Origin of the sequence: Stenotrophomonas sp. PUT21, from assembly GCF_052232875.1 — a bacterium.
Classification (GTDB): Bacteria; Pseudomonadota; Gammaproteobacteria; order Xanthomonadales; family Xanthomonadaceae; genus Stenotrophomonas; species Stenotrophomonas maltophilia_N.
In genome coordinates, this window is record NZ_CP197645.1 from 3,123,636 (window position 1) to 3,178,175 (window position 54,540).

Consider the following 54,540-nt stretch of genomic DNA (forward strand, 5'->3'; position numbering starts at 1 on the left):
CTGGCACGCTCGGCCACCACGCGCCGGATCATCACCGGGCCCGAGCGCGGCCTGCCGGGGGCCCGCGGTGGGGCCGCCGCACGGCCACTGACCGGCTGGAATGGCAGTGCGCCGAGCACCGGCTGGGCCGCGATGACCCAAGAGGCAATGGCGCCGCCGGCCGCTGGGCCGGCCCATGGCGCACCCAACGGTGACGCCGCAGTGCCAGGTCCAGCAGCCTCCGCGTCTGCATCGGCGCCGGCCAACAGCGCCCCGCCTGCGGCAACCGATCTCGGCGCACCGGCGATGTCGGCCCTGCACCAGTTGCTCGGTGCCGCCCGCCAGGCGCACGCCGCCGGCACCGTGCCGGGCGGCAACGCCATGGCCGCGCAGGCCGTCGCCGCGACAACCGGGGCGCCCGCGCCTGCCGCCGACAATGCGTTTCTCGCCCCCGACGTTCCCGCAGCGCTGGCCGTTCCCGCCGAGGCCGTGCATGCCACCCTGGCCAAACTGCAGAGCCAGGCGATCGCGCCCGGCGGGGCCCGCCGCAGCATGGCCGACCTGCACAACGCCCTGCTCGCCCAGGTCCGTGCCGACCATGGCGCGCAGGCCGCCCTGACCGTCAAGGACAGCGATACCTTCGATCTGCTCGACATGCTGTACGGGCAGATTCAACGTGAGGTGCGGCCCGATGCCGTGTCCGCCGACCTGCTGACCCGCCTGCAGGTGCCGGTCGCCCGCGCCGCCCTGTCCGACCCGGCTTTCTTCGTGCGCGACCAGCACCCCGCACGCGAACTGCTCAATGCGGTGGCCGAAGCCGGCGCCAACTGGCTGGGCGAAGAGGACGTGGACCCCCAGCTGGTGCAGAAGCTCGGCCTCGCCGTCGATCAGGTCGTCAACGACTACGACGGCGATGTGGCGGTGTTCGACACCGCCAACGAGGAGATCCAGCAGCACTTCCGCGCACTGGCCCACAAGGCCGAACTGGCCGAGCGCCGGCATGTCGAGGCGGCACGCGGCAAGGAACGCCTGGAAGCAGCCAAGCAGCAGGCCAGCACCAGCATCGAGCAGCTGTGCGCTCAGGCCGCGCCGCCACGTTTCGTGCAGGCGCTGCTCAAACAGGCGTGGTCGGACGTGCTGACCCTGACCCTGCTGCGCAACGGCGAGACCTCGCCGCAGTGGCAGCAGCGCCAGCAGGAAACCGCCCGGATCGCCGAGGTGACCTGCCTGGCGCCGGGCGCCGCCGCGCGCGATGACGCACTGGGCAACGAGGTCGAGTCCGCTCTGCTGCAGGTCGGCTATCACCAGGATGAGGCCGCCGCGATCGCGCGGCGCCTGTCCACGCCGGGCGGCGAGGATGACAGCAGCTCGCGCACCGAGCTCACCGCACGCCTGCGTGCACGCACCCGGCTGGGCGAGCAGGCCGATGCCGGCGACCCGCGCAAGGTCGCCCCGCTCGCGCGCAGCACCGCCGAAGACGACTGTTACCGCCAGCTGCGCACCCTGCCGTTCGGCACCTGGTTCGAGTTCACCACCAACCAGCAGGGCGATGTGCGCCGTCAACGGCTGTCGTGGTACAGCCTGATCACCGACAACGCCCTGTTCGTCAATCAGCGCGGGCAGAAGGTTGGCGAGCACTCGCTGGACGCACTGGCACGTCTCATGGCGCATGGGCAGGTGCGGATCGTCACCGAAGACAAGGGGCGGCTGATCGACCGTGCCTGGCAGGCCACCCTGCGCACGCTGCGCTCGCTGGCCGGCAGCCCTGCGGAGAACGCCGAATGACCACGCCCGATACCCGCCGCGCGCCGCGTCGCCAGGTGACCGAGCTGGTGCCCGTCACCGACCTGATGGCCGAGACCGTGATCGGCCGGCTCGGCAATGTCTCCGAAACCGGCATGCTGATGCTGGCCTCGGTGCCGATGCAGGACGATGCGCTGTACCAGCTGCAGTTCACCATTCCCGGTCCGCAGGGGCAACCGCTGCTGATCGACGTGGGCGTGCACCTGCTGTGGAGCGAGCAGACCCATGCCCCCGGCCAGGCCTGGGTAGGCTTCCGCTTCCTGACCCTGGCACGCGATGCACGCGAGCAGTTGCGCCACTGGATCGCCGAGGAAACTTCGGCAGTCTGAGCGCCGGTTCCGGCACAGCACCCGCCAGCGGATTGCGGCAGAATCTAGGGCTGCATTCCGCACTGCCAGTGAGCTTCCTGCCATGAACCAGCCAGACCTCGGCGCCCTGTATTCCCACCACGCCAGCGTGATGCGCCAGCGCGCCGACGAGGCGCTGGCCCGTGGCGGCTTCGATCATCTGGTGATCCCCAGCGGCACCCTGCATTACCAGGCCTTCGACGACCGCGATTACCCGTACGCGGTGAACCCGAACTTCAAAGCCTGGCTGCCGTTGACCAAGTTGCCCAACAGCTGGCTGGTGTACACCCCGGGGCAGCGCCCGAAAGTGATTTTCTACCAGCCGTTCGATTACTGGCATGTGGTGCCGGATGCGCCGAATGGCTGGTGGGTCGAGCATGTCGACATCGAGATCATCCGCACGCCCGACGATGCGCTGGCGCTGCTGCCCAAGGATGCCGCCCGCTGCGCGATCCTCGGCGAACCGCAGAGCGCGCTGGGCGCGTTCGTGCCGAACAACCCGGCGCCGGTCGTCGATTACCTGGATTGGCAGCGCGGCTACAAGACCCCGTATGAAATCGCCTTGATGCGCGAAGCGCAGCGGCTGGGCGTGCGCGGTCACCGTGCCGCCGAAGCCGCCTTCCGCGCCAGCGCCAGCGCCAGCGAATTCGAGATCCACATGGCGTACTGCCGCGCGGTCGGCCAGGATGCCAATGAACTGCCGTACGGCAACATCATCGGCCTCAACGAACATGCCGCCGTGCTGCACTACACCGACCTGGGTCGCAGCGCGCCGACCCCGCTGCGCAGCTTCCTGATCGACGCCGGTGCCAGTGCCCACGGCTACGCCAGCGACATCACCCGCACCTATGCGGCCAGCGGCCATGACGAGTTCCAGGCCCTGATCGACGCGGTGGACGCTGCCCAGCAGCAGATGGGGGCCGGTGTGCGTGCCGGCGTGGATTACAAGCAGCTGCACATCGACGCGCACCTGTCGCTCATGGGCATCCTGAAGGATTTCGGCGTGCTCAACGTATCGCCGGAAGCGGCGTTGGCCACCGGTGTGAGCGCGGCGTTCTTCCCGCACGGCCTGGGCCATCTGATCGGGTTGCAGGTGCATGACGTGGCCGGCTTTGCGGCCAGCGACCGCGGTGGCCGCATTGAGCGCCCGCAGGGTCACCCGTACCTGCGCATGACCCGCGTGCTGGAGCCGGGCATGGTGGTCACCATCGAGCCGGGCGTGTACTTCATCGACATGCTGCTGGACGAAGTGAAGCAGGCCGGCAACGCGGCCAGCATCAACTGGGACCGGGTGGACTTCTTCCGTCCGTATGGCGGTGTGCGCATCGAAGACGAGGTGCTGTGCACCGGGGGCGATGCCGACAACCTGACCCGCCCGGTGTTCGCCGCGGCGAGCTGAGCGGCGATGCAGGTACCGACCCACGGTCGGTACCTGCGCGGCATCGCGGTAGTGCCGGCCGCTGGCTGGCGCCTCGGCAGCCTGTAACGCCACGCCAGAGGTGGCTGCGGACCACCTCGACAGGACTCCCAGCCCCCATGGGGTGGTTCTACCCTGAAGCGGATCAGCGCTTGGCCATTTCCTCTTCAATCTCATCGGCACTGCGCGCCAGCGCAGCGGTCAGCACCTGATGGCCATCCTCGGTGATCAGCACATCATCTTCGGTACGAATGCCGATACCGCGCCAGCGCGCTTCCACGCTGCGGTCATCCGGTGAGACGTACAGCCCCGGTTCGATGGTGAACACCATGCCGGGCTCCAACATCCGCGAATCCCCTGCCAGGCGGTAATCGCCGACGTCGTGCACGTCCAGGCCGAGCCAGTGCCCGGTCTTGTGCCGATAGAAACGCTGGTAGTGCGCTTCGGCGATGTTCTCTTCCAGCGTGCCCTTGAGCAGGCCCAGCCGCAGCAGGCCTTCGGTCAAGGTTTCCACCGCGGCCAGATGACCGGCCTCATACGCATTGCCCGGGCGTGCCTGGGCCAGTGCCGCCGCCTGCGCCGCACCGACCAGGTCATGCAGCGCGCGCTGCTCGGCGGTAAAGCGGCCGTTGACCGGGAAGGTGCGGGTGATGTCGCTGGCATAGCCGCGGTACTCCGCGCCGGCATCGATAAGGACCAGTTCGCCGTCCGGCGCGCGCGCGTTGTTGTCGCGGTAATGCAGGATGCAGCCGTTGGCACCGGCACCGACGATGCTGCTGTACGCCGCACACGCGTCATTGGCGCGGAACACCCGCTCCAGATCGGCCTGCAGTTCGTACTCGTGGATGCCCGGCCGCGCGACATGCATCGCGGCACGGTGCGCCTGCACACTGATGTCGGCGGCGTGCTGCATCAACGCGATTTCGGCGGTCGATTTGAACAGCCGCTGTTCGTGCAGCAGGTGACCCAGTTCCAGGAATTCGTGCGGCGGCTGCGCGCCGTGCCGCACCTGCGAGCGGACGCGGTTGACCCAGCCGATCAGCTTGAGATCGAACTCGGCATCGCGACCGAAGTGGTAGTACACCCGCGAGCGCCCTTCCAGCAGGCCGGGCAGGATGTCGTCCAGATCGTCGATCGGATACGCATCATCCATGCCGTACTGCGAGACCGCGCCTTCCTGGCCGGCACGCGCGCCATCCCAGGCTTCGCGGTCGGCATCGCGCTCGCGGCAGAACAGGATCACCTCGCCATGGCGGCGGCCTGGAATCAGCACCAGCACGGCCTCCGGTTCCGGGAAGCCGCTCAGGTACCAGAAATCCGAGTCCTGCCGGAACGGATAATGCGTATCCAGGCTGCGCACCCGCTCGGCGGCGGCCGGCAGCACCAGGATCGCGTCGTCGCCGGCCATCTCCATCAACTGCTGGCGGCGGCGGGTGTATTCGGCGGCGGAGATGCCGGTCAGCTGCCGGATATCCATCTCAGTTCAGGCGCTGCCGATGGCGCGCCGCCATGACGCAGTCGCCGTGCAGCAGCAGCACTGCCACGCGGATGAACTCTTCGATCTCGGCCAGCGCGTCTTCGTCATCGTCGTTGCCGCTTTCGAAGTCTTCGCTGGAGGCCTGGGCCAGCTTGGCCAGATCGGTCAGGGCTTCATCGCCCTCTTCGGACAGGGCCGGGCGGTTCTGGCCCGAGCCCAGCCCGAAGCCGCCCAGGAACGAACGTGCCCAGGTGAACAGCGCATCGGCCTGTGCAGCGGTGTCGCTGGCATCGCTCAGCAGCAGTTCGAAGGCGAAATCGCGGTCTTCCAGCTGCGCCACGCTGGCATCGAGCAGGCGCGCCAGGGCGTCACCTTCGGCCGGGGTGGGCAGGTTGTCATCGGCCAGCACGCGGGCCGGCCATTCACGCACCGGCGCACCGCCGGCGGACAGCCAGCCGCACAGGCCGCCGTGCAGTTCAGCAGCGCTGGCGCCCAGGCCCAGGGCCTGGCTGGCCTGGTTTACGTCGTCGACACTCGGGAGTTCGGTCATCTTGAGGCTACGGTTTGTGAGCGCCACAGTGTAGCAATCCACCCGTGTCCGCCGGGTTGCGGTGGTCCTCCCCCCGGCCGGGTTCCGGCTCGCCGGCCGGGCGGCCCGCAGCCCCCGTGATTATTCGCTTGACCGCCCCATCCGCCCTTGCCTATCTTGCCGGTCATGGAACCCGCCGACGCCATCGCCCAGTTGCAGGCCTTCGCCGCCCGCGTGGAGGCGTTGCTTGAGCGCAACCAGCGCCTGGCCGACGAGAACCGCAGCCTGCGCCATCAGCAGGAGCAGCTGGTGGCCGAGCGCTCCCAGTTGCTGGCCAAGAACGAGCAGGCCCGCTCCCGGGTCGAAGCGATGATCACCCGCCTCAAATCCCTGGAGCAGCACACATGAGCCAGACCGAACCGGTCAGTGTCCGCATCCTGGATCGTGAATACACGGTGGGCGTGGGCGCCGAGGAACGCGAGAGCCTGACCGCCGCCGCCCGGCTGCTGGACGCCAAGATGCGCGAGATCCGTGGCAGCAACCGGATGGCAGCGGTCGACCGCGTCGCCGTCCTGGCCGCGTTGAACCTGGCCCACGAGCTGCAGCAGCTGCGCGATGAGCATGCCCGGCAGGCGATCGCGCTGCAGCAGACGCTGGGCGATCTCAACCGCCGGCTGGACCGCGCCTTCGACAACGGCGGCTGATCCACGCGACAGGTTCCACGGCATGCTCGATTGCACAAGTGCATCGCATGGCCTTCATCGATCTGAATTGATGTGCAATTCGACCGACGAACGGACTGGTCGAATCGCCCAAGAGGGCTATAATCCTCGTCGCGTTCTCTGCTGTGAACGACGGCGTGTGCAAACATTCGCCTTGTCCCTTAATTACGACCACGGGTGCGCGACGGCGCCGGGAGTGCAAGTCCGCCTTGTAGCGGGAAGCCCGATGGAACCCCAGCGTACCCACTTGAACCCCGGGTTCAAGGTCGTTTCGCATGCATCGTCACGGCGGAGAATGCAATATTCCAGCAAGAGCGGCGTTCCCTTGGGACGTCGCTCTTGTTTTATCCGCCTTCCCCGCACGCTCCGGACCCAGGCATGACCGACCCGCGCTCCGCACTGCGCCAGCAGCTGCGCCAACGCCGCCGTGATCTCCCCGCCGCCGTGCGCCTGGCCGCCGCTGACCATCTGGCCGATGCGCTGCTTGCACTGCCGTTCGCCCCGACCCAGGGCCATGTCGCCGGTTACTGGGCGATGGATGGCGAGATCGCGCTGCACCGTTGGCAGATGCAGGTGCCCGCCGGCGTGACCTATTGCCTGCCGGTCCTGCACGGGAAGACGCTGCGCTTCGCGCCGTGGCGCCCGGGGCAGGCCCTGATCACCAACCGCTTCGGCATTCCCGAACCCGACCTTGCGCTGGACGACACCCTAGCGCCCGAACAGATGGCGCTGGTCGTGGCGCCGCTGGTCGGTTTCGACGCGCAGGGGCGCCGGCTGGGCATGGGAGGCGGCTGGTATGATCGCAGCTTCGCATTCCGCCACCAGCGCCCGGCACCACCGTGGCTGGTCGGGGTCGGCTTCTCGGTCCAGCAGGTCGATGACCTGCCGGTCCAACCGTGGGACGTCGGGGTGGATGCGATCTGCACCGAAGCGACCACCCTTGTTCCCGTAGCGGCCGATGGCCGTTACCTACCGCGATAAATCCACGCATGACCGCACGCAAGCGCTACTGGCTGATGAAGTCCGAACCGGACGCCTTTTCCATCGATGATCTGCAGCGCGTGGGCCGTGAGCCCTGGAACGGCGTCCGCAACTACCAGGCGCGCAATTTCATGCGCGACGGCATGAAGGTCGGCGACGGGGTGATGTTCTACCACTCCAACACCAAGGTGCCGGGCATCGTCGGGCTGGCCACGGTGGCCAGCGAGGCCTACCCGGACGACACCCAGTTCGATCCCGGATCGGATTACTACGACCCCAAGGCGAGCCGCGAAGAACCGCGCTGGATGCTGGTGGACGTGGCTTTCGAGCGCAAACTGCGCGACACCATTTCGCTGGACGAGATCAAGCTGCACGCCGATGCGCTGGGCGAAGGGTTCCCGCTGACCGCGCGCGGCAACCGCCTCTCGATCCTCCCGGTGACCGCCGCGCAGTGGAAGCTGCTGCTGTCGCTGGAAAAGCACTGACCCCCTTTCCTCAACGAGTTGCCCGCCATGTCCGAAGCCAAGCGCCTGGCCGCTGAAAAAGCCATCGAATACGTCGAAGACGGCATGATCGTCGGAGTCGGTACCGGCTCCACCGTCGCCTACTTCATCGACGCCCTGGCCAGGATCCAGCACCGCATCAAGGGCGCCGTCTCCAGCTCGGACCAGAGCACCGCGCGCCTGAAGCAGCACGGCATCGAGGTGCTTGAGCTCAACCACACCGGCAACCTTTCGCTGTATGTGGACGGCGCCGACGAATGCGACGGCAACAAGAACCTGATCAAGGGCGGCGGTGCTGCGCTGACCCGCGAGAAGATCATCGCCGAGGCCAGCGACCGCTTCGTGTGCATCATCGACCCGAGCAAGCAGGTCAAGGTGCTGGGCAAGTTCCCGCTGCCGGTGGAAGTGATCCCGATGGCACGCAGCCTGGTCGCCCGCCGCATCATGGACATGACCGGCGGCCAGCCGGCCTGGCGTGAGGGCGTGGTCACCGACAACGGCAACGTGATCCTGGACATCCACCACCTGGAGATCACCGATCCGGTCAAGCTGGAGCGCGAGCTCAACCAGCTGCCGGGCGTGGTCAGCGTCGGCCTGTTCGCACGCCGCCCGGCCGATGTGGTGATCATCGGCGGTGAACCGCCGATCGTGATCTGACCCCCGTGGCCGGCGCCCGCGCCGGCTGCCCCAACGAGGTACGCCCATGTCCCTGCTGCGCCTGCTGCCCCTGCTCCTGCTGTTCACCCTGGCCGGCTGTGCCAGCACCAACGCCCGTCACTGGGTGGAACTGGACGGCAACCGTTACCACGTTGAACTGGCCACCAACGACGATACCCGCGCCCGCGGGCTGATGTTCCGCGACCAGATGCCCGACGACCACGGCATGCTGTTCATCCACGAACGCGAGGAGCTGCAGGCGTACTGGATGAAGAACACCAAGATCCCCTTGGACATCCTCTACTTCGATGCCGAGCGCCGCCTGGTCAGCCAGCAGCGCGACGTACCGCCGTGCTCGGCCGGTGACCGTTGCCCGCCCTACCCCAGCAGCGACCCGGCCCGTTACGTGCTGGAACTCAACGCCGGGCAGGCCGAAAAGATGGCGCTCAAGGACGGTACCGAACTGAAGTTCGGGCCCGGCATCGCCGACGGTAAATAAAACGCCCGGATAAACGCGCCGCGCCCTTGAATCGCGGCGCGTTTGTCGCCAGTCTTGTCCCATGCAGGGGCAGATCACATTGCCGACGTGGGATTCGCTGGCCGAGCTGGATGACGAGGCGCTGCCGTTGTTGCCGACCGCGCTGCTGATCGCGCGGGACGAGTACCCGGACCTGGACCCTGCCGTCTATGACGCGGTCCTGCAGAGCCACGCCGACCACCTGCGCACCGAGATCGCCACGATCGACATGTGGCCGCTGAAGATCGCCGCGGTCAACCGCCACCTGTTCGACGAGCTGGGCTACAGCGGCGACCACGGCGAGTACTACGACCCGCGCAACAGCTATCTGAACCAGGTCTTCGAGCGCCGCCTGGGCAACCCGATTTCGCTGGCGCTGGTGCAGATGGAAGTCTCGCGCCGGCTCGGCATCCCGCTGGACGGGGTCTCCTTCCCCGGGCATTTCCTGGTGCGCCTGCCGCTCAACGACGGCGTGCTGGTGATGGACCCGTTCAACGGGGGCCGCCCGCTCGGTGTGGAAGAACTGCGCGAACGCGCCCGCTCGCATCTTGGCGGTGAAGTGCCCGACGACGACGTGCTGGCGCAGATCCTGGACCCGGCCCCGGCGCGCGCGATCCTGATGCGGATGCTGCGCAACCTGCACGGTGTGTATGTGGAACGTGGCGAATGGGACCGCGCCGCGCGCAGTGCCGATCGCCTGCTGAAGCTCGCCCCGGAACAGGACGATGCCCTGCGTGATCGCGGCATGGCCTACCTGCAGCTGGACTACGAGGCCGGCGCGCGCAATGACCTGGGGCTGTATCTCAAGCGCAATGCCAAGGCCAGCGACGCGCAGTTCGTGCGCGAGAAGCTGGTCGGGCTGGGTGGCGCGGTGCCGCGCCTGCATTGAAGGGGCCGCGAGGCGATGCCCGGCGGTGCCTCAGTCGACTTCGACCATCTCGAAATCGTCCTTGGTCACGCCGCAGTCCGGGCATGTCCAGGTCTCGGGAATGTCTTCCCAGCGCGTGCCCGGGGCGATGCCCTCTTCCGGCAGCCCGTCTTCTTCCCGGTACAGGAAGCCGCAGACAACGCACATCCAGGTGCGGAAGGTGGTGGCGGTAGCGTCGGTCATCGGATAATCACGGCAGGACAAGAGCTGACAGCGCTCATTGTCCCACTCCCGTTGCGCTACCGGTAGCCATTGATGAATCACGCTTCAGCCCCCACGCCGCCCCGCGGCGTCTACCTCATCACCCCCGACGAGCCCGATACCGCACGATTGCTGGCGCGCACCGCGCCGCTGCTGGCGGCCGGCGCAACCTGGCTGCAGTACCGCAACAAGACCGCCGATGCCGCCCTGCGCCACGCCCAGGCCACTGCGCTGCAGGGCCTGTGCCAGCAGTACGCGGTGCCGCTGATCATCAATGACGACGTGGCCCTGGCCCAGGCCGTCGGCGCGGCCGGTGTGCACCTGGGCGAGGACGATGGCGATATCGCCCGCGCGCGTGCCCTGCTCGGCCCGGACGCCCTCCTCGGCGCCTCCTGCTACGACACCCTGGCACTGGCCGAGCGGGCGGTCGCCGCGGGCGCCAGCTACGTCGCCTTCGGGGCCTTCTTCCCCAGCACCAGCAAGGCCACCACCCGCCGCGCCCCACCGGACCTGCTGCGGCAAAGCGCCGCACTGGGCGTGCCGCGGGTGGCGATCGGCGGGCTGAGCCCGGACAATGTGACACCGCTCATCGCTGCCGGGGCCGATCTGGTCGCCGTCATCAGCAGCGTGTACGCCGCGCCCGACCCGGTCGCCACGCTGCACGCTTACCTCGCTTGCTTCCAGGATACGACCGCATGAACCACGACCAGTCCCACGCCCTGTTCACCCGCGCCCAGAAATTGCTGCCGGGCGGCGTCAACTCGCCGGTACGCGCGTTCAAGTCGGTCGGTGGCGAACCGTTCTTCGTGCAGCGTGCCGATGGTCCGTACCTGTACGACGTGGACGGCAACCGCTACATCGATTACGTCGGCTCGTGGGGCCCGATGATCGTCGGCCACAACCACACCGCGGTGCGCCAGGCGGTCAAGCAGGCGATCGGCAACGGTCTTTCCTTTGGCGCGCCGTGCGAAGCCGAAGTCACCATGGCTGAAACGCTGACCCGGCTGGTGCCGTCCTGCGAGATGGTGCGCATGGTCAATTCGGGTACCGAGGCCACGCTGTCGGCGATCCGGCTGGCGCGCGGCGCCACCGGCCGCAGCCGCATCGTCAAGTTCGAAGGCTGCTACCACGGCCACGGCGACTCGTTCCTGGTCAAGGCCGGCAGCGGCATGCTGACCCTGGGCGTGCCGACCTCGCCGGGCGTGCCGGCTGGCCTGAGCGAACTCACCCTGACCCTGCCCTACAACGATGTCGACGCGGCCACCGCGCTGTTCGCCGAACAGGGCGAGCACATCGCGGGCCTGATCATCGAGCCAGTCGTCGGCAACGCCAACTGCATCCCGCCGCGCGAGGGCTACCTGCAGCACCTGCGCGCGCTGTGCACGCAATACGGCACGGTGCTGATCTTCGACGAAGTGATGACCGGCTTCCGCGTGGCCCTCGGTGGCGCGCAGGCGCATTACGGCGTCACTCCGGACCTGACCACCTTCGGCAAGATCATCGGCGGCGGCATGCCGGTGGGTGCCTATGGCGGGCGCCGCGAGCTGATGTCGCAGATTTCCCCGGCCGGCCCGATCTACCAGGCAGGCACGCTGAGCGGCAATCCGGTGGCGATGGCCGCCGGCCTGGCGATGCTGGAACTGGTGCAGGAACCGGGCTTCCATGATCGCCTGGGGGCTGCTGCTGCACGCCTGTGCGCCGGGCTGGAAGCCGCCGCCGCCGAGGCCGGCGTGGCAGTGACGACCACCCAGGTCGGCGCCATGTTCGGCCTGTTCTTCACCGACCAGAAGGTGGAAACCTACGCGCAGGCCGTTGCGTGCGACATCACCGCGTTCAACACCTTCTTCCACGCGATGCTGGAGCGCGGCGTGTTCCTCGCCCCCTCGGCGTACGAGGCCGGTTTCCTGTCCAGCGCCCACGACGACAGCATCATCGATGCAACGCTGGCGGCCGCGCGCGAAGCCTTCAAGGTCGTCAAAGGCTGACAGAAATGGGGACGGGGGTAATTAATAACTACCTCCGTCCCTGTTATTTCAACCGAATACGAAGCGGCCCTTCATCATCGCGAAGTGGCCCGGGAACGAGCAGAAGAACGTGTAGTCACCGCCCTTGGTCAGCTTGGCGGTGGAGAAGGTGACGCTGGTGCTCTGGCCGCCGCCGATCACCGCGGTATGCGCCAGCACACGGGCGTCGCCCTTGGGCAGGTAGCTGTCGGCCAGGGACGTGCGCATGCCGGCCATCGCCACCGGCTGGTAATCCGCCGCGCGGGTCAGGACCCAGTTGTGGCCCATCGTGGTCGCGGCGAGCTTGCCGGTGTGGCGCAGGGTCAGCTTCACCTGGGTGCAGTCGGCCGCGATCTTGAGTTCCTTCTGGCTGAAGCTCATCTGGTCGGTGCTGTCGATGGCGATCGCGCAGACACGCGCATGGGCGGCCGGGGCCAGCATCAGGCCGGCAAGCAACACGGGGGCAAGCAGTTTCAAGGCGATCTCCATCAGGCAGTCCCCGCGATTCTAGTGACCGCCCGTGCAGGCGACGTGCGACGCGATGTCGCAGCGCAGGCACCGGCTGGGTTACGGTCAGCCTTGGACCTGGACGAGACTGCCCCATGCCGCGTGTTATCGAGTGCCTGCTGCTGGATTTCGACGGCGTGCTGGTGCGCTATGCGCGGCATCTGCGGGTGCGCCATCTGGCCGCGAGCGTCGGCTGCAGCCCTGCGCAGGTGCAGGCGGCATTGTTCGACAGTGGGCTGGAACGCGCCTACGACACCGGCATGGCGACCGATGCCTACCTGCGGCAACTGGGGGAAGCACTACACGTCACGATCAGCAGTGCGCAGTGGCAGGCCGCGCGCATCGCCGCGTGCGCGCCGGAAGCGGGCGTGATCGAGCGCATCGAACGGATCGCGCGCACGTTGCCGATCGGCATCCTGACCAACAACGGGGCATTGATGGCGCAGACGATTCCACTGCTGCTGCCGAGCCTCGCCGGCGCCCTGCACGGCCGCATCCTGTGCAGCGGTGCGCTGGGGCGACGCAAGCCGGATCCGGCGGTGTTCACGCAGGCGGTGGCGCTGCTGGGCGCGCGTGCCGAGCGCACGCTGTTCATCGATGACCTGTTCACCAACGTGCGCGGTGCGCGTCAGGCCGGCCTGCAGGCCGAGACCGCGGACAGCCGCGCGTTCGGCAAGGTCATCAAGCGGTACGCCCTGGCGTAGAGCCGACCGTTGGTCGGCCAGGCTCGCCCAGCACAACAGCAGCCGACCAACGGTCGGCTCTACCGCTGTTGGTTATCGCGAGGCGATGAAGGATTGCACCGCCGCGCGCAGACGCTTCAGGCCTTCGGCGATTTCTTCATCGGTGATGTTCAGCGACGGCACGAAGCGCAGCACGTCCGGGCCGGCCTGCAGGGTCAGCAGGCCGTGCTCGGCGGCGTGGTCGAGGATGGGACCCGCCTGGCCGGCGAAATCCTTGTCCAGCACCGCGCCCAGCATCAGGCCGCGACCACGGACCTGGCTGAACACCTTGAACTCGTCGTTGATCTTGCCAAGGCCATCGCGCAGCGCCTGCGACTGACGGCTGACGTTGTGTGCGATCTCCGGCGAAGACAGCTTGCGCAGCGCCACGCGGGCGACGGCCGCGGCCAGCGGGTTGCCACCGAAGGTGGTGCCGTGGGCGCCGAACTGCATCACCTCGGCCACCTTGGGGCCGGCCAGCATCGCGCCGATCGGGAAGCCGCCGCCCAGCGCCTTGGCCAGGGTGACGATGTCCGGCGTGATGTTGTCCTGCCAATGCGCGAACAGGGTGCCGGTGCGGCCCATGCCGGCCTGGATTTCATCCAGCACGACCAGCGCGTTGTGCTGGTCGCACAGCGCGCGCACGCGCTGCAGGAAGCCCGGCTTGGCCGGCATCACGCCGCCCTCGCCCTGGATCGGCTCCAGCATCACCGCAGCCACATCGCCGGCGGCCATCGCGGTTTCCAACTGGACCTCGTCGTTGAAGTCGACATAACGGAAGCCACCGGGCAGCGGCTCGTAGCCTTCCTGGTACTTCGGCTGGGCGGTGGCGGTGACCGCGGCCAGGGTGCGGCCGTGGAAGCTGCCGCGGAAGGTCACGATCACGCGCTGGTGCGCCGGGCGGCCCAGCGAGGAGGCCCACTTGCGGACCAGCTTGATCGCCACCTCATTGGCTTCGGCGCCGGAGTTGCACAGGAACACCCGCTCGGCGAAGCGCGAGGCGGTGACCAGTTCTTCGGCCAGGCGCAGCGGCGGCTCGCTGTAGAACACGTTGCTGGTGTGCCACAGCTTGCCCGCCTGCTCGATCAACGCGGCCTTCAGGTCCGGATCGTTGTGGCCCAGGCCGCACACGGCGATGCCGGCGGCCAGGTCGATGAACTCGCGGCCCTGGTTGTCCCAGACGCGCGCGCCCTGGCCGCGCTCGAGCACCACCTGGCGCGGCTTGTAGACCGGCAGGTAGTAATGCGACAGGGACAACAGCGGATCGGTGGCAGCGGCGGTCATGGCAGTCAGGGGGCTCAGGAAAGAGCCCATTCTCGCGCTTTGGGCCGGTGGGGCACAATGCGCCCCATGCGACCGTTCACCGCCCCCCAGCTCAACCCCGCCACCGAGTCCGGCTGGCGCCGCCAGTGGTTCGACATCATCTACCGCCACGACACCCGGCCCTCGCGCAATTTCGACCTGCTGCTGGTCTACGCGATCATCGCCAGCGTTGTGGTGGTCATGTTCGACAGCGTGCAGCGCTTCCACGCGGCCTATGCCGACTGGCTGTACGTGCTGGAATGGGGCTTCACGATCGTGTTCACCGCCGAGTACCTGCTGCGGCTGGTGGTGGTCAAACGCCCGCTGCGCTACGCATTCAGTATCTGGGGCATCATCGACCTGGCCTCGATCCTGCCGACCTACCTGTCGTTGTTCATCCCCGGCGCCCAGAGCCTGCTGGTGGTACGCGCGCTGCGCATCCTGCGGGTGTTCCGGATCCTCAAGCTGACCCGCTACATCGAAGAAAGCGGCGTGCTGATGGAATCGCTGTGGCGCAGCCGCCGCAAGGTGCTGCTGTTCCTGTTCACGGTGATCACCATCACCATCATCGCCGGCACCATGATGTACGTGATCGAAGGCCCCAACCACGGCTTCACCAGCATCCCCAGCAGCATGTACTGGGCGGTGGTGACCATGGCCACGGTGGGCTTCGGCGACATCGTGCCGCAGACCGTACTCGGCCGCTTCGTCACCTCGGTGCTGATCCTGATCGGTTACAGCATCATCGCCGTGCCGACCGGCATCTACACCGCCGAACTGGCCAACACCATGCGCGATGCCGAGCACGCCGCGCGCCGGGATGCGCGCGGCTGCCCGCACTGTGGTCTGGAAGGCCACGAACCGGATGCGGTGCACTGCCGCCATTGCGGCGACAAACTGCCACCGGTCTTCAACCTCTGATCACCCTGGGGCGGGCCGCCTGGCAGCCCGCCCCGCGCCCGCTCAGCGCGCGCCGCTGGAGCGTGCCATGCGGTTGCTCATGTCGACCAGGTCGTTGTAGCTGACCAGCAAGGCTTCGGCCGAGCCCTGCGGGTTGTTGATCCGCCCACCACCCTCCATCAGCATCTGCTCGCTGCGGGTATACGGCTTGCCGGATTCCACGCGCTCGATGCGCCGGCCGGCATCGCGGGCCAGCGCATCGGCGGCACGCTCCACGTGCCCCCACATCGCATCGCCCTTGCCGACCTTGTCATCCTGCGCCTGCTGCAGCAGGGCCTGGAACGCGGCGAGCCGGCTGCGCGCCACCGCCAGATCCGGGGTCTCGGTGTTGAGCAGTTGGGTCAGCTGCTTGCCATCGCCGAGGATCTTGATCTGGTAATACGCCAGCGAGCGCCCTTCGGAGGCTTCGATCTGCTTGAGCTGTTCGGCACGGCGTTCGTCTTCGCGCTTTTCCAGCGCGGCATCCAGCGCGGTCCCTGCGTCGAAGAAGGCCATATAGGCCTTCATCAACGGCGCATGCTGGGTGCGCATCCCGGCATGATCATCGCGCAGGTAGTCCTCACGGCTGTAGTAACGGTCGGCCTGCTCTATCAAAGCATACAGGTCGACGAACGTCTTCTGGTAGGCACTCGCCGCCGGATCCAGCTCGGGCTCTGCCGGCGTCATCGCCAGCGCGGCCACCATCGGCGCGTTGCAGGCGTCCACGCGATGCGAGAGCACCGTACCTGGCCCACGCACCTGCTTCTCGTTGCCGGTCGGACCCGCCTCCGGGTCCTGCATCCAGCCGATGTACTGCTGGAAGCCTTCGTGGATCGGCTGCTCAACGGCATTGAAGCAGGCGATGTAGGCGTTCACCTTCTCCACGCCCTGGGTGTCGGCAGTGCTGCCCGGCCCCTTGCTGCAGGCGCCGAGCAGGCTGATCAATGCGATGGCAGCGGCAAGCGGCGCGGTCCGTGTGCGAAATGACATGCGAGTGTCCATACAAATTGGGGCCCGCACCATACCAGCCCGGTGTGTGCAGCCGCTGTCATCGCAGACATGCGGCGTGCACTCCGCGCGCGTCAATCCAGGAACAGGTCCGGCATCAGCGGGCGCGACGGATCGACAGCGTAGCCACTCAGATCGGTGATGCCGGCCTGCGCCAGCACCTCGTCATCGAGCAGGAACTGCCCACTGAAACCAGCCGCCTCACGCGTCAGCACCGCGTGTGCGGCATCGGCAAGGATCGCCGGCGTGCGGCAGCCACCGATGTCCACACCCGGAATCATGTTGATCGCATCGGTGGCGATCACGGTCCGCGGCCACAACGCATTGACGGCCACGCCCTGCGGACCGAACTCGGCGGCCAGGCCCAGCGTGACGAAGCTCATGCCCATCTTCGCCAGGGTGTAGCCGGTATGCGGTGCCCACCACTTCGGGTCCAGACTCGGCGGCGGGGCTAGAGTGAGAATGTGTGGATTGGGCGCCTCCAGCAGGTGCGGCAGGCAGGCCTGGGCACACAGGAAGCTGCCGCGTGCGTTGACCTGCTGCATCAGGTCGAAGCGCTTCATCGGCGTGTCCAGCGTGCCGCGCAGCCAGATCGCGCTGGCATTGTTGATCAGGATGTCGATGCCACCGAAGGTATCCACCGTGGCGGCGACGGCCGCACGCACCTGGTCTTCTTCGCGGATGTCGCACTTCAGCGCCAGCCCCTGCCCGCCTGCGGCGGTCACCGCGTCGGCAGCGCTGTGGATCGTGCCGGGCAGCTTCGGATTGGGCACCGAGGATTTGGCCGCGATCGCGATGTTGGCGCCGTCACGTGCCGCACGCAATGCAATGGCCAGGCCGATGCCGCGCGAGGCGCCGGTGATGAACAGGGTTTTGCCTTGCAGACTGGCCATGCGCGGAATTCCTTGGGTGCGAGTGCAGTGAATCTGCATTATGCCGCCCCGGCGCACACGCCGGATTCATGCGCCGCGTCGATACTGGGCGTTCACGTTCTGCATGGAATGAGCGACATGACGTCGATCCGCCTTCCCCTGACCGCGTTGGCCCTGGCGCTGGCGCTCGGCGCCTGCCAACCCGCTGGCGATCCTGCCGCCTCCGCCACGCAGGGCGCGGCCACCGTTCCGGGCACCGCTGGCGGCACCTCCCCCTTCAGCGAAGCGGCGATCTGGGACGGTGAGGTGGATGCCTGCCGCGGCCAGGCGCCGGTCGCCGATGATTGCCTGTCCAAGGCGATGCAGGCGGCGAAGGCCAGCCCGCAGGCCATCGCGGCGGCCCATCAGCTGGGCGCGCAGGGCAACCCCGGCTATGTGAGCGCCTGGCGCGAACAGGACGGCGTGGGCATCGCCACCATCGAGTACCCGTTCCGTGCCAATACCAACGAAGGCACGCTGCTGGTCGACAGTGCCGGGCACACGGTGGATGTGGATGCGGACGTGCTGCCGGAAATGTCGCGCGCCGATGCCACCGTCAAGCCCTTCCTGGATGCGCACCCGGATGCCTCGCCCTTTGCCCCGGCCGAGGCCAGCGGCAGTGAAGCGTTGCCCAACGGTGGCGTGCGCCTGATCTACAGCACGCCGATGCGCACCTGCCATGCCTGCGCCGACGATGGCGTGCTGCGGGTCGCCTACGATTTCGATGCGCAACGCCGTTTCAGCGGCAAGCAGATCCTCGATCTGCGCTGAGCACCGGCGCGCTCAGGGCTTCGGCCCCTGCCCCTCGTTGTCTTCCCAGTGCAGGATCTTCCGGGTGACAAAACGGTAGACCGGCTTGCCGGTGCGGAACCAGAGATCACGCACCCACGAGGTGCGCTTGAGCAGTCGCTTTTCCACCGGGGTCAGCGACTGCCGGCAGTACATCCGCTTGTGCTTGAGCAGATGACGCAGATCCTCGCGCGCCAGCAGGCGCATCCAGCGCGAGCGCGGGTTGCCGATCACGGCCAACTGGAAATCGATCAGCGCCGGCGAGCCGTCCTCACGCACCAGCCAGTTGGCTTCCTTAGCCAGGTCGTTGTGCGCGATGCCGTGCCGGTGGACCTGCTGCAACAGGCGTCGTGCCGCACGGAAGTACGCCAGGTCGCCCTGCGGCGGGCGCTGGTACATGGCGTCACCGGCCATGAAGCTGCGGTCCAGCCAGCGGCCGTTCCAGCCCAGCAAGCGGGGCGTGGCGGGCATGCCATCCAGATGCGCCAGCGCGCGCGCCTCGCGCCGGGCGAGCCACCAGGCGGGCAGACGCAGCCACCAGGGCGTTGCCTCCAGGTCACGGCGCACGAAGCGCTGGCCATCCTGCTCCATCAGCAGGATGCGGCCGAAACTGTCGGCTTTGAGGGCGGTCGGGGCGGCATCGGCAGGGCGTGTCATGCCGCCATTCTAGGCGGGTGATCGCGTTCATTCACTGCAGATGCCGAACATTCCCGCTGTCTGGCCGGCAGTCAGTCACTTTGCCCCCTCTATAATCCTCCGATGGACTCGTCATGGATCGATGCCACGCTTGCGTGGATCTCAGCTCACCCCGTGCTTGCCGGTGCGGTCATTTTCCTCATTGCCTTCTGCGATGCGGTCATCGTGCTGGGCGCGATCGTGCCCGCGTTGCCGCTGTTGTTCGCCGTCGGTGTATTCATCGGCCTGGGCCAGATCTCCGGGCCGTACGCGGTGGCCTGCGCCGCCCTGGGCGCGTTTGCCGGTGACGGCATCAGCTACTGGGTCGGCCGGCGCTGGGGCGATCGCCTGCGCGGTTTCTGGCCCTTCAGCAAATACCCGCAGCTGCTCGACCGTGGCGAAACGATGTTCCGCCGCAATGCCTTCAAGAGCATCCTGGTGGCGCGCTACGTCGGCGCGATCCGCCCGTTCGTGCCGGCCATCGCCGGCATGATGAAGATGCCGCTGTCGCGCTACATCCAGGCCAGCGGCATCGCCAGCCTCTCCTGGGCAGTCCTGTTCCTGGCCCCCGGCTGGGTACTCGGCGAGGCCTATGACGCCGTCGCCGCGGTCGCCGGCCGGCTGGTGATGGTGCTGGGCCTGCTCGGCGTGATCATGGGCCTGGTCTGGGCCATCGTGCTGTACGGCTACCGCTGGTCGGCCTCACGCATGGACAGCTGGCTGGCCAGCCTGCTGGCGTGGTCGCAGCGCCACCCGACCCTGGGCCGTTACTCGGTTGCCGTGTTCGACCCGCAGCGCCGTGAGTCGGTGCCGCTGGCGATGCTGGCAGTCATGCTGCTGCTGCTCGGCTGGGGCTGGTTCGCCCTGCTGATGGCGGTGGTCGCGCATGGCGAACCGTTGATGGTCGATCTGGCCGTGCACCACGCCATGCTGGCCCTGCGCAATCCGCTGGCCGATTACCCGATGGCCGCGCTGGCCTCGCTGGGCGCCTGGCAGGTCCTGCTGCCGGCCACCGCCGCCGGCATGGGCTATCTGGTCTGGCGCCGGCGCTGGATGGCGGCCGGCCACTGGCTGGCCGCGCTGGCCTTCGGCCTGGCGCTGTGCAAACTGCTCGGCGCGACGGTGGACGTGGTCCGCCCGCCGGATGCGAGCAGCGGCTTCGGCTTCCCGTCGGTCTCGGTGACGATGGCCACCATCACCTTCGGTTTCTTCGCGGTGCTGATCGCGCGCGAATTGCCGGGGCGCACCCGCGTGTGGCCTTACCTGCTCTCGGGCATCATCGTCAGCCTGATCGGCTTCGCGCGCATCTACCTCGGCGCGCATTGGCTGAGCGATGTGATCGGCGGCATGCTGTTCGGCCTGTTCTGGCTGCTGGTGCTGGGCATCGCCTACCGCCGCCGCTTCAACCGCTCGTTCTGGGTCAAGCCGGTGGCCTGGTTGTTCTACGGCACCTTCGCTGTGGCCGCGCTCTGGTACGCCCCGCGCAACATCCCGGTCAAGCTGGCACGCTTCGAACCGGCGCAGCCGACGCCGGCACCGCTGGAGGCCCAGGCCTGGTGGGCGACCGAGTGGCAGCACCTGCCCTCGCGCCGCAATGAGTTCGATGACGATCAGCGCTGGCCGCTGGACGTGCAGGTGGCGGGCCCATTGGCGCCGCTGCAGCGCCGCCTGGAAAGCCAGGGCTGGCGCGTGCAGCCGCAGGCGGGATGGGAGCAGGCGTTGCTGATGCTCGACAAATCCGGCGACAAGGACACCGTGCCGGTGCTGCCGGCCACACTGGATACCCAGGTCGAATCGCTGCTGATGCTGCGGGCCGGCAACGCGCCCAATGAGATCTTCGCGCTGCGTCTGTGGCCGGCACCGGCGCGCCTGTCAGCGCCGGTGGATGAACCGTTGTGGCTCGGCAGTGCGCAGACGCTGCACTACCAGCGGCACTTCAATCTGATCGGCATGTGGCGGCCGATGCGCGGCATCGACCCCTCGCTCAATGCGGTGCGCCAAGCGCTGGACGGCCTGCCACAGCAGGTCGATACCCATCCGGAAACCGAGATGCCGGTGCTGCGCGTGCGCATGCCACCGGCCGAATGATCCCGGGCCGGGATCTTCCCGGCCGTGCGTGCAGCGGGGCAACGCCCCGCGTTACGGCATCCAGTCCAGCAGCGCCTGCAGGCGCTGGTGCGGGTCATCGCGCTGCAGCAGTTGCAGGCGCTGGGCATCCTGCAGCGGCAGCAGTTCGGCCAGGCGCCAGCCGACCCAGCTGGCCTGCTCCATCTGGGCCGGATTGACCGGGGCGAAGGCCGCGCCGGCCTGTTCGATGATGTGCTCCAGCACGGTGGCCATCAGTGCGTGTTCGGGCTGCAGCTCGTCGTCGCTGTCCGGGGCGCACCAGGTCACCTCGGCGATGATCAGCCCGTTGTCGCGTACGCGGGTGTGCTCCACATGGAAGCGGCGCTGGCCACGCAGGCGCAGCACCAGCACGCCATCGGCGCCCACGTCGAAATCTTCGATCCGCGCTTCGACACCATAGGCGGCCGGCAGCGCCGGCGCGCCGACCTCTTCGCCGTCCAGGATCAGGCAGACGCCGAACGCCGTACCTGCGCGGCTGCACTCGCGCAGCATGTCCAGGTAGCGGCGCTCGAACACCCGCAGGCCGAGCGCGGCGCCGGGCAGCAGCACCGTGTGCAGCGGGAACAGGGGCAGTGACGCGGTGTCGGTCATGGCCAGCGGTACTCAGGGTTGCTGCAGCTGCGCCAGGAAACGACGCGGGGCGCCGTCGAAGCCCCCGTTGGACATGAACACCACATGGTCGCCCGGCGCGGCGATCGCACCCAGCTGGGCCAGCAGCGCATCGGTATCGGGCACCGCGTGGGCGTCACCACGCACGGCCGCGATCACGCCGGCCGCATCCCAGGCCAGCTCCGGGCGGTGCAGGAACACCACGGCATCGGCACCGTCCAGCGACGGGGCCAGCGCCTGCGCGTGCGCGCCCAGCCGCATGGAATTGCTGCGCGGTTCCATCGCCACCACGATGCGGGCGTCACCAACCCTGGCACGCAGGCCCTCAAGGGTGGTGCGGATCGCGGTGGGGTGATGCGCGAAGTCATCGTAGACGGTGACATCGCGTGCCTGGCCGATCACTTCCAGCCGGCGCTTGACGCTGCGGAACGCGGCCAGCGCCGGCATCACCGTGGCCAGTTCGACACCTACCGCATGCGCGGCGGCCAGCGCAGCGAGCCCGTTGAGCACGTTGTGGCGACCGAGCAGCGACCAGCGCACTTCACCGATGCGCTCGCCGCGATGGTGCACCACGAACACGCTGCCGTCGGCCTCCACCAGCTCGGCGTGCCATTCCAGCGCAGGATCGAAACCGAAACGCTCCACCGGGGTCCAGCAGCCCATCGCCAGCACCTCGGCAAGATAGGCATCTTCCCCGTTGACGATCAGGCGGCCACGCGCGGGGACCGTGCGGATCAGATGATGGAACTGGCGCTGGATCGCGGCCACGTCGGGGAAGATGTCGGCGTGGTCGTATTCGAGGTTGTTGAGGATCGCCACCAGCGGCCGGTAGTGCACGAACTTGCTGCGCTTGTCGAAGAACGCGGTGTCGTACTCATCGGCCTCGACCACGAACTCACGGCCGCTGCCGACCCGTGCGGACACGCCGAAATCCTCGGCCACGCCGCCGATCAGGAAGCCCGGTTCACGCCCGGCGCTGTGCAGCAGCCAGGTCAGGATGGTGGTAGTGGTGGTTTTGCCATGCGTCCCGGCCACGGCCAGCGTGTCGCGGCCGGGCAACACCTGCTCGGACAGCCACTGGGCACCGGAGATGTAGCGCTGGCCCGCATCGAGCACCGCTTCCACGGCGGGATTGCCGCGCGAGAGCGCATTGCCGATCACGACCTCGTCGCAGTCCGGCGCCACGCTGTCGGCGCGGTAGCCCGGATCCAGGGCGATGCCGAGGCGTTCGAGCTGGGTGGACATCGGCGGGTAGATCGCCTGGTCGCTGCCGCGGACCGCATGGCCCTTCTCGCGTGCCAGCGCGGCCACGCCGCCCATGAAAGTGCCTGCAATGCCAAGAATGTGGATCGTGCTCATGCGTACGATTGTCGCCGATCACCACCGTCGATGGAGATCGCCGTCAGACAACTCCTAGTCGACTATCAGAATAATCCAGCGGGGTGTCGGGGAATTCCCGATAGCGCCGTACTGTGAAGACGGACACAATTCCATGGGCCAGCCGCAGTACCCCATTGGTCCTACTCCCCAAGAGGCCATCCCCAGGGGGGCTCATGCTGCGGGGCTCTGAGCAAGCCCGCCCGCTGGCACCTTCAAACCACACGCCTGGTCCCTTCGGGGGCCGGGCGTGTGTGTTTCCGGGCCCGGCAAACGCACGGCGGGCGCGGTGCCGCCGTAGCGGCACCGACCGGCATCAGGCCTGGATCGCGGCGCGGATGCGCGCTTCCACGTCGTTCAATTCGCCCACGCCATCGACGCGCGCGAGCGTGCCGCGGCCGGCGTAGAAATCCACGACCGGCGCGGTCTGGTCGTTGTAGACCTGCAGGCGCTGACGCACCGATTCGGGATTGTCATCGGCGCGGCCCTGCTCGGCGGCGCGCCCAGCAATGCGCTCGACCAGCAGTTCGGTCGGCACGTCCAGCTGCACCACCGCATCCAGCGGCTGGCCGATCTTGGCCAGCAGGCTGTCCAGCGCATTGGCCTGGGCCACGTTGCGCGGGTAACCATCGAGGATGAAGCCCTTGGCCACATCGTCCTGGCCCAGGCGCGATTCGAGCATGCCCAGCAGGATGTCATCGGACACCAGGTTGCCGGCGTCCATCACGGCCTTGGCCTGCTTGCCCAGCTCGGTCCCCGCGGCCACTTCGGCACGCAGCAGGTCACCGGTGGAAATGTGCGCAATCGAAAGATGTTCCTTCAGGCGCGTCGCCTGCGTCCCCTTGCCCGAACCGGGCGGTCCCAACAGAACCAATCGCATCAACCTGACTCCAACGTGGTAAGAAAATGGAAGGGCGCGCGCCCCGGGATTGTCCACAATCACGCTGCACCGCAATACGCGCACTTTACCCCATACCGGTAATGTCTCTGCAATGTCCTTCCCCCAGACCAAGGTCGCACCATGCCCAACGGTACCCTGCTCTACGCCCAGTCAGGCGGCGTCACCGCCGTCATCAATGCCACTGCCTCGGCGGTCATCAGCACGGCAAGGGCCAAAGGAATCAAGGTCTTGGCCGCACGCAACGGCATTCTGGGCGCACTCCGCGAGGACCTGATCGACACCTCGAAGGAGACCGCCGCCGCGATCGCCGCGCTCGCCCATACCCCCGGCGGGGCGTTCGGCTCGTGCCGCTACAAGCTCAAATCGCTGGAGGCCGACCGCGGCAAGTACGAGCGCCTGCTCGAGGTACTGCGCGCCCACGATGTGCGCTGGTTCCTCTACAACGGCGGCAACGATTCGGCCGATACCGCCTGGAAGGTCTCCCAGCTGGCCAAGGCCTTCGACTACGACCTGACCTGCATCGGCGTCCCCAAGACCATCGACAACGATCTGGCGGTGACCGATACCTGCCCGGGCTTCGGCTCGGCCGCAAAGTACACCGCCGTCTCCGTGCGCGAAGCGGCGCTGGACGTGGCCGCGATGGCCGAGACCTCGACCAAGGTGTTCGTCTACGAGGCGATGGGCCGCCACGCCGGCTGGCTCGCGGCGGCTGCAGGCCTGGCCGGCCAGGGCGCCGATGACGCCCCGCACATCATCCTGCTGCCCGAGCGCGCCTACGACGAGGCCGCGTTCCTGACCAAGGTGAAACAGGTGGTCGAACGCGTGGGCTACTGCGTGGTGGTGGCTTCTGAAGGCATCCAGACGGCCGATGGCCGCTTCGTCGCCGATGCCGGCGGCGGCACCGATTCGTTCGGGCACACCCAGCTCGGTGGTGTGGCCTCGCAGCTGGCGGCACGGGTCAAGGATGGGCTGGGCTACAAGGTTCACTGGACCCTGCCCGATTATCTGCAGCGCTCGGCGCGCCATCTGGCCTCCAGAACCGACTGGGAGCAGGCACAGGCGGTGGGCAAGGCCGCGGTGCAGTTCGCGCTGAAGGGCCAGAACGCGGTGATGCCGGTGATCGTGCGCACCCGCGACACGCCCTACCGCTGGAAAATCGAAGCGGCCCCGCTGCACAAGGTGGCCAACCACGAGAAGAAGATGCCGGCCGGCTTCATCCGCCGCGATGGCTTCGGGATCACCGACAAGGCGCGGGCGTATCTGGCCCCGCTGATCAAAGGTGAAGCGCCGCTGCCGTACGGGCCCGATGGGCTGCCGAAGTACGTGACGCTGAAGAACGTGGCGGTGAAGAAGAAGCTGCCTGCGTTCGAGGCGTGAACCAACAGGGCAGTGGCTGACCGACCCCGGTAGTGCCGGCCGCTGGCCGGCGGCAGCGAGATCCCAGCCCCTCCCGGGAGCCGGCCAGCGGCTGGCTTCACCGGGTATCCGGCCGCCATGGGCGGCCGGTACGACCGACCCGTCGGCGACTAGTTGCAGGCCTTGCCCTCGACCTTCATCTGCGCGGCGAACATCGGCACCTGCGCGATCTTGCCGGCGGCGGCCTGCTTCTTGGCCTCTTCCAGGTAGATGCGCGACTGGCCCTGGCCATCCAGTTCGGGCTTGGTGGTGACCGGCATGCGCCACACGCGCACCACCGCCTGCTGCGCCGGGCAGGCTGCATTCGGAACGCGGATCACATCATTGAGTTTCCAGCCCTTGGCCTCGCTGGGCTGCGCCTTGTCGTACTCGACGAAGCGCGCACGCGGCTGGCACTGCTCACTGGTGCGGACCACGGCGAATTTGTACGGCTGCGCCGCCTCACCGGTGAACACGCCTTCCAGCCGTGCACAGGCTTCGGGAATCTGGCGCAGCGTATGCGCCGCGCCTACCGCCTGCGGCGTACCGGCGGCGCGCTGCAGTTCGGGGGTTTCGGCGGCGAAGGAGGACACGGCGGGCAACAAGGCCAGCCACAACAGATGACGGGGGGACATGGCAGGACTCCAACGGCTGGGGATGGGCCGAGGCTGCCAGTGGACGGCTGAACGGCGTGGCAAAGGCGGCCCTCGTCCGGACCTGCAGGGTTGCCGGCGGGCGACCGGCCCTTCCTTCCACGATGGCGCTGCCGGCACGTGCACGCGGTTTGCTTGCAATCCTTGCTGGCGTGCATCGAGGATTTGCCCGCATACTCGGGCCACCAGGGATTGCTGAACACCGCCACACGCTTGATGACCGGGCACGGTCTGAACGGGTTGGTTCATGGTTGCAGCCTGTTGTGCCCCGCGTGGAGAAGTTCATCCGTTCACTGGATGTCATTCCATCACCCGGGAGGGGACATGCTGGAACGTTACGGGCTTTCTCTGGCGCTGTTCTGCGCCATCCTCGCGATTCTCTACGGCATCGTGTCGGCACGCTGGATCCTCCGGCAACCGGCCGGCAATGCCCGCATGCAGGAAATCGCCGCCGCCATCCAGGAAGGCGCGCGCGCCTATCTCAACCGCCAATACCTGACCATCGCCATCGCCGGTGCCGTGCTGTTCGTGCTGGTCGGCATCTTCCTCAGCTGGTACACCGCGATCGGCTTCGCGATCGGTGCCGTGCTCTCCGGCGCGGCCGGCTACATTGGCATGAACGTCTCCGTGCGTGCCAACGTGCGCACCGCCGAGGCCGCCCGCAACGGCCTGAGCGCGGCCATGGACGTCGCCTTCCGCGGCGGCGCGATCACCGGCATGCTGGTCGTCGGGCTGGGCCTGCTCGGCGTCGCCGGGTACTACGCGCTGCTGTTGAAGCTCGGCCTGGATGTCGCGCAGACCTTGCACGCGCTGGTCGGGCTGGCGTTTGGCTCGTCGCTGATCTCGATCTTCGCGCGGTTGGGCGGTGGCATCTTCACCAAGGGCGCGGATGTCGGCGCGGACCTGGTCGGCAAGGTCGAAGCCGGGATTCCCGAGGATGACCCGCGCAACCCGGCGGTGATCGCCGACAACGTGGGCGACAACGTCGGCGACTGCGCCGGCATGGCCGCGGACCTGTTCGAAACCTACGCAGTCACCGTGATCGCCACGATGCTGCTCGGCAACCTGATGATCGCCGAGGCCGGTGCGAATGCGGTGCTGTATCCGCTGGTGCTCGGTGGAGTCTCGATCATCGCCTCGATCATCGGCGCGCTGTTCGTCAAGGTGAAGCCCGGTGGTTCGATCATGGGCGCGCTGTACAAGGGCGTGATCGTGTCCGGTGTGCTGGCGGCGATCGCGTTCTACCCGATCACCACGCAGCTGATGCCGGACAATGCGCACGGTGCGCTGAATCTGTATTTCTGCGCGTTGATCGGGCTGGTGCTGACCGGGCTGATCGTGTGGATCACCGAGTACTACACCGGCACCCAGTACACGCCGGTGCAGCACGTGGCGCAGGCCTCCACCACCGGGCATGGCACCAACATCATCGCCGGCCTCGGTGTCTCGATGAAGTCCACCGCCCTGCCCGTGATCGCGGTGTGCGTGGCGATCTGGCTGGCGCACTACTTCGGTGGCCTGTACGGCATCGCCATCGCCGCGACGGCGATGCTCTCGATGGCCGGCATGATTGTCGCCCTCGACGCCTACGGCCCGATCACCGACAACGCCGGTGGCATCGCCGAGATGGCCGAACTGCCGCCGGAAATCCGCGACATCACCGATCCGCTGGATGCGGTCGGCAACACCACCAAGGCGGTGACCAAGGGCTATGCGATCGGCTCGGCGGCCCTGGCCGCACTGGTGCTGTTCGCCGATTACACGCACAACCTGCAGGCGGCCAATCCCGGCGAGATCTTCGCCTTCGACCTGTCCAACCATGAGGTGATCATCGGCCTGCTGATCGGCGGCCTGATTCCCTATCTGTTCGGTGCGATGGCGATGGAGGCGGTGGGCCGGGCGGCGGGGGCGGTGGTGGAAGAAGTGCGCCGCCAGTTCCGCGAGATCCCCGGGATCATGGGCGGTACCGGCAAGCCGCAGTACGACCGCGCAGTGGACCTGCTGACCCGCTCGGCGATCCGCGAAATGATCATCCCCTCGCTGTTGCCGGTCGCAGTACCGGTGGTGGTCGGCCTGCTGCTCGGGCCGCGCGCGCTCGGCGGCCTGCTGATCGGCACGATCGTCACCGGCCTGTTCGTGGCGATTTCGATGACCACTGGTGGCGGTGCCTGGGACAACGCCAAAAAGTACATCGAAGATGGCCATTTCGGCGGCAAGGGCAGCGAGGCGCACAAGGCCGCGGTGACCGGCGATACGGTCGGCGACCCCTACAAGGACACCGCCGGCCCGGCCATCAATCCGCTGATCAAGATCATCAACATCGTGGCCCTGCTGCTGGTGCCGCTGCTGTAAGTCACGACGGACGTGCTGGCTTCATGCCAGCGCGTCCGGGCGGCGCGTGCTGCTCCAGTCAGGGCGATACAACCGGGCCTGTGTCGGACAGCCACGGGACAGGATCGTGGATACGGTAAAAGCCCGAATCCTGCGCCAACTGGCGAAGCAAGTTGCCATGCCCCGCTCCATAGATCACCAACACGCGGTCACCGGCGTTGGTGGCACGGGCGATCGCGTTGAAGATCATGAGATTTCGCCCATACCACGACTGCACCCAGTTGGCGCCGACCGGGTCTTCCTGTGTGCCCAGCAGGCCGAGCGGTGGTACGTGGAGGCATTCCAATTCAGCCACTGCGCGCCATTGAAGTGGCGCAGCGCCTCCACCACGGTCCCATTGTCGAGCAGACGTTGATCCTTCTCGATCTGCGCTTTCAACGTTGCCTGAAAGGCAGCGTACTCCTCCTGCTGGCCGTACGTTTCGACCGCGGCGGCGTAGTCGATGCGCGCCTTGTCGGTGATCGGCCCCTGGCCGTTCCAGTCCACGGCATATACATTGTCCAAGCCACGTGCGCAGGCAATACGAAAGCCCAGCTGTTCCGATTCGCTGCGCGACAGCGCGCGCTGGCCTGCACAGAAAGCGACAAAGTTCTCCTGGAGCGTGGCTTGGCGAGCTGAGTCGACCTCGACCATGATTTTGGTGGGTTGATAGCGTTCCAACAGCCGGGCGACGTCGGCTATTTCCTGTTGACGCTTCACCCCCAGCACGTCGTCGGCCGTCATGTTTTGCAGATCACGGCCAGGATTGCTCATGTGGTAACTCCCGACCAGCAGGTAGTCGGCAACCGGATGGCCGTCAGTGCTTTTCGCGTGAGTCACGCCGCTCATAAGTGCGGCAACCACGCAGAGGGATGTGACGGTTTGCCTCCATGCCATACGACGTGCTCCTTGCTATTGATCAGGGCGTATCGGTGTTGTTGGAGTGTTGCAATGCCATCTCCGCTTGCACGCGGGTCGAAAGTCATTGCCGGCGTGACACACGCCTCAACGCCGCCGGAGGAAGAACGTCACCGGCACCATGACCTCCACCGGATCACCCGCCACCTCGGCCGGCGGCGGCGGCAACGGGCTGCCCCGACGCACCGTGGCCAGGGTTTCCTCATCCAGCAGCGGATGGCCGCTGCTCTGGCCGAGCCGGATGTTGGAGGCGTTGCCCTGGCGGTCCACAGAGAAACGTACATAGGCTACGCCCTGCTGGCGCAGGCGCTCGGCCTGGCGCGGGTAGCGCCGGTACTGTTCCAGATGGCCCAGCAGCAGGCCCTGCCAGGTGACCGCCGCGCTGCCCTGGCGGCCGGCCACGGTCTGCGTGGCGGCATAGCGTTCGGATGGGCGTGCCGAGACATCCGGCGGTGCCAGCGTCTGATCGACGTTGTGCTGGTCGGTCGGGTCGTCTTCGCGCGGTGTCTGGCGACGCAGCACGTCCTGCGCGTCCGGGGTGTCGTCCGGCGGCAGATCGATCTTCGGCACCGGCGTGGGCTCGGGCCGATGCTGTTCCTGCTGCAGCGGCCCGGGCGGGATGTCCTTCGGCGGTGCGCTCGGTGCTTCGGGTACCGGCGCCAGTTCCACCATCACCGCTTCCACCGGCGTGTCGCTGATACGCACCGGTGCACGCTGCTGCCACCACAGCGCGGCGCCGATCAGCGCGCCATGCACGGCCAGCACGAGGGCCAGGCTGCCCAGCCAGCGCAGCGGTGCGGCGGTGTCGCGGCTCATTCGCTGCGCTGCTCCAGCCCGACCAGCGCGATCCTGCGATACCCGGCCGCGCGCAGCGCGTTCATGGTCTGCATCAGCTCGCCATAGGGCACCGCCTGATCGGCGCGCAGGTAGATGCGCTGTTCGTGGTCACCGGCGGTCAGCCGCTCCAGCGCGGCTTTCAGGCCATCGCTGCCGACTGGCACGTCGTTGATGCTCAGTGACAGATCGGCCTGCACCGAGAGGAACACCGGTTCGCCATCGCGCGGCTGCGGCTGCGCGGTGCTGGCCGGCAGGTCCACGGGCGTGTCCACGGTGGCCAGCGGGGCGGCGACCATGAAGATGATCAGCAGCACCAGCATGACGTCGATGAAGGGGGTGACGTTGATCTCGTGGCTTTCTTCCAGCGCGTCGTCGTCGTGGCGGGCGGTCTTGATGGCCATGGCCGGTCCTCAACGCGCGTCGCGCACAGCCGGCGCATTGCCGAGCCGGTCCAGATCGCGCGAGACCAGTTGCTGCACGCCGGCGGACAGATCACCGAGCAGGCCGCGGATGCCGGCCAGCACGCGGGTGAAGTGGTTGTAGATCACGACGGCGGGGATCGCCGCGACCAGGCCGAGCGCGGTGGCAAGCAACGCTTCGGCGATACCCGGCGCGACCACCGCCAGGTTGGTAGTGTTGGCGTGGGCGATGCCGATGAAACTGTTCATGATCCCCCACACGGTGCCGAACAGGCCGACGAACGGGGCGATCGCGCCGATGCTGGCGAGCAGGCCCACCCCCGTGCGCAGCTGGCGTGCATGCGCCAGTTCGATCCGTTCCAGACGCGAGGCGACGCGCTCCTTGATCCCGACCGGATCACGCGCGTCCTGCGAGAGGCGCAGCTCGGTGCGGGCCGCCTCGATCAGGTCATGCGCCGCGCCGTCGTCCAGCAGCGGATGCGTCTGCGCCACCGGCAGATGCGCGGCCTGCAGCAGCAGCGCGCGCGCCTGGCGCAGCCGCGTCCGCTGCCGGCCCAGCTCCCAGCTCTTGGCGACCAGCACCGTCCAGGTGGCGATCGAGGCGAGCGCCAGCCCGATCATCACGGTCTGCACCACGCCATCGGCGGCCTGGTACATGCCCCACGGCGTCAGGTCATGGGGCAGTGCCGCCGCGGCGGCAGGAAGAGCGATGGGCAAGGTCATGGGCGGAGTCGTCGGTCGGGGCATCGCGGCGCGTGACAGGGCCGGACACAGGAAAAGGGCGAAGCAGTATCGGGGGCGAGGCGGTGGGAATCAGTGCGGGGCAGAGGGCACGTTCAGCGCTCCGACGGGTGATCGGGCGTGGCTGACGGCCGCGGCGCGGGCCGCGACAGCACATAGGCCGCGCTGGCGGCGAAGAACAGGCCGACACCGAGCAGCAGCGGCCAGGACGGATGCGCGCCCCAGCAGAACATGACGAAGCCGAACGCCATCCCGGCGCCCGCGAAGGCCTTGCCCTTGCGGCTGATCGCGCCCTGCTCCCGCCACAACCGCAGCGGCGGACCGTAGCGGGGATGCTCCAGCAGCCGGCGCTCGAACCTGGGCGAACTGCGCGCGAAGCAGCCGACCGCCAGGATCAGGAAGATCGTGGTCGGCATCACCGGCAGCAGGGCGCCGATGACGCCCAGCGCCACCATGATCCAGCCCAGGCCGAACCAGAGCCAGCGCATCACGGGTGGCCGCGGTGGTCCGGCACAGCGGGCTGGCAGCGGGCGGCGGTCATGCGAACTCTTCCTCGACATGCCCGTGCACGCTGCGAAAGGCCGCGTCGGCCGCATCGATCACCTGCTGCTCCTGCGCCTGGGTGAGTGCGACGCCGTCCAGAGCGGCCGTGAACTCACGCCAATGGCGGGCCGCACCATCGGGATGCGCGGCCAGATGGCGCGCGCCGAAGTCACTGTCCAGCCCGAGTCTGGCGGCCATCTTGTACAGCACGGTGCCCCCCAGGTTGGAACCTTCGGCAACATACAGCCAGCCCAGCGCGGCCGGCAGCGGCAGGTCGCCATCCAGCCGCGTGGAGGGCGGCAGCGGCAGCGTCTGTTCCAGATCGGCCAGGTCGCGGGCGATCAGGGGCAGCCGGCGCCGCTCGTCAAGATCGGGCAGCAGCGCGTCCAGCGCAGGATTGCCGTACAGCGCGTCGATATCGCGGTGGAAGCGATATTGCACACGCAGGAACTTTGCGAACAGGTCGCGGCTGGCGAAAATGTCGCCGGCCATGATGCGCTTGTCCAGCGCGCCGTGGCTGTCACGGGTGGCGGCCTTGAGGCGTTGGCTGCGGGTGGCTTGGGGAGTATCGATGACGATCATGGCAATGCTTGGCTGGGAAAATGGGGCGCGGTTCTCTGTTGAAGACGTCTGTCACGGCTGCAACCCCAAGCCCATTGTCGCGTGGGGAGCGTTGCGTCCGTCACATGCCACCGTCACGGCCTTGCCCCGATAATACGGGCCACGCCCTGCCACTGGAATGACACGATGATCACCACCGAACCGCGCATGACCAATCTGTTCCTGCAGCTCGGGCTGGACGCCAGCGAGGAGGCGATCGCCGCCTTCATCCGCGACCACCAGCTGTCCAACGAGATCCGCCTGATCGAAGCGCCGTACTGGAATGACGGGCAGCGCCAGTTCCTGACCGAGCAGCTGCGCTCGGATGCGGAGTGGGCGATCGTGGTTGATGAGCTCAGCGAAGCGCTGCACGCGGATGCAACCGCGCAGGCCAACGCCGGCTGAGCGATCACGGGCATCTGATGCCGGCCGACGCCGTTGGTGCCGGCCGGATGCACGCAGGGGCCGGCAATGCCGGCCCCTGTCGTGTCCGGGCATCAGTAGCGGTAGGTCAGCGCCAGCCGTACGGTCCGGCCCGGTGCGGGCATCACGCCCAGCGCCAGCGGATCGAGATAGTAGCGGTCGGTCAGGTTGTCCACGTTGAGATCCACCGCGAACTGCTCGCTGGCCTGCCAGCTGGCGAACAGATCCACGATGGTCGCCGGGCGGTACAGCTGCTGGATCGCCGACAGGCCGACGTTCCATTCCTTGTCCAGCTTGCTGATCGGGCCGGCGTTGTGGATCACCCGGGTACCGAAGCTCAGCCGTTGGTCGAACAGGCGCGAGCCCAGGGTCAGGTTGACGTTGTAGCGCGGCGGGTTCTGGGTGTTGCTGTAGGACCCCTCGAAACCCCCATCCACGCAGTCCGGCGTGTTCTTCAGTTCCTCGATCCTGCGCTGGATACCGTAGGCGCGGCGTTCGGCGGCGATGTCCGGTGCGCAGGTCTTGGCCTGGAGGTAGTAATGCGCGGACAGATCGGCGAACACCGTGCCGCTGTCATAGCTGGACTGGAACTCCACGCCGGAGACCTTGAAGCGGTCCACGTTGCGGATCAGCCCGGCCGACAGGGTGCGGTAGTCGCGGGTGATCAGGTCATCGATGCGCGTGTTGAAGTAGGCCAGCTTGAAGCCGGCCTGGTCGCCCTCGGTGAACAGGCTGTGGCGCACCGTGCTCGCACCGACCTCCCAGGTGCCCGCCCGCTCCGGCTTGAGCTCACCGGTCGGCTTGGCCGCGGTGAACAGGCCCAGCGTGGTCTCGAACAGGCTCGGCAGCTTCACGCCCTCGGCGTACTTCACGTAAACCATGGTGTCTTCGTCAAAACGGTAAGCCACGCTGGCGCTGGGCATGAACGCGCTGTCGCGGCGCCGGATCGGCGTCGACCAGGTCCAGCTGACCGGTACGCTCAGGTCTTCGGCGTCATCGGCGTCGTAGAAGTTCCACCCGGTGATGTCGCCGACCGTGCCCTTCTCATACGGCGAAGCCAGCAGCGAGGCTTCGGTGAACTGGCCGTTCGCATCCGGATACCAGTTCAGCATGGCGATGCGCTTGGCGCGCCACGCCGGCAGGTTGGGGTTGCCATTGAGCAGCTGCGTGTAGCGGTACTGACCGATCACGCCGTACATCTCCGGCGTGGCCAGGCGGTTGCGGTCATGCACGTTGACGCGGTTGTAGCGGCCACCGACCACCACTTCCCAATGTTCGTCCGGCTGCCATTTGACCGAGGCCACGGCGCTGTATTCCTTGCGCTCGGCGTTGCGCAGGAAACGGTTGTTGACCAGATCGTCGTGCATGACCGGCGAGTGCGGGCCGGGACCGATGTCCTCGTCGCTGAAGGACAGGCCGTAGTCCAGCGTGAACAGCCCGGCGCTGCCGTCCAGATGCGTGGTGTTGCCCACATCGACGCCGAGCCGGGTCTGGGTCAGCTCGTTGCGGTAGGCATCCTTGTAGCCCGGATCGGTGTTGAACGAGGGGCCGTCGTACCACTCGGTGCGACGATCGAAGTACCAAGGGGTGATTCCGGTCAGGCCGTTGTACATCAGGCTCTCGGCGTCGGTGTACCAGAGGTTGGCCTTCAGGTCGATCAGCTCGTTGTCCGGGTTGAAGCGGTAGCGCAGGTTGTAGGCATCCATGTCGACATGGCCCGGATCCCACTGCGGCACGCGGTCGCGATCCACGCGGATGATCTGCGAGGCCATGATTTCGCCCGCGGTGCCTTCATAACGGCGATACCCCGCTTCCAGCGTCTGATCGTCGTCGATGCGCCAGGTGCCCTTGAGCAGGAACGACTCCGAGCGCGAGGAGGTGTTGAACACTTCGGTGTCCGGCGGATTCAACGGTGCCAGCGTGCGCCGGGTCTGTGGGAAGTCGTCGTAGCCGTGCTTGCCGGAGAAATAGTTGCCGTTCTCGCGCCATGCGTAGGCGGCGACCAGGTCGAAGCGATCCCAATGCTTGGCGGTGGCGATGTTGAAGAACTGGCTGCCCAGCGCGCTGCGGTCGGTACGCGGTGCGGCGTCGTAGGCAGGCAGGTTGTTGGCACTCGCATTGGCCATGCCGGTGCGCACGCGCAGCCCGGCGTCGCGACCCTCGCGCAGCACGTCCTCGATCTTCAGCGTTTCCATTTCGACCACGCCACCGATGCCACCGGAGGCGTTGACGCCCAGGCTGGGGCCCTTGGTGATGGTGATGTTGGAGATCAGGTCCGGATCCAGATAGGTGCGCTGCGACTGGCCTGCGTAACCACGGTAGGTATCCATGGTGGACTGCCCGCCGTCGATGATCACCGGAATGCGGCTCTGGCCCTGGATGCCGCGGATGTTCACGTCCAGCGCGTTGGCCGTACGCGGATCGCCCGCGGTGACGCCCGCCACGCCCTTGACGATGTCCGAGGTGGAGGTGCCGCGGAACCGCTCGATGGTGGCGCGCGCGATGTAGGCGCTGGAACCGGCGGTGCGGTACACCTCCAGCGCGCGCTCGGCATCGCTGCCGCCCTCGATGCGGTCACCGGCCACGCTCAGCGCATCGGTGACGATCAGGCCATCGTCGGTGCTGGCCGCTACGGCGCGCTCCAGCGTGACCGCCTCCGGACCGACCTGGCGCATGCTCAGCCCACTGCCCTGCAACAGCTGCAGCAACGCAGCCTGCGCATCCATCTGCCCGGCCACCGCCGTGGAGGTCACGCCTTCGGCCAGCGCGGCCGGATAGGCGACCTGGACACCGGATTGGCGCATGTAGGTGCGCAGCGCAGCGGACAGCGGCTGGGCGGGAATATCGAAACGCAGCGTCGCCGCAGCGGAGGCCGGGCTGGACTGGGCCAGGGCCGGCAGTGCGGGCGCGGCCGCCAGGCCGGCGGTGAGCAGGGCGATGCAGAGACGTGACGGGCGCGGACGATGGCCCGTGCGGGTAGGAGTACGCATGAAAAAACCTGTCAAAAAAGATCAGTGCCGCAGAGGCGGGTCATCCGCACAGCAGTGCGGATGCAGCGGACGTACGTGGCGGCGGCGGGTACGTTATGCCGGGTAAGACGAACGAACCGGGGGCAACCCCAAGACCCGTCGCCTGCCCGGGCTCGACGCGAGACCGCCCGCGTGCCAAGCGACGGTGGCACAGGGTCGTCGCGCTACTCCGTGGTGGCGCTGGCCGGTGCCACGATCGCCACGCCCATCGGCAGGCGGGTCACGCTCAACCCGGCGCTGACCGCCAGCGCATCCAGGGCCTGCTCCGGCCGGTCGATGCGGAAGGCGGCGTTGACCGCAGGCAAACCGGTCAGATCCCCGCGCACGAAGGTGGCGCCGGGCCGATAGCGCGCGATGCGATGCACCGCCTCCTCGACACTGGTTGCATCCAGCAACAGTTCGCCCTGGCGCCAGGCGGCGATCCGGTCCAGCGCGACATCGTCCTGCCGCGTCACCCGCCCACCCGGGGCGAAACGCGCCTGCTGCCCCGCGTCCAGATAGGTCCAGCCACCGCGATCGGCCGCCGCGACCCGGACCCGCCCCTGCTCGACGACGGTGTCCACATGCGCGTCTTCGCGCGCGACGGTGAATGCCGTGGAGATGTCCTCGATTACCCCGCCCTGCGCTTCAACCTGGAACGGACGCGCCGGGTCGGGCGTCACCTGGAACCAGGCCTGTCCGCGCAGCAGCGCGATGCGGCGCACCTGTCCGTCATACCGGACCGCGATGGCGCTGTCGGCATCGAGCACGGCGCGGCTGCCGTCGGGCAGCGCCACGGACTGGATGGCGGTGCCGCTGCGGTGATCGGCCTGCAGCCGCAGCCACGCCTCCGGCGCCACCCAGGCCAACGCCAACAGGGCCGCGGTGGCCGCCGCAACGGCAGGCCAGCGCGCGCGGCGCCGCGACCGTGATGCAGCCGCGGCCGGAGCCGGCTTCGGCTGCGGACCGAGGCTGCGCCACAACTGGCGCTCGTACTCGAACGTGCGGCGGTTGTCCGGCTCGGCCAGCCATTGCTCGAAGGCCTGCATCTGCACCGGCTCGACCGCGCCGGAGGCCAGCCAGGCAATCCAGGCGCGGGCCTGGACGGCGGCAGGGTCGGACGGTGGCAAGGGTCGGGGCATCGGAGGCTGTTCGTGCGGGCTCATGGCTGGCAGGGGGTGCGCAGGCGCGCGCGGACGAAGAAGAGGCCGGAAGGGACGGCATTATGATCAAGACGGATGGGAAACGGGCTTCCCCAAGCCCGGATGCGTGCCGCTCAACGCCCGCTGCGCGCCCAGGCCAGGCGCTGCAAGGCGCTGCGCACGTGGTTTTCGACCGTCGTCACCGACACGCCCTGGCGTCTGGCGACCTCGGCCTGGGTCATGCCCTGCAACCGGTGGAGGCGGAAAATCGTGCGCGTAGGCTCGGGCAGATGCTCGGCGGCCGCCAGCACGCGCTGCAGTTCGTCCTGCGCCATCGCCTGCTCTTCAGTGGAGAGCACCTCGTCGGGCCCCCACAGGTAATGCTCGGCCAACAGACGCGTGCGCCGCGTCCGCTCGCGGCCGTGGTCGGTGGCCAGGTTGGCCGCCAGCCGGTACAGGTACGCCCGGGGGTTGCTGATCGCTTGCCCGCTGTCCACGCCCCGCGCCTTGAACCAGATCGACTGGATCACGTCCTCCGCACCGCCATCGCTGCCCAGAATGCGCTGCACCAGGCGCAGCAACGCCGGGCGTTCGCGGATCAACAGCTCGGTGAGGGTGGTGGCGTTGGAGGACATGGGCCGATGCACGAAGCGGGACCGCAGGGACACGGCAACCCGTAAGGCGCGGGATGTTACTCCGCAAATGAGAATGAGTCACGTTTAAGTGGCGACTGACGAGGATCTACAGGCAGTCGGTCAAGCCGTCGTAGAGGCTGGAGGAGGTACCAGGCAAGCGCGCATGCAGCGCGTCCCGCTGCTCCAGCGTCTGCAGCAAGGTGCTCAGCAGCGTGTCTGGCGCCAGCGGCGCGCGGCAGGCCCAGGTCGGCGCGTCGACCACGATGCTGCCGTTGGAGGCGTCCACGCGCGCGGTACTGCCGGTGAACGTCCACACGCACTCTTCCACCCGCCCGTTGGCCGCCTCGACCGAGCAGCGGAAGCGCAGTGCCTGCAGGTTGTGGTACTCGCCTTCGCAGAAGGTGTCGCCGCAGATGTCGTCGAAGCCCCGGACCAGCCGGGCTTCCACCGCCCGGAAGCGCTCCCAGCCAGCCGCTTGACTCGGATAGTTGCGCGCATCGATGAAGGTCTCTTCGGTGCGCCCGTCCATCGGAAGGCTGCAGATCATCAGCGCCAGCAGAACGTTCGGGACAATCGGTTTCATGCGTATCTCCTGTACCGCGTTGGATGAGTGCGTGGTCAGTTGAGGCAGTCGAACAGCGCGTCGTGCATCGATTGGTTCGCGCCGGGCAGCGGCAGGATCAGCGCGTCACGCCGCCCGAGCGCGGCATGCAGTGCCTCCACGGACGTCCCGGGCACCAGCGGCGCCGTGCAGGCCCAGGTGCGGCTGTCGGGCACCACCTTGCCGCTGGTGGCGTCCACCTCGAGATTGCCGGCGCCGATCACCATCGTGCATGCGCCGACGCTCCCGCTGGCCACCTGCACCGAGCAGCGGAACTGCAGCAGGATGTGGTTGGCATAGGCACCTTGGCAGTACCTTGCGCCACACAGGTCATGGAACTCCCGGGTCAGATGATCCTGGAGATCGTAGAAGCGGTCCCAGTTGGCTTCGTTGTAGGGAAAGTCGACCAGATCCACGTAGGGCCCGGTGTGGGCGCGGGCCTCGCCGACTACGGTCGCGGCGGACAGGGCCAGCACCATCGACAGGCAGGCCATCCGGTTCGTCAGGGTCATCACCAGGCTCCAGGCGGGTTCATGGTGATGATCGACCGCCCGGCCAGGCACGACCATCGGGCCTCTGCCCGGGCCGGGGTAAGGATTGGCGGCACCATCAGGTGGTGGCCTGCCCACCCTGCCGGGCGGACGGGGGTTCTCCCTGGTCCCGTCCCGCCCCGGGATCGGCCGATCGGCAACACAGCCGCTGCACGCTGACCGGCAAAGGCATAAAATGGCGGACTTTGCGCCCTACCCCCTCTCAGCTGGAGCACACCCATGGGTCTGGAACTCGTTTCGCCGGGCAAGAACCCGCCGGAAGAAATCAACGTCATCATCGAGATCCCGAAGGATTCCGAGCCGGTGAAGTACGAAGTGGACAAGGAAACCGGCGCGATCTTCGTCGACCGCATCCTCTCCACCCCGATGCGCTACCCGTGCAACTACGGCTACGTGCCGAGCACCCTGTGTGGCGATGGCGATCCGGCCGACGTGCTGGTGGTGCTGCCGCTGCCGCTGGTCCCGGGCTCGGTGGTGCGTTGCCGTCCGGTCGGCGTGCTCAAGATGAGCGATGAGGCCGGCAGCGACGAGAAGATCCTGGCCGTGCCGATCTCCAAGGTGTTCAGTGGCTATGCCCACGTTGAAGACATCGAGCAGGTGTCCAGCCACTGGCTGGAGCGCATCGGCCACTTCTTCGAGCACTACAAGGACCTGGAAAAGGGCAAGTGGGTCAAGCTCGATGGCTGGGGCGGCGCCGCCGAAGCCAAGAAGATCCTGGTCGAAGCGCACCAGCGCTACCTCGGCAACATCGCCTGAGACTGACCTGCATCGCTCCGGCACCCCCTGCCGGAGCGATGTGCATCACGTTTTTTCAATGCGGCACATCACTATTCGTGCCGGATTGGGTACATTGCGTCTCTTCACACCGTCCACGGTGCGTTTCACCGTGGTCAGCCAGGGGACCGTGTCGTGCGCATTCTGCTTGTTGGGGACGAAGCCAGCCTGTCGGCTGAGCTGTTGGAATTCATTGCCGATCTTGGGGAAGAGTGGCAACCGCTGACCGCTACCGATGGCCAGAGTGCCATGGGCATCGTCGCCGGCTCGCCGGTGGACGCGGTGATCGTGTGCCCGCAATTGCCCGATCTCAACGCCACCACGCTGCTCGGCCAGATCCGTACGCTGCGCCCTGAGACCATCCGTATCGCGCTGGTGGATGCCGAGCATGGCAACCGCCCGCCGCCGGCGCGCCTGATCGGCGTGGCCCATCGGTTCCTGCCGATGCCGCTGGCCCCGGAAGTCCTGCTGGAAGCCCTGACCAGCCTGGAAGAGCTGCGTGAACTGCTCGACAGCGCGCGCCTGCGCAGCGCCATCGGCCGGATCGAGAAGCTGCCCTCGCCGCCCCATCTGTATCTGACCCTCACCCAGGCGCTGGAACACGACGACGACACCAACACCGCCGATGTGGCCAAGCTGGTCGCGGCCGACCCGGCCATCGCGGCCAAGGTGCTGCAGTTGTCCAACTCGGCGTTCTTCAACAATGGGCGGATCATTTCCGACCTGCGCACCGCCGTCACCCGCCTGGGGCTGTCGACCCTTCGCGACCTGGTCCTGGCCAGCGAGGTGTTCTCCGCGCAGCCGCTCTCCGGTGCCGAACGCAACTCGCTGCAGCAGCGCGCGCTGCTGGCCTCGCGCCTGGCGGCCAAGCTGCTGCCCGACTCCAGCGCGGAGCTCGGCGCCACCGCCGCCCTGCTGGCCGACATCGGCCTGCTGCTGCCGGGCGTGCGCAACGAACGCACGCCGGAGGATGCCGGCGACGATCGCCCCGGCCATGCCGAGGCAGGTGCCTATCTGCTGGGCCTGTGGGGCCTGCCGATGCCGATCATCGAAGCGGTGGCCTTCCACCTGCAGCCGCAACGCTCGAACACCCGCAGCTTCTGGGTCACCGGTGCGGTCCACGTCGCGTTGGCGCTGATCAATGGCGATCCGGTCGACGAGGAGTATCTGCAGCGTGCCGGCGTGCTCAACAAGCTGCCGCAGTGGCGCGAGCATGCCAATGCGCTGATGGGGTTGGTTGCCAGCGACGCCTGAGTATCCGGTGGTGGGTGACCAGGATGGCGCGCCGTGGTGGCGCGCCATCGTCGTTTCAGCGCTGCGGACAGGCGTCCAGTACGCATAGGCGCCACATCTGCTCGCAGGCGGCGGGCAGTTCGCCAGAGTTGACGCACTCGACACGCAGCGTGTCGCAGTAGCGGCCTCCCTTGCAGACAATCAGGCCGGCCGATGCACTTCCCGCCACGGCCAGTGTGCCGAGGAACACGCCGGCGAGTTTCTGAGCGAACGTCATTTTCATATCGAGCCCTCAATCGTCCGTCATTGGACCGATTGACGGTATCAACTGAAATTCACCCAATAATGTGAAACAGATCACCATCCGCTGAAACTCAGAGTTTTCTTACTCCACAACGCAAAAGAGGGCGGACCTTGCGGTCCGCCCTCCTCTTTCTGCACCACTGCTTCGATGGATCAGAAGCGCTGGGTGTACTTCATGTACAGGAAGCGACCGATGTCGAAGCCACCGTAGTAGGCGAAGCTCGAGTTCTGCTGCGAGTACATCAGCGGACCCTTGTGGTCGAACACGTTGTTCGCGCCGACGGCAATGGTGGCATCCCACGGCGCCTTCCAGCTGACCTGCAGGTCGTGGAAGGTGTTGGCGCCCGTCTTGCGCAGCGGAGCGGTTTCGCCATAGGCGTAGCGGTCCGGATCGGTGCAGCCGATCGCGATGCACGGCTCGTTCAGGCCGGAGTAGTAGCGTGCGGTGTAGTTGACACCGAACGCGCCCTTCTCCCAGTTGACGCCCAGGTTGGAACGCACGCGGAACAGCGCTTCCTGACCGACCTTGCCGATCATGATGTCGTCACCGGCAGCGTTCTGGTTGGCTTCGTCGTACTTGGACAGGTAGCTGGTCTGCCAGTCGATGTTGAACTGACCGATGGCCAGTTCCGGCAGGCGGTACTTGATGCCCAGGTCGTAACCTTCGGTTTCCATCTTGCCGAGGTTGGCGGTGCCGTAGGTGATGGCACTGATGTGACCATCCGCCGCACGGGTCACGCTGCCGCAACGGCCGGCATTGCCCAGCACATAGCAGTCACGCAGGATGCGGTCGACGCTGTCTTCGATGATCATGTCGCTGATCTCGTAGCGGTACCAATCCAGCGAGATGTCCAGGCCCTGCACCCAACGCGGGCTCCAGACCAGACCCACGGTCTTGCTCTTGGAGGTTTCCGGGGTCAGGTTCGGGTTGGCGCCGGAGATGAACTGGTCACCCGACTGGCACGGCGTGGTGGAGCACGGCAGGTTGCCCTGGCCCAGCTGCACGTAGTTGGCCGGCGCACCACCGGCAAGGCAGGCGGCATTGCCGGCCACGCTGCCCGACACGCCAACGGCGCACGGATCGGTGTAACGCTCGAAGCTCGAGCTCAGGCCACCGTACAGGTCGGAGATCGTCGGAGCGCGGAAGCCTTCTGCATAGGTACCGCGGACGAGCAGCTCATCCATCGGACGCCAGGTCAGGCCGAACTTGCTGTTGGTGGTGCCGCCGAAGTTGCTGTAGTCCGAGTAACGGCTGGCAACATTCAGGGTCAGTTCCTTGGCGAACGGCATGTCGGCCAGGATCGGCACGTTCAGTTCGAGGTAGACCTCGTTCAGATCGTACTCACCCTGCGTGGTCTTCTGGCCCAGGCCGGTGGACTTGCCCGACTGTGCGAAGGCGTCCGGCACGTAGGTGCCTTCTTCCTTGCGGTGCTCCACGCCCACGGCGAAGCCGAGGTCGCCTGCCGGCAGGGTCACGATGGAACCGGCCAGGTTGGCGGTGAAGCTGGTGGTCTTGGTGACGCCACGGGTGGTGAAGGTCGGGAACAGGAATTCCTGCAGTTCCGGGTCGGCCAGCGAACCCTGGCCCGCAACGCCGTACGGCAGCAGCGGGTTCCACGGGCGGCAATCGCCCAGGATCGGGTTGGCGGCGGTGCCGCAACGGGCAACGCCACCGGCGTCGATGAACGATGGGCCCAGCGCCTGCTCGGAGGCGATCAGGCTCATGTCACCGCGCTGGCTGACGATCGACTCGTTGCGGTTCCACAGGGCGCCCACATCCCAATCGAAGGTCTTGTCGGCCAGTTCGAAGTAACCGCTGACGGTCGGCGCAAAGCGCAGGGTCTTCAGCTGGCTGTCGGTGGTACGCGGCACTTCCCACAGGCGACGACGGAACTCGATCTCCTGGCCGCCCACGCCGTTGACGCTGGTCGGGTTGAAGGCGCTGGACGCGGACATCGGCGTATTGATGTTGGACGCGCCAGACTGGTACGGGTAGCCGGCGATCTGCTGGAACGTGTTGCGCTCGTTGTAGAGCACATCGGTGTTCAGGCTGATGCGGTCGCTGAAGTCGTACGTGCCGTTGATGAACAGCGACTTGCGCTCCACACCGGTCAGCAGGCTCATCTGCTCGTTGGAGTTGGCGTACTCGTCTTCCGTCAGGACATGGTAGTCATTCGGGTTGTTCGGGTTGCCACCGGCATTCAGGGTCTTCCACACCGCGGTGTCGGAGTCCGCGCAGTCGACCTGCAGCGGGTTGCACCAGCTGCCACGCTGGCTGATCGGGCTGCCGTCGCCGGGCACCGAGTTCGGACCACGGCCGCCATCACGGCTGTACCAACGGTCCTTGGCCCACACCGGATCCTGCTTGGAGTATTCGGCCGCCAGGGTCAGGCTGCCGCGCTCGCCGGACGCGCCCAGCAGCATCGAGTACTGCTGCTCGTCACCGTCGCCATTGCCGTACTGGCCAACGCGGACGCTGGCTTCACCGCCGTCGAAGTTCTTGCGGGTGATCACGTTGACCACGCCGGCGATCGCGTCCGAACCGTAGATCGAGGACGCGCCGTCCTTCAGGATCTCGATGCGCTCCACAGCGGCCATCGGGATCTGGCTCAGATCCTGGTAGCCGCCGGTGCTGGCACCGAGGCGCTTGCCGTTCATCAGCACCAGCGTGCGCTGGGCACCCAGGTTGCGGATGTCGACGTAGTAGCCGCCGACGTTCTCGCCGGAGGACAGCGAATCCGAACGCGAGATGGCCGGCGAACCGGCCGAGGTCAGGTTGTTCAGCACGTCCGCGACGCTCGAGAAACCCTGCTTTTCCAGGGCTTCGCGCGTCATCGTCAGGATCGGCTGCTGGGTCTCCATGTTGGCGCCGCGGATGCGCGAGCCGGTGACCGAGATACGGTCCAGGTCAGTGGTGCCGGCAGCAGCTTCCTGCGCCGAGGCGAAGCTCGGCACGAGCGCGAGCGCAATGCCGGCGGGCAGAAGGCCCAGCCGCACTGCAGGAGTACGAAAATTCATTTATCTCTCCGAGGTACGTTAGTAGCGTGTTAAACCGCCTCGGAAAGTTACGATTGCGTTGCAGCTAATTATTTGCGTGATGCAACCGAAGACTTTGCCGACTCTGGCGACAGGTTCGCACCCGCCTCACGGTAGCGTGACGCAGACAACCCGAAACGGGCCCGAAACGCCCGTGCGAAGCTGCAGCAGTTGTCAAACCCGCTGGCGGCAGCGACCTCGCCCACCATCATGTCGGTATCACGCAGCAGATCGGCCGCGCGCTCCAGACGCAGGCGCGCCGAGAGCGACTGCGGGCTCTCCGCATACAGGCTCTGGAAGGTCTTGGACAGATACCAGCTGGAGAAGTTGGTGAGCTCGGCCAGCTCACCGATGCGTACTACACGGTGGCTGTTGCCTTCCAGATAGAGACGCGCGCGCTGCATGCGCCCGAACACCTGGCGCTTGCGGCTGCGCGAACGGCCCGGGCAGCGCTGCACTCCGGTCGCCATCCCCTGCTGCAGCGCGGCCAGATGCAGCAACGCCGGGCGCAGGCCCTGCATCGGCCTATCGCTGGTCAGCGCGTCACGCCACAGGCGCATCGCCACGCGCATTTCGCCCCGCGTCATCGTGCCGCGGCCCGCGTAGAGGTTGCAGTCGGCCAGCTCACCCAGCGCGCGCAGCGCATCCGGCGACAGGCTCAAGCCGATGCACAGACCATCACGCCCGGCCTGCACCATCGGCTTGGAATCCTTCTCGAAGGCGATCCACTCACGCTGACGAAGGCGGAACTTGCCCTCCTTGGACTCCACCCAGGCGCTGCCACGGACCTGCATCCAGACGGTGAACGTGGTGCCGGCGGTCTGCAGGCTGCCGAGCCGGGCCACGCCCAGGCAGTTCGGCAGCGCGCCGTCGTCGATGGCTTTGTCCAGGGAGAGAGATTGACCGCGATCGGCCAAAGAGAGCTGACGCATGACTGCACCGTGAGTTTGCCTTTGCTGGCGTGCAGTTTTGCCAAATCAGGCCACTCCCCTCAGGACGTCCTGGCGAGATTGATCCGAATTCGCCACGACAACCTCACGAAGAACTTACGAAGGGTCTTTTCCCTTCATAAACAGCAGGTTGGAGAAGGCTGGGAAGAACGAAGAGGTCCGTTCGGGCAGGCTCATGATGCCGATGTCGGACCCATCGGCGACGGCCAGGGCCACGTACACCGCACTGCCGTCCGGATTTGCGCTGAAGCCGTTGCCGGTTCCCAGCCGATCGGCATCCAGGCAGTGGGCACTGTCGCTGGAGGTCGCGCTGAGCCGGGCGAACATGGTGGCACAGTCGGCGCGGTTGGACAGGTAATCGATCTGCCCGTTGCCGGAGACGGTCCATGCCCGGTAGCGCCAGCGCGAGGGCTGGTCGCTGCGCACCTGGCGAATGCTCTGCGGGCTCAGGGCCGCATCGGCCGACCACAGACCGCTGGCCGACAACCGTGTGAACAGCACACGCTCGTCGGCGACGTCATACCGTGCCTGGGAAACGCCATCGATGCTGCCCAGCAAGCGCCATGGGGTGCTGCTGCGATCAAACAGGGAAAGGCGCATGCGTTCATCGCGATCACGCTCGACCACCAGCAGCTGTTCCGGCTGCTGCCCGTACAGGGCCTGCAGCGGCTGCGCCACCGGTACCGCCAGGCGCACGGTCTGCTCATCACGCGGAGAGACTTCGAAGATCGCCGGGTTGGCGTGTTCATCGCGCCCCAGCACCAGCAGGTGGCGCCCGTCGCGCGACCAGTCCGGGATCTGTCGGGTTTCCGGGCGCAGGCCCTCGATCGGCCGCAGCGATTCAGGACGCTGCAGGTCGGCCCACCACAGCGCGTAACTACCGGAGCGGTTGGAGCTGAAGACCAGTTGGCGGCCGTCCGGCGCGATCATCGGCTGCGCGTCGCGTCCGCCCGAAGCAAACAGGCGCTCCGGCGTGCCGGGGCGACCATCGGCGGCGATCGGCACTTTGAACAGGCCGAACTGCGCCCGCCGATGCATGAACGCCAGCATGTTGTTGCTGCGCGACAGCGCCGGCGACTGGGCGTCGTCGAGCCCCAGGTCACGCAGTGTGCGGGTGCGCGTGTCCAGCTCATACAGGCGTGCTTCGCTGTCCACGCGGCGGCCGAACACGATGTGGCGACTATCGCTGCGCCACGCCCAGCCGCGGATCTCGGCCGAATCATTGGTGAGCTGCTCCGGGGTGCCACCCCCGGCCGGGATCCGCCACAGATCACCGACCTGCGGGTTGCGCACGAACACGATCCAGCGCCCATCGGGCGAGTAGCGCGGCGCGTACTCGAAACTGTCCGGATCGATCTGGTAATCGAGCGCGGTCCAGCTGCCGCTGGCGAGGGTGAGAATGCGGATGCCGCGGTGTGCGTACTTGCCCGACAGCGAGCCGAACAGCAGGCCGCGCCCATCCGGCGTCCAGTCGAAGCTGAGCAGTTCGGTGCCATCGCAGCGGGTGACGTGACGCAGCGCGCCGCCGGTGGCGCTGGCGATGATGACCTCGCAGCTGCCGTCCGGGCCAAACCGCGCGAACGCGATGTCCCGCCCGTTGGGCGACCAGTTCGGGAACCGGTCCGAGTACGTGGCCGGTGTATCCATCAGGATGCGGGCCGGCGCATTGCCGGAGGTCTGCACCTTGATGACGCTGCCCTTGCGTGAAGGCATATCGGCCTCGTAGGCAACCTGCGAACCATCCGGCGACAGCGTCGGATAGGTTTCAAAGCCCGCGGTGGCGGTGATGAGCCGGTACGGCCGCTGCGGACTGCCGATCACGCGGGTGCCATCTTCAACCGCCGCATCCAGCGCCGAGGCAGGCGGTTCACGCTGGACCAGCAAGGCGGCCATGACCAGCAGGGCGACCAGCATCGCCACGCCGATGGCGAGCAGGATGTAGCGGCGGGTACGCCGCCACTGCCTGCGCAGCGGGCTGTCACCGCGTTTGCGCGACGGCGGCGCCCCAGGAGGCAGCACCTCGGCAGCGCCCGGCACATTGGCGTCCACGCCCTCCATCGCCTCCAGACCCCGCACTTCCTCGACCGCACTCACCGGCACCAGCAGGCGGTAGCCGGTCTTGGCAATGGTTTCGATATACGCGGTGCCGGCCTCTTCGTCGGTCGCGAAGGCCTTGCGCAGCTGGGTGACGGCCTGGGTCAGCACATCGTTGGTAGGCAACGTATCGGGCCACACCTCGGCGAACAGTTCGTCGCGGGTCACCACTGCGCCCGGCGAGCGCATCAAGGCCTTCAGTACGCCCAACGCCTTCGGCGTCAGCCGACGCGGGCGACGCACGCCCACCACCATCACTTCCCGCGAGGAAAGAATGACGGTGCAATCGCCGATTCGAACTACATCGGCTGACGGTCGCTCACTGTCGTTGATGATCATTCCGGTGACACGAGTGAATGCAGGACTACTGGAACGCAGCATTCATCACAATCGACAACGACCGAACGAACCGCCAGATTCCGCACAAGGCATCAGCGCAAAGCGCAAAAACACTGAAGCGCGCGAATACTAGCCTATGTGGGTTAACCGCACCTGTGCGTGTGGCCAACAACAGGCTCTCTCTCGCCGACGAATTCACATAAATAGATTCAGCATTCGCGCCTCCGGGCGCGAACTTTTTATGCGCGATTCAGCTTTGTATGCGGCGGATCATGGTGAGACCGACCAAGCGCGAGACGACGAGCGCGACATACATGACACCGGCGAACTGCTCGAGCATCACCAGCGCGCGTGCCTGCGAGTGGATCGGTACGACATCGCTCAACCCGACCCCGGACAGCAAGCTGAAGCTCAGATAAAGCAGCTCCATCCACGTGCGCAGTTCACTCTCACTGGTGGCCACAAAACTGCCCGGGTACCACTGCTGGCAGACCGCGAAGGCGAAGGCGAACGCCCAGGCCAACAGCGTGAAGGTGGCACCTGCGGCGAACAGTTCGTCGCGGGTGACCTTGTGGTCCTGCAGCATGTAGGCGATCAGGCTGCCGGCGGTATAGAAGTACAGCAGGCACTCGAGCAGCTGCGCGGTCGTGACCAGCGCCGGGCGTTCCAACAGGGCGCCTGAAATGGAGAACACCACGGAGGGAATCGCCAGCACCAGCGCCACCCACATCCCGAGCGGGCTGCGCCTCACCACCCACAGCGCCAGGCCGAGCACGGCGATGCCGAACGCACCGAACAGCGCGCGGCTGGCACCGGCCTCGTCCATCGCCGGGTACAGCAGCACGCCGAGCAACTGCACCGCCAGCAGCCAGGCAGAAGGATGCCGGCGCGCAATCGCCAGCCATTTGGTGCTGCGTGCTATCGCCATCGTCGTCCCCGCCCTGTCTGGTCGCGCCGAGCTTAGCCGGAATCATGCGGGGCCTGGATGATGACCGGGGCGGCGCATGCCGCCCCGGCCGGTGCCTCACTCCTGGCGATATACCTCGGCGCCGAGATCGCGGAACTGCGCGGCCTTCTCGGCCATGCCGGCCTCCAACGCTTTCTGCTCCTCCAGGCCCTGCCCCGCCGCATAGTCACGCACGTCCTGGGTGATCTTCATCGAGCAGAAGTGCGGCCCGCACATCGAACAGAAGTGGGCCAGCTTGTGCGCGTCCTTGGGCAGCGTTTCATCGTGGAATTCCTTGGCCTTCTCCGGATCCAGCCCGAGATGGAACTGGTCTTCCCAGCGGAATTCGAAGCGCGCCTTGCTCAGCGCGTTGTCGCGCACCTGCGCGCCAGGATGGCCCTTGGCCAGATCCGAGGCGTGCGCGGCGATGCGGTAGGCCATGATGCCGTCGCGCACGTCCTGGCGGTTGGGCAGGCCGAGGTGTTCCTTGGGGGTGACATAGCAGAGCATCGCGGTGCCGTACCAGCCGATCATGGCCGCACCGATCGCACTGGTGATGTGGTCGTAACCGGGGGCGATATCGGTGGTGAGCGGGCCCAGCGTATAGAACGGCGCCTCACCGCACTCGCGCAGCTGCTTGTCCATGTTTTCCTTGATCAGCTGCATCGGCACGTGGCCGGGGCCTTCGATCATGGTCTGCACATCATGCTTCCAGGCGATCTTCGTCAATTCGCCCAGTGTTTCCAGCTCGCCGAACTGCGCGGCATCGTTGGCATCGGCGATGCAGCCCGGGCGCAGGCCGTCGCCCAGTGAGAACGTCACGTCGTAGGCCTTCATGATCTCGCAGATGTCCTCGAAGTGCGTGTAGAGGAAGTTCTCCTTGTGGTGTGCCAGGCACCACTTGGCCATGATCGAGCCGCCGCGCGAGACGATGCCGGTCACGCGCTTGGCGGTCAGCGGCACGTAGCGCAGCAGCACGCCGGCGTGGATGGTGAAGTAATCCACGCCCTGCTCGGCCTGCTCGATCAGGGTGTCGCGGAAAATTTCCCAGTTCAGTTCCTCGGCGCGGCCATCGACCTTTTCCAGCGCCTGATAGATCGGCACGGTGCCGATCGCCACCGGCGAATTGCGCAGGATCCATTCGCGGGTTTCATGGATGTGCTTGCCCGTGGACAGGTCCATCACGGTGTCACCGCCCCAGCGTATCGCCCAGACCAGTTTCTCCACTTCCTCGGCAATCCCCGAGGAAACGGCGCTGTTGCCGATGTTGGCGTTGATCTTGGTGAGGAAGTTGCGACCGATGATCATCGGCTCGCTTTCCGGGTGGTTGATGTTGTTGGGCAACACGGCGCGGCCGCGGGCGATCTCGTCGCGGACGAACTCGGGGGTGATGATCCTGGGGATCGAAGCCCCGAAGGATTCCCCCGGATGCTGCTTGAGCAGCGTAGCGTCCCGGACCGCCTCGAGGCGCTGGTTCTCGCGGATCGCCACGAACTCCATTTCCGGGGTGATGATGCCGCGGCGCGCGTAGTGCATCTGGGTGACGTTGGCACCCGCCTTTGCCCGCCGTGGCTGCAACCGCGAGGGGAACCGCACGGCGTCCAGACGTGCGTCGGTCTCACGCGAGCGGCCGAAGGCGGAGCTCAGGCCATCCAGCACGTCGGTATCCCCACGCTCGGCCACCCAGGCAGCGCGCAGCGCGGGCAGACCGGCCGACAGGTCGATAGCGACAGCCGGATCGGTATAGGGGCCGGAGGTGTCGTACACCGTGACCGGCGCATTCTCTTCGCCGCCGAACAGGGTGGGCGTGCGGGTCAGCGTGATCTCGCGCATCGGCACCCGCAGGTCGCTGCGCGAACCCTGCACGTGGATCTTGTGCGAGCCGGGAATCGGCCGGGTGACGGAGTCGGAGAGGTGTTGGGCCTGTTGCTGCAGGGCGGAGAGCTGGGCGTTCATCGAGGCATCGTCCTAGGTTCAATCCCCGCACAGGAATGTGCGGTTCTATGCGAGGGAGTCGCATGGGAGGGACGAAACGGCGGCGCTCGACGGACGGATCGCGGGCGGTCTCCGGGCGCGGTGGCCCTACGGCGCGATGCATCTGCAGATGCGAAGCTTCCCTACGCCGGTATCAACCGGATCAGGTTCGAAGGGACTGTCTCAACCTTGGCCACTGGGCCGCGGTACCCCCGCTTCGGGGCGAATTAGAGCACAAAGCGACGACCGTCGGCGCGCTGGCGGCAGACGGGCTGACGTGTTTGGCCTTGGGTGTGAACAAAGCGCCGACACCCGATGCACTACCATGCTGCAGCGCGGTATGCGGTGCGATCAGGGAGTGACGTCCCGATCGCGCGTACGCCACGCTCTGCTCGACGCCATTGACGTCCGTACTGACCGGCCTCGACCGGCTTGATCCGCCCCAGTCGTTGCCGCTGTGCCGCTGGAGATTGCAAGCCTCGGCTCGCCCCTACTGATCGGAGACACGCCTGCATGGTGTTCCGCATTTCCATTGCATTGGTCGCACTGCTGGTGCTGATCGCCGGCCTCGCGCCGGGCCCCTTCAACGAGGTCGTCCAGAGCGGCCTGTCCACCATCATCCGCAGTACCGGCTGGCTGTACCTGCTGGTGGTGTTCATCACCCTGTCCTTCCTGATGTACCTGGCCTTCGGCCGCTTCGGTTCGCTGCGCATCGGCGGCGAAGATGCCGAACCCGACTTCTCCAACGCCAGCTGGATGTCGATGCTGTTCGCCGCCGGCATGGGCATCGGCCTGGTGTTCTGGGGCGCGGCCGAGCCGATCTCGCACTTCGTGAAGCCTCCCGAGGGACTGGCGCCGCAGAGCATGGAGGCGGCGCGCGCCTCGATGCGCTATGCCTTCTTCCATTGGGGTCTGCACCCGTGGGCGATCTATGCCCTGATCGGCCTGGCAATGGCGTGGTTCCAGTTCAACCGCAACGGCCGTGGGCTGATCAGCGATCTGCTGCAGCCGATCATCGGCGCGCATCATCGCGGCTGGATGGGCACCGTGGTCAACGTCGCAGCCGTGGTCGCCACGGCGATCGGCGTGGCAACGACGCTGGGTTTCGGCACGATCCAGATCGCGGCCGGCCTTGAGCGCGTGTTCGGCATCCAGGCCACTGTGCCGGTGCAGCTGACCATCATCGCGGTAGCGTTCGTGCTGTACATGGCCTCCACCACCAGCGGCGTGCACCGCGGCATCAAGTGGTTGTCCAACTTCAATCTCGGCCTGGCGGCGCTGCTGCTGGCGCTGATCCTGGTACTGGGGCCGACCGGCTTCATCTTCGATACCTTCACCACGACGATCGGCTCGTATCTCAATTCGCTGGTCACCATGAGCCTGCGCATGTCGCCGTTCTCGGGCAGCACGTGGGTGGCGGACTGGACGATCTTCTACTGGGCCTGGTGGATCGCGTGGGCCCCCTTCGTTGGCTCGTTCATCGCACGCGTATCGCGCGGGCGCAGCATCCGTGAGTTCGTGCTGGGCGTGGTGATCGCGCCGAGCGTGCTCGGCTTCCTGTGGTTCTCGGTGTTCGGCGGGACGGCCCTGTGGTCGCAGATCTTCGGTCACGTGGATCTGGCGCAGGCACTGGGCAATGGCTACGAGACGGTGTTGTTCACGATGTTCGACAGCCTGCCGATGCCGACGGTGCTATCGGTGATCGCGCTGGTGCTGTTGATGATCTTCTTCGTGACCTCCGCCGATTCGGCGGTACTGGTGCTGGCGACGATGTCGACCGAGGAAGCCGGTGATCCGCCGTTGGCGCGCCGGATGGTGTGGGGTGTGGCGATTGCGCTGATCGCAGGCGTGCTGTTGTTGGCCGGTGGCCTCAATGCGCTGCAGGGGATGATCACGATCGCGGCATTGCCGTTCGCGTTGTTGATGCTGGCGGTGATGTGGTCGTTGTACCGGGTGCTGGACATGGAGCACGCGCTGCAGCGGCGCCGTGCGCAGCGTGCGCGGCGGTTGATGGACGAGTGGATCGAGCGGGAGATCGCGGCGCAGGAAGAGACGCGCGATGAGGCGGCTCGAGCGCCTTAGGTGGTCGGGTTGGTCGCTTAGAGCGGCACGCTTCCCGGGCTATCGGTGGGCGGGCCGGGACGGGTGGGTTGGCGGGACCATGAGCCGCATGGATGCGGCGACATGAGCCTCCATGGACGGATTCACGGCGTGTCCCGCGAACCCACCCAGGCCGGCCCACTACCCGCAGCCCCAAAGCCTCCTGCTTTACGCCCTGCTTTACGCACTGCTTTGCGCCCTGCTTTACGCACTGCCCTGCGCTTCTGCCGACCAACGGTCGGCACTACGGAGCACGAGAGAATCAGTACCCCGCCGCCTGCCCATCCTTGCGGCTTTCCGACGCCCCGTAGTACACCCCGGTCTCCGGATCACGCAGGATCGCCTGATACCCACCGTACGGGCCATCCGCAAACACAACACGGTGGCCCTTGCGCATCAGCGCACGCACCGTCTCGTAGGGGAAGCCCGTTTCCAGATTCACCTCGCCGCCATCGCGCATCACCGTCGCCTGCCCGGTCGGCTCGGTCGAGCCCTCATGCTGGATGCGTGGCGCATCGCCGGCTTCCTGCAGATTCATCCCGAAGTCGACCATGTTCATCACGATCTGCGCATGGCCCTGCGGCTGCATCGCACCGCCCATCACCCCGAAGCTCATCCACGGCTTGCCGTCCTTGGTGACGAAACCCGGAATGATGGTCTGGAACGGACGCTTGCCCGGCGCATAACCGTTCGGGTGATCCTTGCGCAGCACGAACATTTCGCCACGGTCCTGCAGAATGAAGCCCAGGCCCGGAGGCGCCATGCCGCTGCCCATGCCGCGGTAATTGGACTGGATCAGCGAGACCATCATGCCGTCGGCATCGGCCACGGTCATGTAGATCGTGTCGCCTTCCTGCAACTGCCTGGGCGTACCCGGCTGTACTTCACTCAACGCCTTGTCCATCGAAATCAGCGTGCGGCGTTCGGCGGCGTAGCCCTTGGAAATCAGTCTGTCGACCGGGGCCGGATGGAACGCCGGGTCGGTGTAGAAGCGCGCGCGGTCGGCGAAGGCCAGCTTCTTGGCCTCCACGAACAGGTGCACGTGTTCGGGCGAGCCGAAGGGGATTTTGGAGAAGTCGTAGCCTTCCAGCACGTTGAGGATCTGCAGCGCGGCGATGCCCTGGCTGTTCGGCGGCAGTTCCCATACGTCATAGCCACGGTAGTTGCTGCTGACCGGCTCGACCCACTCGCCGTGATGGCTGGCCATGTCGTCATAGCTCAGGTAGCCGCCGTTGGCCTTGAAATACGTGCCGATGGTGCGGGCGATATCGCCCTTGTAGAAGGCATCGCGACCGCCCTGGGCGATCTGCTCCAGGGTGTGCGCCAGGTTCGGGTTCTTCCACATCTCGCCCTTGCGCGGGGCATGGCCGTCGATGGTGAACTGCTCGGTGAAGCCGGGGTACTTGGACAGCCGCGGCACCGAGCGGTCCCAGTAGTAGGCGATGACCTCGGCGACCGGGTGGCCTTCGCGGGCGTAGCGGATCGCCGGGGCGAGGTTGTCGGCCATCGGCTTGCGGCCGAAGCGCTCGTGCAGGGCGAACCAGCCGTCCACCGCACCGGGCACCGAGACCGGCAGCGGGCCCGTGGCGGGGATCTCCTTCAGGCCGCGGCGCTGGAACTCGGCCAGGGTCAGCGACTTCGGCGAGCGCCCCGAGCCGTTGTAGCCATACAGCTTCTGCGTCCTGGGGTCCCACACGATCGCGAACAGATCACCGCCGACACCGTTGCCGGTCGGCTCCATCAGGCCGAGGGCGGCGTTGGCGGCGATCGCGGCATCGACGGCTGAGCCGCCGGCCTTCATCACGTCCAGGGCGATCTGAGTGGCCAGGGGCTGGGAGGTGGCGGCCATCGCGTGCGGGGCGATCACCTCCGAGCGGGTGGCAAAGGTATGGCCGGTGATCCGGTCGGCGGCGATCGCAGCGGCGGGCAGCGAACACAGGATGGCGGCGGCGAGCAGGCGGCGGGCAAGGCGAGAGGACACGGGGCGGTTCCTGATGGGTGGTAGCCACCCGATGGTGGCGGCA

The 54,540-nt window shown here is 67.1% G+C and carries 53 protein-coding genes, 1 other RNA gene and 1 riboswitch (1 of these 55 cut by a window edge); of the genes, 23 read left to right on the forward strand and 31 right to left on the reverse strand.

Annotated elements, in window-relative coordinates:
* The 3 genes from ACTT2I_RS14195 to pepQ all read left to right on the forward strand — a co-directional run.
* Positions 1-1,764, forward strand: the 3' portion of a protein-coding gene (locus tag ACTT2I_RS14195; RefSeq protein ID WP_421099050.1) for a DUF1631 domain-containing protein. The gene continues 708 nt to the left of window position 1, outside the view; only the last 1,764 of its 2,472 coding nucleotides appear in the window; the start codon falls outside the window, past its left edge; its stop codon occupies positions 1,762-1,764.
* Positions 1,761-2,111: a PilZ domain-containing protein gene (locus tag ACTT2I_RS14200; RefSeq protein WP_088432670.1), complete on the forward strand. Its 351-nt coding sequence runs from the start codon at positions 1,761-1,763 to the stop codon at positions 2,109-2,111. The genes ACTT2I_RS14195 and ACTT2I_RS14200 overlap by 4 nt, the downstream gene beginning before the upstream one ends.
* Before the next feature lie 82 nt (positions 2,112-2,193).
* Positions 2,194-3,528: a Xaa-Pro dipeptidase gene (pepQ, locus tag ACTT2I_RS14205; protein WP_421099049.1), complete on the forward strand. Its 1,335-nt coding sequence runs from the start codon at positions 2,194-2,196 to the stop codon at positions 3,526-3,528.
* 163 nt (positions 3,529-3,691) lie between these two features.
* Here pepQ and ACTT2I_RS14210 read toward each other — a convergent pair whose 3' ends face one another.
* Complete coding sequence (locus ACTT2I_RS14210) at positions 3,692-5,017, reverse strand: aminopeptidase P N-terminal domain-containing protein (RefSeq protein ID WP_421099402.1); 1,326 nt, start codon at positions 5,015-5,017, stop codon at positions 3,692-3,694.
* Positions 5,018-5,024: 7 nt separating this feature from the next.
* Entirely contained in the window at positions 5,025-5,573 is a 549-nt protein-coding gene (locus tag ACTT2I_RS14215) for a UPF0149 family protein (protein WP_088432668.1), read from the reverse strand.
* Positions 5,574-5,738: 165 nt separating this feature from the next.
* Between ACTT2I_RS14215 and ACTT2I_RS14220 the strand changes: the two genes are divergently transcribed.
* From ACTT2I_RS14220 to ACTT2I_RS14255, 8 genes are all read left to right on the forward strand, one after another.
* Positions 5,739-5,960, forward strand: a complete 222-nt coding sequence (locus tag ACTT2I_RS14220) for a TIGR02449 family protein (RefSeq protein ID WP_019183857.1) — start codon at positions 5,739-5,741, stop codon at positions 5,958-5,960.
* Positions 5,957-6,256 (forward strand): cell division protein ZapA, encoded by a 300-nt coding sequence (locus ACTT2I_RS14225; protein ID WP_088432667.1) that lies wholly within the window; start codon positions 5,957-5,959, stop codon positions 6,254-6,256. The genes ACTT2I_RS14220 and ACTT2I_RS14225 overlap by 4 nt, the downstream gene beginning before the upstream one ends.
* Positions 6,257-6,388: 132 nt before the next feature.
* Positions 6,389-6,573, forward strand: a non-coding RNA gene (gene ssrS, locus ACTT2I_RS14230) — 6S RNA.
* A gap of 79 nt (positions 6,574-6,652) precedes the next feature.
* A complete protein-coding gene (locus tag ACTT2I_RS14235; RefSeq protein WP_293984628.1) occupies positions 6,653-7,255 on the forward strand; it encodes a 5-formyltetrahydrofolate cyclo-ligase in 603 nt (200 codons plus the stop codon).
* An 8-nt stretch (positions 7,256-7,263) separates the two neighbouring features.
* Complete coding sequence (locus ACTT2I_RS14240) at positions 7,264-7,740, forward strand: EVE domain-containing protein (protein ID WP_293984626.1); 477 nt, start codon at positions 7,264-7,266, stop codon at positions 7,738-7,740.
* Between the two features lie 27 nt (positions 7,741-7,767).
* The gene (gene rpiA / locus ACTT2I_RS14245; protein WP_293984624.1) at positions 7,768-8,415 is read left to right on the forward strand and encodes a ribose-5-phosphate isomerase RpiA; all 648 of its coding nucleotides are present in this window, start codon (positions 7,768-7,770) and stop codon (positions 8,413-8,415) included.
* Positions 8,416-8,461: 46 nt separating this feature from the next.
* Complete coding sequence (locus ACTT2I_RS14250; RefSeq protein ID WP_088432663.1) at positions 8,462-8,914, forward strand: DUF192 domain-containing protein; 453 nt, start codon at positions 8,462-8,464, stop codon at positions 8,912-8,914.
* Positions 8,915-8,975: 61 nt separating this feature from the next.
* On the forward strand, positions 8,976-9,821 hold the full coding sequence (locus ACTT2I_RS14255) for a SirB1 family protein (protein ID WP_088432662.1): 846 nt from the start codon (positions 8,976-8,978) through the stop codon (positions 9,819-9,821).
* A gap of 30 nt (positions 9,822-9,851) precedes the next feature.
* Here the strand turns inward: ACTT2I_RS14255 and ACTT2I_RS14260 are convergent, their stop codons facing one another.
* A complete protein-coding gene (locus ACTT2I_RS14260) occupies positions 9,852-10,043 on the reverse strand; it encodes a rubredoxin (protein WP_088432661.1) in 192 nt (63 codons plus the stop codon).
* A 72-nt stretch (positions 10,044-10,115) separates the two neighbouring features.
* On the opposite strand from ACTT2I_RS14260, the gene thiE reads away from it, so the two are divergent.
* Both thiE and hemL read left to right on the forward strand, forming a co-directional pair.
* Positions 10,116-10,760 carry a thiamine phosphate synthase gene (gene thiE / locus ACTT2I_RS14265; protein WP_421099048.1) on the forward strand — a complete coding sequence of 215 codons (645 nt, stop codon included), beginning with the start codon at positions 10,116-10,118 and terminating at the stop codon, positions 10,758-10,760.
* A complete protein-coding gene (gene hemL / locus ACTT2I_RS14270; protein WP_088432659.1) occupies positions 10,757-12,046 on the forward strand; it encodes a glutamate-1-semialdehyde 2,1-aminomutase in 1,290 nt (429 codons plus the stop codon). Before thiE ends, hemL begins: the two co-directional genes overlap by 4 nt.
* A gap of 48 nt (positions 12,047-12,094) precedes the next feature.
* Here the strand turns inward: hemL and azu are convergent, their stop codons facing one another.
* A complete protein-coding gene (gene azu, locus ACTT2I_RS14275) occupies positions 12,095-12,553 on the reverse strand; it encodes an azurin (protein WP_088432658.1) in 459 nt (152 codons plus the stop codon).
* A gap of 113 nt (positions 12,554-12,666) precedes the next feature.
* On the opposite strand from azu, the gene ACTT2I_RS14280 reads away from it, so the two are divergent.
* Complete coding sequence (locus ACTT2I_RS14280; RefSeq protein WP_421099047.1) at positions 12,667-13,275, forward strand: HAD-IA family hydrolase; 609 nt, start codon at positions 12,667-12,669, stop codon at positions 13,273-13,275.
* A 72-nt stretch (positions 13,276-13,347) separates the two neighbouring features.
* Here the strand turns inward: ACTT2I_RS14280 and ACTT2I_RS14285 are convergent, their stop codons facing one another.
* Positions 13,348-14,577, reverse strand: coding sequence for an acetylornithine transaminase (locus tag ACTT2I_RS14285; RefSeq protein WP_088432656.1), 1,230 nt, complete (start codon positions 14,575-14,577; stop codon positions 13,348-13,350).
* A 66-nt stretch (positions 14,578-14,643) separates the two neighbouring features.
* Here ACTT2I_RS14285 and ACTT2I_RS14290 point away from each other — a divergent pair, with 66 nt between their 5' ends.
* Positions 14,644-15,516, forward strand: a complete 873-nt coding sequence (locus ACTT2I_RS14290) for an ion transporter (protein WP_088432655.1) — start codon at positions 14,644-14,646, stop codon at positions 15,514-15,516.
* Positions 15,517-15,558: 42 nt separating this feature from the next.
* On the opposite strand, the gene ACTT2I_RS14295 is transcribed toward ACTT2I_RS14290, so the two are convergent.
* A complete protein-coding gene (locus ACTT2I_RS14295; RefSeq protein WP_088432654.1) occupies positions 15,559-16,524 on the reverse strand; it encodes a YiiG family protein in 966 nt (321 codons plus the stop codon).
* 92 nt (positions 16,525-16,616) lie between these two features.
* Entirely contained in the window at positions 16,617-17,435 is an 819-nt protein-coding gene (locus ACTT2I_RS14300) for an SDR family oxidoreductase (RefSeq protein WP_421099046.1), read from the reverse strand.
* A gap of 117 nt (positions 17,436-17,552) precedes the next feature.
* On the opposite strand from ACTT2I_RS14300, the gene ACTT2I_RS14305 reads away from it, so the two are divergent.
* Entirely contained in the window at positions 17,553-18,224 is a 672-nt protein-coding gene (locus tag ACTT2I_RS14305) for a hypothetical protein (protein ID WP_421099045.1), read from the forward strand.
* Between the two features lie 12 nt (positions 18,225-18,236).
* Here ACTT2I_RS14305 and ACTT2I_RS14310 read toward each other — a convergent pair whose 3' ends face one another.
* On the reverse strand, positions 18,237-18,899 hold the full coding sequence (locus ACTT2I_RS14310) for a serine/threonine-protein kinase (RefSeq protein ID WP_088432651.1): 663 nt from the start codon (positions 18,897-18,899) through the stop codon (positions 18,237-18,239).
* Between the two features lie 102 nt (positions 18,900-19,001).
* Here ACTT2I_RS14310 and ACTT2I_RS14315 point away from each other — a divergent pair, with 102 nt between their 5' ends.
* Complete coding sequence (locus tag ACTT2I_RS14315; protein WP_421099044.1) at positions 19,002-21,005, forward strand: bifunctional DedA family/phosphatase PAP2 family protein; 2,004 nt, start codon at positions 19,002-19,004, stop codon at positions 21,003-21,005.
* A 51-nt stretch (positions 21,006-21,056) separates the two neighbouring features.
* Here the strand turns inward: ACTT2I_RS14315 and ACTT2I_RS14320 are convergent, their stop codons facing one another.
* From ACTT2I_RS14320 to ACTT2I_RS14330, 3 genes are all read right to left on the reverse strand, one after another.
* Positions 21,057-21,635, reverse strand: a complete 579-nt coding sequence (locus tag ACTT2I_RS14320; RefSeq protein ID WP_088432649.1) for an LON peptidase substrate-binding domain-containing protein — start codon at positions 21,633-21,635, stop codon at positions 21,057-21,059.
* A 12-nt stretch (positions 21,636-21,647) separates the two neighbouring features.
* Positions 21,648-23,012 (reverse strand): UDP-N-acetylmuramate:L-alanyl-gamma-D-glutamyl-meso-diaminopimelate ligase, encoded by a 1,365-nt coding sequence (gene mpl / locus ACTT2I_RS14325; protein ID WP_421099043.1) that lies wholly within the window; start codon positions 23,010-23,012, stop codon positions 21,648-21,650.
* A gap of 334 nt (positions 23,013-23,346) precedes the next feature.
* Entirely contained in the window at positions 23,347-23,910 is a 564-nt protein-coding gene (locus ACTT2I_RS14330) for an adenylate kinase (protein ID WP_019183836.1), read from the reverse strand.
* Positions 23,911-24,051: 141 nt separating this feature from the next.
* On the opposite strand from ACTT2I_RS14330, the gene ACTT2I_RS14335 reads away from it, so the two are divergent.
* Positions 24,052-25,308, forward strand: a complete 1,257-nt coding sequence (locus ACTT2I_RS14335) for a 6-phosphofructokinase (protein ID WP_421099042.1) — start codon at positions 24,052-24,054, stop codon at positions 25,306-25,308.
* 149 nt (positions 25,309-25,457) lie between these two features.
* On the opposite strand, the gene ACTT2I_RS14340 is transcribed toward ACTT2I_RS14335, so the two are convergent.
* Complete coding sequence (locus ACTT2I_RS14340) at positions 25,458-25,961, reverse strand: hypothetical protein (protein ID WP_286916691.1); 504 nt, start codon at positions 25,959-25,961, stop codon at positions 25,458-25,460.
* A gap of 342 nt (positions 25,962-26,303) precedes the next feature.
* Here ACTT2I_RS14340 and ACTT2I_RS14345 point away from each other — a divergent pair, with 342 nt between their 5' ends.
* The gene (locus ACTT2I_RS14345; RefSeq protein WP_421099041.1) at positions 26,304-28,331 is read left to right on the forward strand and encodes a sodium-translocating pyrophosphatase; all 2,028 of its coding nucleotides are present in this window, start codon (positions 26,304-26,306) and stop codon (positions 28,329-28,331) included.
* A 58-nt stretch (positions 28,332-28,389) separates the two neighbouring features.
* Here ACTT2I_RS14345 and ACTT2I_RS14350 read toward each other — a convergent pair whose 3' ends face one another.
* From ACTT2I_RS14350 to ACTT2I_RS14380, 7 genes are all read right to left on the reverse strand, one after another.
* The gene (locus ACTT2I_RS14350) at positions 28,390-28,665 is read right to left on the reverse strand and encodes a DUF5694 domain-containing protein (protein ID WP_421588812.1); all 276 of its coding nucleotides are present in this window, start codon (positions 28,663-28,665) and stop codon (positions 28,390-28,392) included.
* Positions 28,557-29,198 carry a DUF5694 domain-containing protein gene (locus tag ACTT2I_RS14355; protein WP_421099039.1) on the reverse strand — a complete coding sequence of 214 codons (642 nt, stop codon included), beginning with the start codon at positions 29,196-29,198 and terminating at the stop codon, positions 28,557-28,559. The genes ACTT2I_RS14350 and ACTT2I_RS14355 overlap by 109 nt, the downstream gene beginning before the upstream one ends.
* 156 nt (positions 29,199-29,354) lie before the next feature.
* Complete coding sequence (locus ACTT2I_RS14360) at positions 29,355-30,083, reverse strand: energy transducer TonB (protein ID WP_421099038.1); 729 nt, start codon at positions 30,081-30,083, stop codon at positions 29,355-29,357.
* A complete protein-coding gene (gene exbD, locus ACTT2I_RS14365; protein ID WP_421099037.1) occupies positions 30,080-30,505 on the reverse strand; it encodes a TonB system transport protein ExbD in 426 nt (141 codons plus the stop codon). The genes ACTT2I_RS14360 and exbD overlap by 4 nt, the downstream gene beginning before the upstream one ends.
* Positions 30,506-30,514: 9 nt before the next feature.
* On the reverse strand, positions 30,515-31,246 hold the full coding sequence (exbB, locus tag ACTT2I_RS14370; protein ID WP_421099036.1) for a tonB-system energizer ExbB: 732 nt from the start codon (positions 31,244-31,246) through the stop codon (positions 30,515-30,517).
* A 113-nt stretch (positions 31,247-31,359) separates the two neighbouring features.
* Positions 31,360-31,752 (reverse strand): YbaN family protein, encoded by a 393-nt coding sequence (locus tag ACTT2I_RS14375; protein WP_088432641.1) that lies wholly within the window; start codon positions 31,750-31,752, stop codon positions 31,360-31,362.
* Positions 31,753-31,801: 49 nt separating this feature from the next.
* Entirely contained in the window at positions 31,802-32,389 is a 588-nt protein-coding gene (locus tag ACTT2I_RS14380) for a biliverdin-producing heme oxygenase (protein WP_088432640.1), read from the reverse strand.
* 165 nt (positions 32,390-32,554) lie between these two features.
* Between ACTT2I_RS14380 and ACTT2I_RS14385 the strand changes: the two genes are divergently transcribed.
* Entirely contained in the window at positions 32,555-32,812 is a 258-nt protein-coding gene (locus ACTT2I_RS14385; protein ID WP_088432639.1) for a DUF2789 domain-containing protein, read from the forward strand.
* A 92-nt stretch (positions 32,813-32,904) separates the two neighbouring features.
* On the opposite strand, the gene ACTT2I_RS14390 is transcribed toward ACTT2I_RS14385, so the two are convergent.
* The 5 genes from ACTT2I_RS14390 to ACTT2I_RS14410 all read right to left on the reverse strand — a co-directional run bounded on the left by ACTT2I_RS14390 (position 32,905) and on the right by ACTT2I_RS14410 (position 38,728).
* Positions 32,905-35,820 (reverse strand): TonB-dependent receptor domain-containing protein, encoded by a 2,916-nt coding sequence (locus ACTT2I_RS14390; protein WP_421099035.1) that lies wholly within the window; start codon positions 35,818-35,820, stop codon positions 32,905-32,907.
* 203 nt (positions 35,821-36,023) lie between these two features.
* On the reverse strand, positions 36,024-36,980 hold the full coding sequence (locus tag ACTT2I_RS14395; RefSeq protein ID WP_293980524.1) for a FecR family protein: 957 nt from the start codon (positions 36,978-36,980) through the stop codon (positions 36,024-36,026).
* 134 nt (positions 36,981-37,114) lie between these two features.
* Positions 37,115-37,615, reverse strand: coding sequence for an RNA polymerase sigma factor (locus ACTT2I_RS14400; protein ID WP_088432636.1), 501 nt, complete (start codon positions 37,613-37,615; stop codon positions 37,115-37,117).
* Between the two features lie 106 nt (positions 37,616-37,721).
* The gene (locus ACTT2I_RS14405; protein ID WP_293980521.1) at positions 37,722-38,198 is read right to left on the reverse strand and encodes a hypothetical protein; all 477 of its coding nucleotides are present in this window, start codon (positions 38,196-38,198) and stop codon (positions 37,722-37,724) included.
* A gap of 35 nt (positions 38,199-38,233) precedes the next feature.
* Positions 38,234-38,728 (reverse strand): hypothetical protein, encoded by a 495-nt coding sequence (locus ACTT2I_RS14410; RefSeq protein ID WP_421099034.1) that lies wholly within the window; start codon positions 38,726-38,728, stop codon positions 38,234-38,236.
* Between the two features lie 258 nt (positions 38,729-38,986).
* On the opposite strand from ACTT2I_RS14410, the gene ppa reads away from it, so the two are divergent.
* Together ppa and ACTT2I_RS14420 are read left to right on the forward strand one after the other, a co-directional pair.
* On the forward strand, positions 38,987-39,523 hold the full coding sequence (gene ppa / locus ACTT2I_RS14415; RefSeq protein WP_019183821.1) for an inorganic diphosphatase: 537 nt from the start codon (positions 38,987-38,989) through the stop codon (positions 39,521-39,523).
* A 153-nt stretch (positions 39,524-39,676) separates the two neighbouring features.
* Positions 39,677-40,795: an HDOD domain-containing protein gene (locus ACTT2I_RS14420; RefSeq protein ID WP_088432634.1), complete on the forward strand. Its 1,119-nt coding sequence runs from the start codon at positions 39,677-39,679 to the stop codon at positions 40,793-40,795.
* Positions 40,796-40,850: 55 nt separating this feature from the next.
* On the opposite strand, the gene ACTT2I_RS14425 is transcribed toward ACTT2I_RS14420, so the two are convergent.
* The 6 genes from ACTT2I_RS14425 to thiC form a co-directional block, all read right to left on the reverse strand.
* Positions 40,851-41,057, reverse strand: a complete 207-nt coding sequence (locus ACTT2I_RS14425) for a hypothetical protein (protein ID WP_088432633.1) — start codon at positions 41,055-41,057, stop codon at positions 40,851-40,853.
* A 173-nt stretch (positions 41,058-41,230) separates the two neighbouring features.
* Entirely contained in the window at positions 41,231-44,095 is a 2,865-nt protein-coding gene (locus tag ACTT2I_RS14430; RefSeq protein ID WP_088432632.1) for a TonB-dependent receptor plug domain-containing protein, read from the reverse strand.
* 68 nt (positions 44,096-44,163) lie between these two features.
* Positions 44,164-45,045: a helix-turn-helix transcriptional regulator gene (locus ACTT2I_RS14435; protein WP_421099033.1), complete on the reverse strand. Its 882-nt coding sequence runs from the start codon at positions 45,043-45,045 to the stop codon at positions 44,164-44,166.
* Positions 45,046-45,159: 114 nt separating this feature from the next.
* Complete coding sequence (locus ACTT2I_RS14440) at positions 45,160-47,496, reverse strand: winged helix-turn-helix domain-containing protein (RefSeq protein WP_421099032.1); 2,337 nt, start codon at positions 47,494-47,496, stop codon at positions 45,160-45,162.
* A 250-nt stretch (positions 47,497-47,746) separates the two neighbouring features.
* Entirely contained in the window at positions 47,747-48,424 is a 678-nt protein-coding gene (locus tag ACTT2I_RS14445) for an ion channel (RefSeq protein ID WP_088432629.1), read from the reverse strand.
* 96 nt (positions 48,425-48,520) lie between these two features.
* Positions 48,521-50,398 carry a phosphomethylpyrimidine synthase ThiC gene (gene thiC, locus ACTT2I_RS14450; RefSeq protein ID WP_421099031.1) on the reverse strand — a complete coding sequence of 626 codons (1,878 nt, stop codon included), beginning with the start codon at positions 50,396-50,398 and terminating at the stop codon, positions 48,521-48,523.
* 140 nt (positions 50,399-50,538) lie between these two features.
* Positions 50,539-50,640, reverse strand: a riboswitch (TPP riboswitch).
* A 289-nt stretch (positions 50,641-50,929) separates the two neighbouring features.
* On the opposite strand from thiC, the gene ACTT2I_RS14455 reads away from it, so the two are divergent.
* Positions 50,930-52,498, forward strand: a complete 1,569-nt coding sequence (locus tag ACTT2I_RS14455; RefSeq protein WP_088432627.1) for a BCCT family transporter — start codon at positions 50,930-50,932, stop codon at positions 52,496-52,498.
* A gap of 280 nt (positions 52,499-52,778) precedes the next feature.
* On the opposite strand, the gene ggt is transcribed toward ACTT2I_RS14455, so the two are convergent.
* Positions 52,779-54,497 carry a gamma-glutamyltransferase gene (ggt, locus tag ACTT2I_RS14460; RefSeq protein ID WP_421099030.1) on the reverse strand — a complete coding sequence of 573 codons (1,719 nt, stop codon included), beginning with the start codon at positions 54,495-54,497 and terminating at the stop codon, positions 52,779-52,781.
* Positions 54,498-54,540 lie beyond the last annotated feature (43 nt).

What these genes read in the sequence shown, in the direction of transcription:
- ACTT2I_RS14200 (WP_088432670.1), top strand. Translation starts at nt 1,761, where the DNA reads ATGACCACGCCCGATACCCGCCGCGCGCCGCGTCGCCAGGTGACCGAG.
- pepQ (WP_421099049.1), top strand. Translation starts at nt 2,194, where the DNA reads ATGAACCAGCCAGACCTCGGCGCCCTGTATTCCCACCACGCCAGCGTG.
- ACTT2I_RS14215 (WP_088432668.1), bottom strand. Translation starts at nt 5,573, where the DNA reads ATGACCGAACTCCCGAGTGTCGACGACGTAAACCAGGCCAGCCAGGCC.
- ACTT2I_RS14220 (WP_019183857.1), top strand. Translation starts at nt 5,739, where the DNA reads ATGGAACCCGCCGACGCCATCGCCCAGTTGCAGGCCTTCGCCGCCCGC.
- ACTT2I_RS14225 (WP_088432667.1), top strand. Translation starts at nt 5,957, where the DNA reads ATGAGCCAGACCGAACCGGTCAGTGTCCGCATCCTGGATCGTGAATAC.
- ACTT2I_RS14235 (WP_293984628.1), top strand. Translation starts at nt 6,653, where the DNA reads ATGACCGACCCGCGCTCCGCACTGCGCCAGCAGCTGCGCCAACGCCGC.
- ACTT2I_RS14240 (WP_293984626.1), top strand. Translation starts at nt 7,264, where the DNA reads ATGACCGCACGCAAGCGCTACTGGCTGATGAAGTCCGAACCGGACGCC.
- rpiA (WP_293984624.1), top strand. Translation starts at nt 7,768, where the DNA reads ATGTCCGAAGCCAAGCGCCTGGCCGCTGAAAAAGCCATCGAATACGTC.
- ACTT2I_RS14250 (WP_088432663.1), top strand. Translation starts at nt 8,462, where the DNA reads ATGTCCCTGCTGCGCCTGCTGCCCCTGCTCCTGCTGTTCACCCTGGCC.
- ACTT2I_RS14255 (WP_088432662.1), top strand. Translation starts at nt 8,976, where the DNA reads ATGCAGGGGCAGATCACATTGCCGACGTGGGATTCGCTGGCCGAGCTG.
- ACTT2I_RS14260 (WP_088432661.1), bottom strand. Translation starts at nt 10,043, where the DNA reads ATGACCGACGCTACCGCCACCACCTTCCGCACCTGGATGTGCGTTGTC.
- thiE (WP_421099048.1), top strand. Translation starts at nt 10,116, where the DNA reads ATGAATCACGCTTCAGCCCCCACGCCGCCCCGCGGCGTCTACCTCATC.
- hemL (WP_088432659.1), top strand. Translation starts at nt 10,757, where the DNA reads ATGAACCACGACCAGTCCCACGCCCTGTTCACCCGCGCCCAGAAATTG.
- azu (WP_088432658.1), bottom strand. Translation starts at nt 12,553, where the DNA reads ATGGAGATCGCCTTGAAACTGCTTGCCCCCGTGTTGCTTGCCGGCCTG.
- ACTT2I_RS14280 (WP_421099047.1), top strand. Translation starts at nt 12,667, where the DNA reads ATGCCGCGTGTTATCGAGTGCCTGCTGCTGGATTTCGACGGCGTGCTG.
- ACTT2I_RS14285 (WP_088432656.1), bottom strand. Translation starts at nt 14,577, where the DNA reads ATGACCGCCGCTGCCACCGATCCGCTGTTGTCCCTGTCGCATTACTAC.
- ACTT2I_RS14290 (WP_088432655.1), top strand. Translation starts at nt 14,644, where the DNA reads ATGCGACCGTTCACCGCCCCCCAGCTCAACCCCGCCACCGAGTCCGGC.
- ACTT2I_RS14295 (WP_088432654.1), bottom strand. Translation starts at nt 16,524, where the DNA reads ATGTCATTTCGCACACGGACCGCGCCGCTTGCCGCTGCCATCGCATTG.
- ACTT2I_RS14300 (WP_421099046.1), bottom strand. Translation starts at nt 17,435, where the DNA reads ATGGCCAGTCTGCAAGGCAAAACCCTGTTCATCACCGGCGCCTCGCGC.
- ACTT2I_RS14305 (WP_421099045.1), top strand. Translation starts at nt 17,553, where the DNA reads ATGACGTCGATCCGCCTTCCCCTGACCGCGTTGGCCCTGGCGCTGGCG.
- ACTT2I_RS14310 (WP_088432651.1), bottom strand. Translation starts at nt 18,899, where the DNA reads ATGACACGCCCTGCCGATGCCGCCCCGACCGCCCTCAAAGCCGACAGT.
- ACTT2I_RS14315 (WP_421099044.1), top strand. Translation starts at nt 19,002, where the DNA reads ATGGACTCGTCATGGATCGATGCCACGCTTGCGTGGATCTCAGCTCAC.
- ACTT2I_RS14320 (WP_088432649.1), bottom strand. Translation starts at nt 21,635, where the DNA reads ATGACCGACACCGCGTCACTGCCCCTGTTCCCGCTGCACACGGTGCTG.
- mpl (WP_421099043.1), bottom strand. Translation starts at nt 23,012, where the DNA reads ATGAGCACGATCCACATTCTTGGCATTGCAGGCACTTTCATGGGCGGC.
- ACTT2I_RS14330 (WP_019183836.1), bottom strand. Translation starts at nt 23,910, where the DNA reads ATGCGATTGGTTCTGTTGGGACCGCCCGGTTCGGGCAAGGGGACGCAG.
- ACTT2I_RS14335 (WP_421099042.1), top strand. Translation starts at nt 24,052, where the DNA reads ATGCCCAACGGTACCCTGCTCTACGCCCAGTCAGGCGGCGTCACCGCC.
- ACTT2I_RS14340 (WP_286916691.1), bottom strand. Translation starts at nt 25,961, where the DNA reads ATGTCCCCCCGTCATCTGTTGTGGCTGGCCTTGTTGCCCGCCGTGTCC.
- ACTT2I_RS14345 (WP_421099041.1), top strand. Translation starts at nt 26,304, where the DNA reads ATGCTGGAACGTTACGGGCTTTCTCTGGCGCTGTTCTGCGCCATCCTC.
- ACTT2I_RS14355 (WP_421099039.1), bottom strand. Translation starts at nt 29,198, where the DNA reads ATGAGCGGCGTGACTCACGCGAAAAGCACTGACGGCCATCCGGTTGCC.
- ACTT2I_RS14360 (WP_421099038.1), bottom strand. Translation starts at nt 30,083, where the DNA reads ATGAGCCGCGACACCGCCGCACCGCTGCGCTGGCTGGGCAGCCTGGCC.
- exbD (WP_421099037.1), bottom strand. Translation starts at nt 30,505, where the DNA reads ATGGCCATCAAGACCGCCCGCCACGACGACGACGCGCTGGAAGAAAGC.
- exbB (WP_421099036.1), bottom strand. Translation starts at nt 31,246, where the DNA reads ATGACCTTGCCCATCGCTCTTCCTGCCGCCGCGGCGGCACTGCCCCAT.
- ACTT2I_RS14375 (WP_088432641.1), bottom strand. Translation starts at nt 31,752, where the DNA reads ATGCGCTGGCTCTGGTTCGGCCTGGGCTGGATCATGGTGGCGCTGGGC.
- ACTT2I_RS14380 (WP_088432640.1), bottom strand. Translation starts at nt 32,389, where the DNA reads ATGATCGTCATCGATACTCCCCAAGCCACCCGCAGCCAACGCCTCAAG.
- ACTT2I_RS14385 (WP_088432639.1), top strand. Translation starts at nt 32,555, where the DNA reads ATGATCACCACCGAACCGCGCATGACCAATCTGTTCCTGCAGCTCGGG.
- ACTT2I_RS14390 (WP_421099035.1), bottom strand. Translation starts at nt 35,820, where the DNA reads ATGCGTACTCCTACCCGCACGGGCCATCGTCCGCGCCCGTCACGTCTC.
- ACTT2I_RS14395 (WP_293980524.1), bottom strand. Translation starts at nt 36,980, where the DNA reads ATGCCCCGACCCTTGCCACCGTCCGACCCTGCCGCCGTCCAGGCCCGC.
- ACTT2I_RS14400 (WP_088432636.1), bottom strand. Translation starts at nt 37,615, where the DNA reads ATGTCCTCCAACGCCACCACCCTCACCGAGCTGTTGATCCGCGAACGC.
- ACTT2I_RS14405 (WP_293980521.1), bottom strand. Translation starts at nt 38,198, where the DNA reads ATGAAACCGATTGTCCCGAACGTTCTGCTGGCGCTGATGATCTGCAGC.
- ACTT2I_RS14410 (WP_421099034.1), bottom strand. Translation starts at nt 38,728, where the DNA reads ATGACCCTGACGAACCGGATGGCCTGCCTGTCGATGGTGCTGGCCCTG.
- ppa (WP_019183821.1), top strand. Translation starts at nt 38,987, where the DNA reads ATGGGTCTGGAACTCGTTTCGCCGGGCAAGAACCCGCCGGAAGAAATC.
- ACTT2I_RS14425 (WP_088432633.1), bottom strand. Translation starts at nt 41,057, where the DNA reads ATGAAAATGACGTTCGCTCAGAAACTCGCCGGCGTGTTCCTCGGCACA.
- ACTT2I_RS14430 (WP_088432632.1), bottom strand. Translation starts at nt 44,095, where the DNA reads ATGAATTTTCGTACTCCTGCAGTGCGGCTGGGCCTTCTGCCCGCCGGC.
- ACTT2I_RS14435 (WP_421099033.1), bottom strand. Translation starts at nt 45,045, where the DNA reads ATGCGTCAGCTCTCTTTGGCCGATCGCGGTCAATCTCTCTCCCTGGAC.
- ACTT2I_RS14440 (WP_421099032.1), bottom strand. Translation starts at nt 47,496, where the DNA reads ATGATCATCAACGACAGTGAGCGACCGTCAGCCGATGTAGTTCGAATC.
- ACTT2I_RS14445 (WP_088432629.1), bottom strand. Translation starts at nt 48,424, where the DNA reads ATGGCGATAGCACGCAGCACCAAATGGCTGGCGATTGCGCGCCGGCAT.
- thiC (WP_421099031.1), bottom strand. Translation starts at nt 50,398, where the DNA reads ATGAACGCCCAGCTCTCCGCCCTGCAGCAACAGGCCCAACACCTCTCC.
- ACTT2I_RS14455 (WP_088432627.1), top strand. Translation starts at nt 50,930, where the DNA reads ATGGTGTTCCGCATTTCCATTGCATTGGTCGCACTGCTGGTGCTGATC.